Origin of the sequence: Drancourtella sp. An57 (genome assembly GCF_002161525.1) — a bacterium.
Taxonomy (GTDB): domain Bacteria; phylum Bacillota; class Clostridia; order Lachnospirales; family Lachnospiraceae; genus Sellimonas; species Sellimonas catena.
This window is the reverse complement of the sequence record NZ_NFHY01000007.1, coordinates 1-57,671: the sequence shown is the minus strand read 5'-3', so window position 1 is coordinate 57,671 and position 57,671 is coordinate 1. Positions and strand designations below refer to the sequence as shown.

Below are 57,671 nucleotides of genomic sequence, written 5' to 3'. Positions count from 1 at the left end.
GGCATACAGGCCATTGCCAATATAACGGAGGATCTTCCGCCGGATGAAAATCACAAAACAATCAGCAGAGACTATGAATACAAACGTCTTGGAACTATTTCCCTGCTTGCCGGGATCGACCTGCAAACAGGAGAGGCGATTCCACTTGTGAGGGATCGGCATAGCAGCAAAGAGTATATAGAGTTCCTTCAGCTACTGGATTCCAAGTATCCTAAAGAGGATAAAATCCGATTAGTATTAGATAATCTCCAGGTGCATACCTCCCAAGAAACGAGAAAATATCTGGCTGGTGTTCCCGGAAGATTTGAGTTTGTATTCACTCCGAAGCATGGTTCCTGGCTAAATCTTGTAGAAGGATTTTTCAGCAAACTCACCCGTCAGTCGTTAAAAGGCATTCGTGTAAAAACGAAAAGTGAGCTGGTGGAGCGAATATATAAATATTTTGAAGAGATCAATGATACCCCTGTTGTCTATCACTGGAAATATCGACTTGATGAAATCAATCCGAATGAAGAAGCACAGGTTGAAACATTGTCTCTTGAAAAGTCGAGTTAATTAGTGACAACTATACTAGCGTTTTCAAAAATGTTTCGCAATGCAACCGGATACTCTCCATCTGCATATCGAAAACTTAAAACCGGTTCATCTGAAAACTAATATTACTTGTCTTCTTCGGATGTAATTATACAATCCGCACCCTGCCTTATGAATGGAAGAATGACCAATTTATATGTCCTAATGTCAAATTTTTGAGCATATCGACATAAAAACAGGTCACATTCTTCCATTTTTACAGCACATTGATAGGGGACGTGTTCCGATGCGCCGGAACATGTCCCCTATTGAAAAAATATAAAGTTGTTTTTAAGTTTTCTTTTCATTTCTATCACATATTTCTTTTTATTTTGTAATATTTTATTTCGTTTTCCCGTGCTATCCTCCTGTTTTACATTGCATTCTCCCTATTTAATACTTTTGTAACTTCTAATCATCTACTATATAATTTTATTTTTTTCTCTTATTGTCAGATTTTTTTCACAGGTACACGACGTGCTCTGTTTATTGATTTGATAAGTTTTGATACTTTTCCTTTCTATTTTTACTTTTCCCCAGTATTTTCAAGGGTTTCCAGGATTTTTGGTATTTTAAAATGTTGTTATTACAACGATTATCGGGGACGTGTTCCGATGCGTCGGAACACGTCCCCGATAAATTAATGTCCCCGATAAATTACGATAAGTTCTATCGTACAATGCGGTAGTACGTGTGTGAGGTAATGGTGTAAATGATAAAGTATATGGCCGCGAAGGTGAGTGTGACGGCTATGGTGCATTTTGTGAAGACAGTCTGGTTGATGAGGTTCAGCGCCCGCATGATATCCACAAGTGCCGGGAAGGCGGCTGCAGTGTGCATTGCTGCCATCAAAAGTGGCAGGAAGAAGACCTGCAGGATCTGTCTTCGGATGGTGGAGCGGATTTCGTCGTTGGTCATGCCGACTTTTTTCATGATCTGGTATCGTTCTCTGTCGTCGAATCCTTCTGTAATCTGTTTGTAGTAAATGATAAGTGATGCTGCGATCAGGAAGAGGATGGAGAGGAAGATTCCAATGAACAGAAAGGTGCCGTATTGTTCGTAATAGTGTGCCCTTGCCTGGTCAATGTTGTCGACTGTCATCAGGCGCTCTACGTCTTCAACGAGATTTTCTCTTAATGTTTTGAAAAAGGTATCTTTCTCTGCATCTGTCCCTTCTATATTATAGTAGTATTCGTAGGTAATTTCTCTGCTTCCCGCCCTGGTGTCTGCATAGCGTTCATTGTAAGCGTTCAGGACTGTTTCCATCGATTTCAGATCAGGCAGAATGACAGCCATGAAGTTTGCGTCTGACAGGTAAAGTGCCTCGTTCCAGATACCGGGATCGTCAACGGTGGTTCTGACGTTCCAGCTTAATTGATCCAGTGTCAGCGTTTCTGAAACCTGGTTTTTGTTTTTTTCATAAACAGCCGCCTCTCCCTTCGCCAGGTCCAGTTTTTCTCCTGTGTTTTTGCTGTAATCGTCCTGTGTCAGGAATGCAAATACATAAAGTTTTGAGGCATCTGCCTGTTCTCCGTCGGACAGTGTAAATGTTCCGTTTGCTTCCTGAAATCCTGCCATCCACAGCTGCTTGTACCCGAATCCTTCCGTTACCTTGACACCGGTTCTGTCAGCATGTTTCTGGACAGCCTCCTGCAGTACCGTACCATTACTTTCCTGTCCGTCAAGGATACAGCTGCTCATGTAATCTCTTGGAAATCGTTTTTCCAGAATGTCTTCTTCCCCAAGGTACAGGCTGAAACTTGTGGAGATGGATACAATCACGGCTGTAGATAAAATACAGATCGTTGCAAGTCCTGCGGCGTTTTGTTTCATTCGGTAGATCATTCCGGAAATCGTGATAAAATTTCTCGGCCGGTAATAAATTTTTTCCCGCTTTTTCATCCATTTCAGGAATGCAATGCTTCCCGCAAGGAACAGCAGGTAGGTGGCTGCAATCACCAGTACGACAGCCGGCAGAAATATTTTGAGTGTCTCATAGACTCCCTGTGCTCCGATAGCAAATGTATACCCTGCCGCAAGGAGGACAACACCGAGGATTGCCGGCAGTTTCCGTACTTTTGGTTCTTTTTCCCCTTCTTTTGCCCCCTGCAGAAATTCGATCGGATTCGTTCTTACAACAGCCAAAATATTATAAATCAAAACAATCAGATACAGAATCCCGAAGGTCAGACAGGTGTTTCCAACTGCATCGAGGGGAATTTCAAACCGCAGGTCCGACGGAATCCGAAGCATGGATAAAAAGATCAGGAACACCAACTGGCTGAGCAGCGCTCCGGCGATCATGCCGCCAACAAGTCCGCGCAGAGCTGTAATCAGGACTTCCCAGAACATCATCGTGGACAGATGGCGTTTTTCCATGCGCAAAACGCAGTACAGCCCGATTTCCTTTTTTCTCTGCCGGATGACAAAGCTGTTCACATAGAACAGAATAATGCATGCCATAATCACGGCCACAATCGTGCAGAAATTTAAAATCATATCCGAATTGGATCCTTGTGTCGTCTCGTATTTCAGCATCATGGAGCGGATGCTTTTTAAAATATAATACATGCTGACAATCAGTATATTTGCCAGCGTATACGGAAAATAAATCTGGCGGTTCTTTTTGAGGTTTGATCGTGCCAGTTTGAAATATAAGGAATTACGCATGTGTTTTCCCTCCCGACGCCATCACGGTCAATGTTTCGGAAATGCTTTTGAACATCTCCTCCCTACTCTTATCTCCTCTGTAAATCTGATGATATACGATGCCGTCTTTGATAAAGAGTACCCTTCCGGCGTGGCTTGCCGCTTTTGTACTGTGGGTCACCATGAGAATCGTCTGGCCTGCCCGGTTAATCTGTTCGAACATGTTTAAAAGTTCATTAGATGCCCGGGAATCCAGTGCCCCGGTCGGTTCATCCGCAAGCACGAGCCTCGGTTCTGTAATCAGTGCCCTTGCAATTGCAGTTCTCTGTTTTTGTCCTCCCGAAATTTCATATGGAAATTTTTCCATCAGATCGTCAATCCGCAGTACTTTCGCAAGAGGCATCACCCGTTTTTTCATTTCTTCCGGCTTGGCCCCTGCCAATACCAACGGCAGAAAAATATTGTCTTTGACAGAAAGAGTGTCCAAAAGATTAAAGTCCTGAAAGACAAATCCCAGATTTTTTCTCCGGTAAGACGCCAGATCCTTTTCCCGGATATTCTGAAAGGAAAGTCCGTTTAAAATGATTTCCCCGCCCGTCGGCCGGTCAAAGGAGGCCAGCAGATTTAACAATGTTGTCTTTCCGGATCCGGATTCTCCCATCACCGCCGTGAATTCTCCTTCTTCTATCGTAAAGGAGACATCTCTTAATGCCTGCACCTGATTGGTCCCGAACCGGTTTGTATATGTTTTTTTCAGATGTCTGACTTCCAGTAATGCCATATCCATCCTCTCCCTTTCTTCTTTTTCTTTTCTGCCATTATTATAAGAAAAAAAGAAAGTGGATGCCATCGATCGGGCTTACACTTTCTCTTTCTATTCTTACACCGGTGTAAGATTTCTGTCACACCGTATCCAGCTGAACTCTTTTTGTATCGATCCGGACGGTCGTCCCTTTTCCTGCTTCGGAAGTGATCCGGACCGGATGTTCGAGAAGATCGGCTGCGGATTTCACAAGGGACAGTCCGATGCCGGTGGAACGTTTATCGAGTCTTCCATTATATCCGGTATATCCCCACTCGAATACCCGCGGAAGATCCTCAGGCAGAATTCCGATTCCTGTATCCCGAACCGCCAGAGTGCCTTCTCCTTCCCGAAAAACGGAAACGCCACCCTGCTTCGTATATTTTACTGCATTCGTCAAAATCTGCTCCAGAATAAACACAAACCACTTCTCGTCCGTCAGAACATCAAAATCCAGATTTTCCCCGATCTGAAGGGAAATCTTCTTATGTATAAACAGTTCCGAGGTATTCCGGACCGCCTGTTTTACCAGATCCCCGGCCCGGTAATGGCTGAACCGCAAATCGTTTCCTCCCTTTTCCAGTTTCTGGTAGTGCAGAGCCATGGCAATATACTGCTCGATCTGTAACATCTCATGGCGCATGGCCTCCTTGTCCGGCTCCTCTTCCTGCAGCAAAAGCCCCATCACAGATACCGGCGTCTTGATCTGATGGCTCCAGCGTGTATAGTAGGCATCCTCTTGTTTCCGCTTTGCCTGTTCCCTGCTTTCGTGTTCCCGCCAGAACCACTCCCGCTTCCTGATAATCTCCTGATACTGCGCTTCCACCCCGTTCCACGCCCGCGGGAATTCCACGCTTTCCATCTCTATTGTTTCTTCCAGCTGCTTCATCCATCTCCATTTTTTCCTGTAAGCAAAAAATCCTGCTCCCCAGACCAGAAGAAAGAATGCGGTGGAAAGAAGCATCGTATAGACGGCCGGTCCCCACGGAAGTCCGTAGAGGGAATAGACCGCCCCCTCCAGAATCAAAATTCCGAAAAAGAAGGCTTCTGTCCTGCGCGCGGCATGCAGGTACGAGACAAAGCAGTTATTCTTCCACATAATATCCCACACCTTTCTTCGTGAGAATATAGTCTTTCAGGCCGATCTCTTCCAGCCTTCTCCGAAGTCTTGTCACATTTACAGTCAACGTATTGTCATCGATATAACTTTCTGTCTCCCAGAGATTTCGGATCAGTTCTGTCCGCTCTATGATCTTCCCCGGATGTTCCAGAAGCGTCCGCAGAATCCCGAATTCATTCTTTCCGAGTTCCAGTTTCTGATCCCCGAAAGCAAGTATCTGCGAATCCAGGTTCAGGGTCACTCCTTTGTGGGCCAACACCTCCGGGCTGGACACCCCGAATGTGTATGCCCTCCTGAGCACGGCCTGAATCTTTGCCGTCAATACATCCATCCGGAACGGTTTTGCGACAAAATCATCCGCCCCCAGTTGAATTGCCATCACAAGATTCATATCATCGCCGGAGGAGGACAGAAAAATCACCGGCACCTGACTCACTTTCCGGATTTCCCCGCACCAGTAATATCCGTTATAAAACGGAAGGGAGATATCCATCAGGACGAGCTGCGGTTCAAATGATTGAAATTCATCCATGACATTTTGAAAATCAGTAATCCCCCGGGCAAGATATCCCCATTTTTCCAGATTTCTCTTCAGGATTTCCACCATCATCTCATCATCTTCCACCAGCAGAATACGGTATTTCATACATTCTCCTCGCTTCTTCGTGCGTTTTTACTATAACATAGCCACTTCTGCTTTACAATGCAGAACTTGACAATCCTTTCCCGTTCCTTATATAATAGGTATGTTTTATTTGAATTCAAACTATTTCAATTCAAAACTTTTGTGTAAGTATACGAAAAACGAAAGGAGACTATTTCAAATGTCTTATTCATTTCATTATCTGATTATGGCTGAACACTCGACTTTCCAAAAAGATCTTTTGTCCAGACTCAGAGACACCGGCCTGACAATCGGACAGCCGAAAATTCTTGATTACCTGAAAGATCATAACGGCATAAGCCAGAAAGAGATTGCCAAAGGGTGTCATATCGAGCCGGGCACACTTACTACACTATTAAACCGGATGGAAGAAGCCGGACTCGTTGAGCGCCGCATGATGCATGGCAACCGGAGAAGCCTGTATGTGTTTCTGACCGAAAAGGGCAGCCTTTTGTCCCGGCAGGTCGATCATGCGTTTTCTGATCTGGAAGAGCAGGCATTTCGCGATATTTCATCGGAAGACAGGGAAAAATTTTTACGGATCTTTCAGCGTATTTATGAGAATACGGTATCTTGATATTCAGAGGAGGTCATCAAATCATGGAAAAATTGAAACGATATGCTGTATTTCTAATTGGACTTTTTATTAATTCACTGGGAGTCAGTCTGATTACAAAGGCAGATCTCGGGACATCACCGATTTCGTCGATTCCCTATGTACTCAGCCTGAACTTTCCGTTGACACTAGGGCAGTTCACAATCGCCTTCAGTCTGCTTCTGATTCTGATTCAGCTTGCCATTCTCCGCCGGAATTTTAAGGCAGAACATCTGCTGCAGATCCCGATCTCCATTCTGTTTGGATACTTTATCGATCTGACCATGGAACTGCTCTTCTTCATTCATCCTCAGACTTATATGGCTTCTGTCATTTATCTGTTAATCGGATGTGTCATACTGGGGTTTGGTGTCTACACCGAAGTGCTTGCTAATGTGGCCATGCTTCCGGGAGAATCTTTTGTCCGTGCAGTTTCTTCTACGTGGAAGACGGAATTCGGCTCTACGAAAGTGGCTTTTGATGTATCACTCGCAGTGATTGCCGGCATTCTCTCCCTTCTGTTTGCCCGCAGACTGGATGGAATCAGGGAAGGCACTATCATCGCCGCTCTGCTGGTCGGATTTATTGCCCGCCTGTTCGGCCGGAAACTTGCATGTCAGATGCTTTCCATGAAATTCCGGAATTCCTGAACCGTCCAATCGTAAACCCATTCTTTTTATTTTGGTTGACAATTGATGTATCTAACGGTATACTTCTCCTATACATATAAAATCCTACACATACAGAAAAGGAGAACTTTCATGAATCATACATCAACATCTTCCGTTTCAACCCGTTATCTTGTACTTACAGCACTGATGACAGCTGTCATCTGTATTCTGGCACCGCTTTCCATTCCCATTCCGGTAAGTCCTGTGCCAGTCACACTGACCAATCTGGTCCTTTATATCGGTCTGTTTATCCTGCCATGGCGCCAGCTGTTTGTAAGCTACATCGTATATATGCTGCTGGGCCTTTGCGGTCTCCCGGTTTTTTCCGGATTTTCCGGAGGCATCGGTAAGCTTGCCGGACCGACCGGAGGATATCTGATCGGATTTCTCTTTCTGATCCTGATCGGCGGAGTTTTCCTGCAAAAAGGAGAAGGACGCCGCGGAATTGTCTTTGCTCTTACGGGTCTGATTCTCGGAAGCCTGGTCACCTATCTCTTTGGAACCATCTGGCTTTCTCAACAGATGAATCTGACTTTTGTACAGGGGCTGTTTGCCGGTGTCATCCCATATCTTCCGGGAGATGCTCTGAAAATCATTCTGGCTCTTCTTCTTGGGCCGCAGCTTCGTAGACGGCTTCCCCTCATATAACCGGGGAACCGTCACCGAAACCTGAACCTCATAAATAAAACGATCCCGTGAAAACCAAGACCTTCAAAGTCTTCGATCATCACGGGATCGTTTTGTTCTATTTCCGTATCGACAGAATCAGTACTGCCGCCATAATGCAGAGAATTCCGAAAAAGTCCGAAAGCGTAAATGTGGCGTGCATCATCAGTACGGTGGCTGCCGTCGCTGTCACCGGCTCCACCGATGCAAAGAGACTTGCTCTGGAAGCTCCGATGATCCGGACACCTTCCATATAAAAGGAAAAGGACAGTACAGTGCCTACCACCACGACAACCGCCATGGCTCCGACTGCCTGAATATCCCATGTCCCGATCACATGCCACGGCCTTGTGAACAGGCACATTAGAACACCGCCAAGCAGCATGCCCCATCCGATGACGCAGAACGTCCCGTACTCTTTCATCAGTTTCAGCGGCAGAAGGTTATAAACTGCCATCATCACTGCCGAAGTCAGCCCCCAGATGAGTGCCTCTCTGGAAATGGCCAGGGAATGAATATTCCCGTGGGTTGCCAGGACAAATGTTCCGAACAGCGCCAGGACCAGTGCTCCGATTTCCAGAATTCCCGGCATCTTCTTTGCCCGCAGGGCAGTATAAAGCATAATAATGGCCGGAGCTGTGTATTGCAGTACGGTCGCAGTCCCGGCATTTGACATTTCTACGGCAGAATAGTAGGTCAGCTGGCATCCTGCCATCCCGAAAATCGCGAACAGCACAAGCCAGAAAACATCCTGTTTCTTCTTCCATATCCGCCACATATCGTTTTTCTGCTTTGCCAGTACGGTCGTAAGCAGAAGAAGCCCGGCCAGTACAAGCCGGACACTGACCAGCCAGCGTGCATTCAGGCCCTTGTATGTAAACAGATACTGCCCGAACACTCCTGCCAGTCCCCAGAAAATTCCCCCGATTACGGCAATGCACGCGCCTCGCATCGCCTCTCTCTTCTCCATTTGATTCATGACAACTGTTTTCCTCTGAAACTTTCCATCATAATCGGCATATATTCCTTACTGTATTCCCCAAGAGAATAACTTCCCTTATTCAGACACCAGTCTGTGACAAGCGCCCGCTCACAGAGGGAGTAATACTTCACAACCTCCGCAATGCTTTTTCTTCTGTTGATTTCCCCCCGCTTTTGTCCTTCTTCGATGACGGACGCAATCAGCTTATAATATTCCCTGTTCTGATCCAGAAGGCTTCTCTCCCCTTTGGAAATCAACTGTGTCGAATACAAAGACGCAAGCAGATCAACTTTAATAGTCTTTTCCATGAACGTATGAGAACGGTAATTTAAAAACATCAGTTTCTCAAAGCTGTCCATGTAAGGATCCATCTCTTCTTTCAAAGTCAGATACAGATCATCCAGCACCGATGACAACGTGTTTAAGAGAGCATCTTTCCCGTCAAAATAGTAATAGAATGATCCCTTGGATGTGTCAGACAGTCTGATAATGTCATCTACTGTTGTCGAGTCATATCCTTTCTCATAGAACAATTCCCAGGCTGCCGACACAATTCTGTCTTTTACACTCTTCTTTTTCTTTTCCATTGCTGCCGTTTTGCTCCTTCCTTCTGCATTGTATCTGTGCGGATCACGCACCTCTATTCCTCTGCCGGAATGTTGTCCTGATTTTCCGGTAGAACAAAAACAGCTCAGCTGTACTTTGACAACTGAGCTGTCTCAATTCTGTACTTTTACAGTATACCTGTTTTACATTCCCTTTGCAATATCTGTGCAGGCTTTCATTGCCTCAATCACAGAACTTCTGAATCCTGTACCCTCCAGAACTCTGACAGCCTCAATCGTTGTACCGGCCGGAGAACATACCATATCTTTTAATTCACCCGGATGTTTTCCTGTTTCGAGTACCATCTTGGCGCTGCCCATAACAGCCTGTGCTGCGAATTTATAAGCCTGAGCTCTTGGCATACCATCTGAAACAGCTGCGTCTGCCATTGCTTCGATCAGGATAAATACATATGCCGGTGAACTGCCGCTTACTCCTACGACTGCGTCCATCAGTCTCTCCGGAATCACTTCTACTTTTCCGAAACTTTCCAGAATGTGGCATGCATACTTCACTTCTTCTTCTGACAGATAAGAGTTCGGTGATGCTGCTGTCATCCCCTCCATGACCATAGCAGGTGTGTTAGGCATGGTTCTTACGATCTTGACTTTCTTTCCGAATTTCTCTTCCAGCCATGCAAGAGTTTTACCCGGTGCAATAGTGATGATAATCTTATCTTCTGTTACTTTGTCTTTGATCTCTGTAATTACAGACTCATAGAACTGCGGTTTTACAGCGAGAACAATCACTTCGGACTTTTCAACTACTTCCAGATTACTGTCTGTAATCTGAATCCCGTAAGTATCTCTTGCTTTTTCTCTGGTCGGTACAAATACGTCAGAACCGATAATCTCTTCCGGTTTGAATACTTCCTTTTTAATAATACCTCCCATGATGGCGCCCGCCATATTTCCACATCCGATAAATCCTAACTTCATGTGTATTACACTCCTTTTCCGCTATAATCAGTTTTGTATACATCTAAATCAGTTGTATACAATTTCTATCTATAAAATATCACTCTTCCACGTACTTGTCAATCATTCTTCGAAAAATAATCTACTATTTTTTATATCATTTTCCCTTGAATTTTCGTTATAAATTGTATACAATAATATTATTAGTATACATTAAAGGAGTGGTCCGCATGGCTGACAAAATTTCTCTGGCCGATCAGGCATATCATACGATCAAAGAGCGGATTCTGAATCTTACCTACCCTCCGGGCATGCAGCTTACGGAGACCATGCTCGCAGATGATCTTCATATGAGCCGTAACCCTATCCGTACCGCACTCAAATCCTTGCATTCCGAGGGACTGATTGTCCGGGACTATTATAAATCCATTACTGTAAAAGAAATTACCGACAGGGATATCCGGGAAATCTATCAGCTTCGGGAACTTCTGGAAGGTGCCGCGTTTAAAGAAATCTTCCAGTCCGGCAAAGCTGAAGAGTTTTCCTACCGGATTGAAGAGCGCGTTGTCCGTATGTGCGCTTGCGCCGGCGACATCTATCAGTGGGAGCTTGCCGATACACAGATGCACATGGAGATTGTCAGTGTATTTGAAAATGAACGGATCAACAGGATCTATGAAAACTATCTGAATGAAGTCATCCGGATGGGCCTTTATTCCGTACGGAACGGACTCCACATCAACAAGGCAAATGAAAATCTTAAAAAGATGATCCGCTACATGCGTTCCAACAATTACGAAAAGGCCTACGAGATTCTGCGAAACGATCATTTTTTGATCGGAAAAAGCAGTGCTTTAAAAAAATAAACAGATTCAAAATGGCAGCCAGCACAGAGAGCAGCAGAAGGAACAGTACTTCTGCCGTTACAAGTGCCGCTGCCATTCCTTTTTTCATGGCTGCCATTTGTTCTTCCTCCTTCTTCTGCCTCTATTATATAAAGTTCAGGTCTTCCCTTCCATCGAATCATCTTACACTTTCCCCTCCAGTCTTACAGTTTTGCAAGAAATGACACAGAAAAAAGCTGACACACCTTGTAAGTAAGCATGCCAGCCTTTCTGTCTGATTTTTATTTCGTAATCGGTTCTGTCTTCTTTTTCTTCATTACAGAATGTTCGATATCATATTCTTTCCGGTCTTTAAACTCCTGAATCTTTCCATCGTTCCAGTTCTGTACCGGACGGTAGTATCCGGTGATCCGGCTGTAAACCTCCGTCTTCTTTCCGCAGTGCGGGCAGGTATACTGTTCGCCGTCAATATAGCCGTGATCCTGGCAGATGGAGTAGGTCGGAGAAATCGTATAGTATGGAAGCTTATAATTCTCGGCAATCTTCCGTACAAGAAGCGCCGATTCCTTCCAGCCCGGAAGCTTCTCTCCCAGGAATGCGTGGAATACGGTTCCCGATGTATAGAGCGTCTGAAGCTCATCCTGAATATCCAGCGCGTCAAAAATATCATCGGAAAATCCAACCGGAAGATGGGAACTGTTCGTATAGTATGGAGTACCGTTCCCTTCCGCTGCTGTGATAATATCCGGGAACTGCTCCTTATCATGTTTTGCAAACCGGTAGGTGGTGGACTCTGCCGGAGTTGCCTCCAGATTGAAAAGTTCCTCGTATTCTTCCTGATAATCGGAGAGACGGTTTCTCATAAAATTGAGTACCTTGACCGCAAACTCCTGTGTCTCTTTGTGAGTAATATCCTTTCTAAGCCAGTTTGCGTTCAGTCCTGCCTCATTCATTCCGATCAATCCGATGGTGGAAAAATGATTTCCGAAGCCTCCGAGATACCGTTTCGTATACGGATAGAGTCCTTCATCCAGCAGTTTGGAAATAACCTGTCTCTTAATATGAAGGGATCTTGCCGCAATATCCATCATATGGGCCAGCCTCCGGAAGAAATCATCCTCATCCTTTGACAGATAAGCCATCCTCGGAAGATTGATCGTCACAACGCCGATGGATCCTGTACTTTCGCCGCTTCCGAAAAATCCTCCCGCTTTCTTCCGAAGCTCTCTCAAATCCAGTCTCAGCCGGCAGCACATGCTGCGGACATCGCTCGGCTCCATGTCGCTGTTAATGTAATTGGAAAAGTACGGTGTTCCATATTTTGATGTCATCTCAAAAAGCAGACGGTTGTTCTCTGTATCAGACCAGTCGAAATCCTTTGTAATGGAATAGGTCGGAATCGGATACTGGAATCCTCTGCCCTGGGCATCTCCTTCAATCATAACTTCAATGAATGCCTTATTTACCATATCCATCTCTTTTTTACAGTCACCGTAGGTGAAATCCATCTCTTTTCCACCTACAATCGCCGGCTTGTCTTTCAGGTCATCCGGCACGGTCCAGTCCAGTGTAATATTCGTAAACGGCGCCTGCGTACCCCAGCGGGACGGTGTATTGACCCCGTATACGAAGGACTCAATGCACTTTTTCACTTCAGTATAGGTCAAATGATCTGTCCGTACAAAAGGTGACAGATACGTATCAAAAGAGGAAAAAGCCTGTGCCCCCGCCCATTCATTCTGCATGATGCCAAGGAAATTAACCATCTGGTTGCACAGTACACTCAGATGTTTGGCCGGCGCGGATGTGATCTTCCCGGTGATTCCGCCAAGTCCCTCCTGGATCAGCTGGCGCAGCGACCATCCTGCACAGTACCCGGTCAGCATGGAAAGGTCATGCAGATGGATATCCGTATTTCTGTGTGCCTGGGCAATCTCCTGGTCGTACACCTCGGACAGCCAGTAGTTTGCCGTGATGGCACCGGAATTGCTGAGGATCAGTCCGCCTACGGAATAGGTCACGGTAGAATTCTCCTTGACTCTCCAGTCATTGACCTGCAGATAATTGTTCACCAGTTCTTTATAATTTAATGTCGCGGATTTCAGGTTGCGGATCTTCTCCCTCTGCTTTCTGTAAAGAATATATCCCTTTGCCACATCGGCATATCCGGCCTGGCTGAGCACCTCTTCGACGCTGTCCTGAATTTCTTCCACTTTGATCTTTCCGTCCGCAATCTTAGGCTCAAAATTTGCCGTCACTTTTAACGCAAGCATATCAATGATGCTCGGATGAAAATTCTTTCCCGCTGCTTCAAACGCTTTCTGAATCGCGGATCCTATTTTATGGATGTCAAATTCGGCAATCTGTCCATCCCTCTTTACTACCTGATACATCTGTCATACTTCCTTTCCTGTTCGTGTCGATGTCCTCATTATATCACCCTTCTCTTTTTGACGTCAATATACAGAAACAACATCTAGTTGTTTTTAGTAGTTTAATGCTAAACAAACACTAGATGTTGTTCTTCATGTGTTTTGCTATATCCCGCGGATTTCCGCGTCATTTACATATCTTTTCATAATTTCAAGAGCCTGTTCCAGCACAGGAGGATCATACGCGTGCAGTCCGTCCTGAATCAGTCCGCCCGAATTTTCAAACTGCTGCAAATAGTACTTGTCTGCCCCGCGGATCCAAAGCCCCATCTGTTCAAAATCCGATTTCTGATGAAACTCTCTTACGACCGTTGTCCGGAACGCATAAGGTACGTGCCCTTCCATCAGAAACTCCACACTTTCTTCAATCGGGCGGAGATCCAGCGAAGGAACTCCGACAGTCATGGCATACTTTTCTTTGGAATTCTTCAGATCCATCGCCACCTGGTCAATCAGCCCTTCTTCCGCAAACCGTTCCAGCCGTTCCGGAAAGCTTCCATTTGTATCAAGCTTAATCAGATATCCCATATCCCGTACTTTTTTCAGAAACTCATCCAGTCCCGGCTGTATCAGGGGCTCTCCTCCGCTGATACATACTCCGTCCAGAATGCCCCTTCTCTTTTTCAGGAAACTGAAAATCGTCTCCTCAGGAATATCTTCCTGCTCGTCTACTCCGGTCACGAGAGCCGCATTGTGGCAGAACGGGCACCGGAAATTGCATCCGCCCAGAAAGATCGTACACGCGGTTCTGCCGGGATAGTCAAGAAGCGTCAGCTTCTGTAAACCTTGAATTCTCACAGGTATCCCCTCCCTTTCTCAGCTTCTTTTTGATTTCTCTATGCTTCTTCCCCCGCTTTTTCCCCGATAAAAATTTTCCCTTTCACTTTATCATAAAATGACTTTGCACTGCCGACAAAAACAGTCAGATACCGCAGCACCGGTTCTGTCGCAATGGAAAATACTACAAAAAGCATAACACATTCCGCAGACATATCGGTAATGGCAAACAGCTGATTCAGCACCGTACTGCAGAACAGCAGGGCACAGATACATCCGGCCAGCACAGCCACACGGATCCTGTTCATCGGCTGGCTGATCCGGTAAAGGATCATAAATCCAACGATCGCAAGCAGCATCGTCGCAGCCGTCGAAATGTCCGTAGGACTTACACTGAACGTAGCTCCAAAAACTACAAGCGCCCCGACCGCCAGCACATCTGTCAATGCCGCCGGAAGAGCCTTCAGAAATACGTTTGTCAGGAAGTGTCCCTTGATAATATTCTTATTCGGCTCCAGCGCCAGGAAGAAGGCCGGAACACCGATTGTAAACATACTGATCAGAGATACCTGCGATGGCTCCAGCGGATAGGTAATCATAAAAACCGCCGAGAAGATGGAAAGCAGGAAAGAGAAAATATTCTTCACAAGGAAAAGACTTGCGGATCTCTGAATATTGTTGACGACCCGCCGTCCTTCCAGCACGACGCTTGGCATACAGGAAAAATCCGATTCCAGAAGCACAAGCTGGGAAGCCTGCGCCGCCGCATCGCTTCCGGATGCCATGGCAATGCTGCAGTCTGCATCTTTCAGCGCCAGTACATCATTGACACCGTCTCCGGTCATCGCTACCGTACGTCCCGCTCCTTTAAGAGCCTTCACGAACTGTCTCTTCTGAGCAGGTGTCACACGCCCGAAAACTGTATATTTCAGAACCGCCTGCCTGATCTCCTCTTCTGTAGTCAGGGTCGCAGCATCCACGTAGTTCTCCGCTCCCGTAATGCCCGCCTTTTTCGCCACCTCGGATACCGTCAGCGGATTATCTCCTGAAATCACCTTGACCTCCACTCCCTGTTCTTCAAAGTAGGCAAATGTCTTTGGCGCCTCTTTCCGGATCGGGTTCGCAAGCATGATATAGGCAAGCGGCGTCACCTTTCCCTTCAGCTCTCTGCCGTCCGGAGTTTCGTCACAGCTCCCGAATACAAGCACACGGTATCCCTTTGCGGCCTCTTCCCGGATCTCTTCCTCATACTCCGGATAATCCTCCCGGAGGACAAACTCCGGAGCCCCAAACACATAGGATCCGTCCTCAAACGTTGCACTGCTGTATTTAAATTCCGAAGAAAAGGATGTGATCTTCTGTGCCCGTCTTCCGGTACGTTTCTGAAAATAGGTCTGCACTGCTTCCATCGTAATATTGTCCTTGCTCATGGACTGTGCAAAATCACCGATGATCCCTTTGAGCGGAGGCATTGTCTCCTTGTCATAATGTCTCGTGGCCCGAAGCCCCTGAACTTTCATTGTATTCTCCGTAATGGTACCTGTCTTGTCCACACAGAGCACATTGACTCTGGCCAGAGTCTCGATACTCTTCATGTCATGCAGAAGTACTTTCTGCTTGGCAAGACGCACTGCGCTTACCGCAAGAGCCACACTTGAAAGCAGATAAAGACCTTCCGGGACCATTCCGATGACAGCCGCTACCATGGCAGTGACACTTGAACGGAAACTTTCCTCATTTAAAAAGAAGCTCTGAATGAACAGAATCAGCCCGATCGGAATGATGGCAATACCAACGCACTTGACCAGTTTGTCCAGAGAGCGGATCATCTCCGACTGTTCACCGTCCTTCATGGCCTTTGCTTCCAGCGTCAGTCTGGAAATATAGGAATCCGCCCCCACCTTTTCAAGCCGGGCATGGCATTCTCCTGAAACTATGAAGCTTCCCGACATCAGAATATCGCCTTTCTTTTTCGTGATCTCATCCGCCTCACCTGTCAGAAGCGACTCATTGACCTGCACTTCCCCGTGCTCTACAATCGCATCCGCACAGATCTGATTACCCGCCTTGAAAATCACGATATCATCAATAACAAGATCCTCCACCGCAATCACCCGTTTCCGCCCGTTGCGTACTACCGTGGCTTTCGGTGCATGAAGCATCGTCATCTTATCCAGCACATTCTTCGCCCGGATCTCCTGAATGATACCAATCATGGTATTCAAAATAATTACCGGAAGAAATGTCAGATCCCGGAAGGCTCCCACCATAATCAGAAGCAGCCCGAGAATCGCAAAAATCAGGTTGAAATAAGTAAATACATTATCATGAATAATATCCCGCGTTGTCTTAGAGGGCGGATCCACCGGATCGTTCGTCCATCCCGCTTCCTCACGTTCGATAATCTCCTCCTCATAGAGTCCCATATGATAATCCGGCATACATCTGCGGATCGGAAGTCTCTCCGGTTCGTATTCCTCTTCTTCCTCCCGCCTTCTTCTCAGTATTCCGGCAAGTCGTTCTAGCATGCTGTCTCTTCCTTTCGTCTCATCTTTTGTCATTCTGTCAGTTTTTCATGTCTCCATTATACGCCCTGAAACTGTAAATGCCATAAAAACAATATGAAGAATTGATTAATTTTTTACACAATATTTTTGCATTATCATAGAAAAGCGCCTGCACAAAACAATTTCGTGCAGGCGCTTCCCTGTTCCGGACAGTATGTCTGTCCTTTTTTTCTTCTGTTCTTTTGCTTTCTTCTATCCGCTTCTACGCATTCTGCTGGGCATATGCTTCCGCAATATTTCTCATATGATCCCCGATTCTTTCATAATCAATCAGAATCTCCGAATACAGTACTGCGCTTTCGATCTCGCATGCATGGCTGTGAATCCGTTCCACCTGCCGATTCCGGCACCGCTCCGTGATATCATCCACCGCGCGTTCGAAGCTGACCGCATCCACCAAAAGCTGTGTCGGGTCGGTCTGCCCGGAAAGTTCCATGCGTTCAAATGCTTTCCGGCACTGCTCCCTCATTTCTTTTAATTCTCCAATCGTCTCTTCTGAAAGCTTCAGCCCTTTTTTCTTGATGGAAGCAGCGTGCTCTGCAAAATTCATGGCATGGTCCCCCACCCGTTCTACATTTCCGACAATCTGGAAAATGCTGTTGAGCTTCTTTGTCTCCGCCGGACTGTGTTCGATTGCGAGAACTCTGGAGAGACGTCTGGAGATATTTATGTTATAGAGGTCGATCGTGTTTTCCGTCTCTTCCACCTCGGCAAACCGGCTGTCATCACCGGTAAGGATCATGTCAAATCCTTTCACCACGTTTTCTCTGGCAAGAGTATACATACTGCCGACATTTTCCATCAGGCTGTTGACCGCGATTGCGGAGGATCCCAGTACGTGCTGGGAACTCATGATTTCGTTCAGCCACTGCTCGTCATCCGGCTGAATGCGGGCCTCTTCCTTCTGGTCCGGAAGAATTTTCTCCGCCAGAGATGCAAGTCCATTTCCAAACGGCATCAGAATGATAGTTGTTACGACATTAAACAACGTATGCATGTTTGCGATCTGGGAAGCCGGATGCCCCGGTGTCCATCCCGCCACTACATCCGTAAGCGGTGTTACCAGACAAAGTGTGACAAAGATAATGGTTCCGATGACATTGAACATAAAATGGATCACGGTTGTCCTCTTTGCGTTCCGGTTCATTCCGACCGAAGCAATAAGGGATGTGATACAGGTCCCGATATTCTGTCCGAACAGAACGAAAACCGCACTGTGAATGTCGATCAGGCCGCTTAAAGCAAGTGCCTGAAGAATTCCGACCGATGCGGACGAGGACTGGATCACCGCCGTGAAAACAGCACCCGCGAGGATTCCGATCAGCGGGTTGGAAAAACTCGTCAGCGCATTGACAAACATTTCCGAATCTCTCATCGGAACCATGGCATCACTCATCATGCCAAGTCCGATGAACAGTACACCGAGCCCCGCGATGATGCTTCCGACATTCTGCACGTTTCTCTTCTTTGAAAACATGCCGATTGCGATTCCGGCAAAAGCAAACAGCGGAGCAATCGTCCCGATGTCCAGCGCGACAAGCTGTCCGGTGATCGTGGTGCCGATATTGGCTCCCATGATAATCCATACAGCCTGTCTGAGAGTCATCAGCCCTGAATTGACAAAACCGACCACCATGACGGTCGTTGCTGATGAAGACTGGATCACCGCCGTGATGACAGCTCCGACAAGTACTCCAAGTATCCGGTTGGAAGTCAGCTTTTCCAGAATCCCTTTCAGACGGTCACCTGCCACTGCCTCCAGATTGCTGCTCATCATCTGCATTCCGCACAGAAAGAGTCCAAGCCCTCCGAGCAGCATAAACACATATTCCGGTTTCATTTGTGATGTTCCTCCTGATATTCTTTCTCCTTGTGCGTTCTGTTAAGCCGCACTGATTTTTATTGTATCGGAAAGAAATCAGGGGTGTCAATAGTTTTTGAAGTTTATGTTAAATCTTTGTAAAATTCATGTTAAACAGCCTTTTTCTTCTCCGGCAGCTGCGCCAATATGATGGCGATAAACATGAGAACACATCCGAGAATTTCTCTGGATGTCAGACTTTCTCCCAGAACAACCATTCCTGCCAGAACAGAAATTACGGATTCCAGACTCAGGATCAGGGACGCAATCGTCGGGTTCATTCCCTTCTGTCCGATGATCTGAAGTGTATATCCAACTCCGCTTGAAAGTGCTCCGGCATAAAGGATCGGAAGCCATGCTGCCAGAATATTGCCGAGATCCGGATTTTCAAACAGGACCATTCCGATTCCGCTGACAATTGCCGCCACAAAAAACTGGATGCATGACATTTTCACACCATCCACCAGCCCGGTAAAATGGTCAATCACAAGAATATGGATGGAAAATGCCAGCGCACATAAAAATACCATCGTATCTCCGTATCCTATGGAGAATCCTTCCGTGATGCAGAGGAAATAAAGCCCTGCCAGAGCAAATACAACTCCGATCCAGACATTCAGTCCGCACCGTTTCTTAAAGAAGAGTCCGATAATCGGTACGATGATAATGTAAAAGGTAGTGATAAATCCTGCCTTTCCTACTGTTGTATGCAAAATTCCGATCTGTTGAAGGCTGCTGGCTACCCCGAGGGCTGCTCCGCAGCAGATACCGCCGATCAGCAGTGTTTTCTGATATGCCTTTTTCTTTGTCTCATCCTGGCAGATCTTCTTTTCTTCCAGATTCGGATTTACTTTATTTAAAAACGCAATGCAAGGGATCAGCATTATCCCCGCGATCAGGGACCGGACACAGGTATAAGTGAACGGGCCGACATAGTCCATCCCCACACTCTGCGCCACAAATGCCGTCCCCCAGATAAATGCTGTCAAAAGCAGCAGCAGCGAATTTCTTACTTTATGTGTTTTCATATACTGTTTTTAGTCCTTTCTCCTACTTACGCTTTCTCTGATAATCAGTTTTGCAGGAACGGAAACATGCATGCTGATCTCTCTGTTTGTATTGATCCGTTCGGAAAGGAGACCTACCGCCGTTTCCGCCATGAAATCCACCGGTACATGAACAGTGGTCAGAGGCGGAACGAGATATTTGGTCATGGAAATGTCGTTGAATCCGACTACGCTGATATCATCCGGCACTTTCAAACCGGCTTCCTGAACCGCTTTGTAGCATCCGATCGCCAGAGAATCATTTGCACAGAAAATCGCCGTCGGACGGTCCTTTACCGACAATACTTCCTTCCCCATCCGATAGCCCTGTTTTGGCGTAAATCCTCCGATTTTGACATATTCTTCGCGTAACAGATTTTTCTCCTTTAAATAGGAAGCAAAGATCGGCATCCGCATATCCATAATCTCTTTTCCGTCAGAATCGATATCTCTGCCGCCGATAAACGCAATCTTCTCATGTCCGGCATCCACAAGATAGTCCATGACTTTTGTGACAGAATATTTCAGATTGACTACGATGGAATCAAACAGCTCTGCATCTCCCACCGCATCAATAAATACAGCCGGTCTGCCAAACATCCGGATTTTCTCCACCATGCTTTTGCTGAATGTGCCAATACAGATAATTCCGTCCAGCTTTGCCACATCCTCCACTGCATCCTCTGATGTAATCGTCACTTTCTTAAATCCTTCTTTGTCAAGTTTCTTCTCCACCGCGATCCGTATGGAAAGATAATAGGTATCCTCCAGTTCTTCTTCCGGTGAATAAGTACAAAGAAGCCCCAGTTTCAGTTTTCTCTTTTTCCTCTTTTTATCCTTGATCTGATATTCCAGCCTGTCCGCTGCTTCAAACACTCTCCGCTTTGTTTCGTCCTGCACATTCAAGGTATCATCAAAATTCAGGACACGCGAGACGGTTGTGACTGAAACCCCTGCAATTTCAGCAATTTCTTTGATCGTAGCCATGATACTCCAATCCCCCTGTATAAACTCTAGTCTATTCTAACACATCTGTTTTTCGGCCGCAACCGCCGTGTTTTCGCATGTCCTCTCGCATTTGTATTTTTTATTCCGCCTGATATGCGGTTAAAAACCGGGCAATCAGCTCAATACAGTTCTCCACATCATTCTCATCCGCCACTTCGCACGGCATATGCATATACCGAAGCGGAATGGATACAAGAACAACCGGAACCCCTTCATTTGAAAAATGAATCTTGTCCGCATCTGTATAACTGAGTCTGCTCGCCGCTTCTCTCTGAACAGGAATTCCTGCTTCTATGGCACAGTCTTCCAGCTTTTGGTTCCATTCTTTTACAACAATCGGGCTGTTGCAGAGAACCGGTCCCTTTCCAAGTTCCACAGTTCCCATCTCAGCCGGATTCATGCCGATACAGTCGCTTGTGTAAGTCACATCTACGACAATAGCAAGTGTCGGACGGATTCTTGTGCTGCACCAGTAAGCTCCTGTCTTTGTCGTCTCTTCCCCTGTCGTGGAAGCCGCATAAACACCGGCCTGACATCCTCTTTCCCTGGCACGCTTCAATGCTTCCATAATAATGTAGACACCGATTCTGTCATCCAGAGCCCTTGCTGATATTCTTCCGTTTGCCAGTTTCCGGATATGGGTATCCAGAACGATCGGATCTCCCAGGTCTACATACTTCAATGCATCTTCCCGGTCTTTAGCGCCGATATCAATCACGAAGTCTTTTGTGCTCAGATCGCTTTTTTTCAAAAGATCCCGGTACGCCTCTACCACACCGTAAACATCGCCCTTTTGGGAATGTACAATCACCTGCTGTCCCGGATATGTATGAGTCACGATTCCGCCTCTGTCAATCACCTGAAGTGTCCCCTCTTCCGTGATATTGGAGATCATCAGACCGATCTCATCCGCATGGGCGGACAGCATGATCCGTACAGGATGTTCCGGATTTATCACACAGACAAGATTGTGCATCTCATCCTCCCGGATTTCATCCGTGTACTCCTTCATTTCCATTTTGACTGCCTCCTGCACCGGTTCTTCATACCCGGATACAGAAATGCTTTTTAGAAGCCTGTTTAAAAATTCCTCATTCATTTTCTTTCACTCTTTCTGTCTTTTAGGATTCCTGCACCACCTGAAGCAGATCCGCAAATGTGCTCAGATTGTGCTCTGCCATTCCACATTTTACCGCATCTCCGATCGCCGCACAATCCATTCCGCCGGCTTTGGCTGCTTCCACTCCCGCCTTCGCATCTTCTACAACAAGACAGACTTCCGGCTCTTTTCCGATAAACTGTGCTGCTTTTACAAACACTTCCGGATCCGGCTTGGATTTTGTGATGTTGTTTCCGTCAGAAACGGCATCAAAATATTCGCCAAGTCCCAGCTGTCCCAGGATGAATCCTGCATTTTTGCTGGAAGAACCGATCGCAAGCAGCAGCCCTTTTTCGCGGAGCGCATCCAGTGTGGATTTTACTTCTTCGGAAAGATCCGCCGGACTCATGTTCTTTAAGAGCTCTTTGTAGATCTCGTTTTTCTTTTCTGTCCAGGATACCTTTTCTTCCCGGCTCATTTCTTTGTCGTATTTTTCCAGAATGATCTCGAAGCTTTCCATCCGGCTGACGCCGCGCAGTCTGTGGTTGATCGTCTCGTTAAATGGGATTTTCAGTTCATCCGCAATTGCTTTCCATGCCTGGTAATGGTATGTATCTGTAGAACAGATCACACCATCCAGGTCGAAAATTACCGCCTGATATTTCATTAATATTTCCTCCACTATACTTCTTCTGTAGTTCCGTTGATTTTCACCTGTACCGGATTTCCTTCCAGCCTCTTCACTGCTGCATTGTTTTCTCCATCCGTATGGATTTCCAGCCATGCATTGTCATAATGAAGCCGGAAGGAAAGGGAACTCCACTCTTTCGGCATGTTCGGTTTCACGCTTAAAATGCCATCCTTATCGATGGATACTCCTGCAAATCCGAAGACGATTGTCTGCCATACGCCGCCGGCATTTGCCGCATGAATTCCTTCTCTCGTATTCTTCTGCAGGTTCAGAAGATCGATGAATGCCGCACGTTTCAGATACCGGTATGCCCTGGAATCATCTCCCACTTTCAGTCCCATTACAGAATAGATACTCGGGCTTAAGGAAGATCCGTGCAGAGTACGTTTCTCATAGTAATCGTAGTTTTCCTTCATCAGTTCCGGTTCAAACTCTTCACCAAGCAGATGCAGAAGCAGTACGACATCCGGCTGTTTCAGAATCTGTGTCTCCTGTTTTTTGCAGGTATTAAGAATTGCCGGACGGATCGGCCAGTCATTTTCATCGTACTGGTCAATGACAACGTCTTTTAACTGGAAGTAGCCTTCAAACTGTTCCAGAAGGTTGGTGCCTTCTTTTCTTGGAAGATAGATCTTGCTCTGTACTTCTTCCCAGAATGTAAGCTCTTCGTCTTTGAGTCCGGTCTTTTCTACGAGTGCAGCGTACGCTTCCGGTTTTTCTTCTTTCATCTTCCGGATCAGCGCCATTACATAGCGGAGGTTCCATCTTGCGAAATAGTTGGTATACAGGTTGTTGTTTACCGGTTCATGCCATTCATCCGGTCCGGTTACCTGATTGATCTCGTACCGGTCTTTTTCGGCAATGTATTCGCAGCGGCTTGCCCAGAATCTTGCGGTCTCTGTGAGGATTTCTGCTCCTCTTCCATAGAGGAAGTCCATATCTTTTGTGATCCGTACATAATCATAGATTCCGTAAGCCACATCCGCTGTCACATGGTGCTCATAGACAGCCACATAGCAGCGGTAGCAGGTTCCGTCCGGCTCGATGGTCCAGTCCGGGCACTGCTCAGTTCCGTCGTCTGCGGATTCCCATGGATACTGTGCGCCTTTATAGCCATTTTTCTTTGCATTGTCTCTTGCCGCATCCAGAAGGTGGTAGCGGTAGTTTTCCATGTTCTGTGCCATCTGCGGGAATACGTAGGAGAAGAACGGAAGCATGAAAAGCTCGATATCCCAGAATGCATGTCCGCCGTACTCTTCCCCGGTCAGCAGTTTTGCTCCGACACTGACTCTGTCATCCGTCTCATTTCCTGTACTCATCAGGTGGAAGATATTAAACCGTACTGCACGGTTCAGTTCCGGGTCGCCTTCAAAGCGTACATCCGCCTCTTCCCACATGTTGTCGTACACTTTGCTGTGTTTTTCCAGCTCCGCTTCAAATCCGTCTTCACTGAAACGGTCCACTTCTTCTTTGATGGTCGTATGGAGCGCATAGGTCGGGCACTCTCTTTCTGTATACATGGAAACATATTTCACAAGACGGATTGTCTCACCTTCTGCTGCTGTAAAATCTCCAAATTCCACAGCCTGCTCACCGAACGCATTGAACATCCGGTTTCTCATGATCTTCTCTTCTCCGCGGTACGCTTCCAGCACGCATCCGCATCCCACATGGAGATGACGGTCTCTCGTTGCGGACTCCATGTAAACGCCGTGCTCACCCAGCTTTTCATTCGCTGTCAGATACATGTGTTTTACTTTAAACCGAGGTGCATCATAGAAGTTGATGATCGTTCCATCTATGATGTTTTCCACTTCGATGATTCCCTCGTAGTTCACCGGTGTCACAAAAAGCTCGATCGCCATTCTATGTACATTGTTCCGGCTCACAAATCTGCGTCCTTCAATCTTAGTGATGCGTCCTTTTCTGTCTTTCAGCACATACTGTTTAGAAAGAACGGCATGTTTCATGTCCAATACTCTGGAAAATTCCATGATCTCACAGTTTTCGATACCGATCAGCTCTTTTTCCACATAAAGGCGGATTCCAAGCCAGTTCGGCAGTGCTGCCAGCTCTCTCATGAATGTTTCGGATTTATCAAACACTCCATTGACATACAGATACGGAAGCGTGATCTTTGTTCCTTCTTCAAAACTTCCCCGAATGCCCAGATACCCGTTGGAGAGGGCAAACAGGCTTTCGTTTTTCAGATTTTCCTGCGGATCATACTCGTCCTGGCAGATCAGCCACTCATCCGTGCTCATGTCATTTCTCAAGTTCTCTGAAAATCGGTCTCTGATCATTGTTTCTTTTCCCCTTTTCTAGTCCAGATATTGTTTTCCGGTTTCTTCCAGGATTTCATCCCGTCCGACAATTTCCAGTGTAAATGTCATGGCAAAATCCTGTCTTTTTACCTTATATTCTTCCAGCTGTTCTTCGCCGCAGCTGTTGCTTCCAAGTCCAGAGTGACGGTAGTCCAGATGAATCACCACATCGCTGCTTCTTTCGATTTCGTGCGGATAGCGCGCTTTTTCCAGACTTTCATCCGTACAGTTGGAAAGGTTCATTCCAAGTCCGCCTTCTGTCCGGCAGAGCAGTGTCTTTGTTTCATCAGACAGCGCAAACCATTTCACCTGTTCTCTGTGTCCGTTTTCCTGCGGGTACACATAACTGGTCTGCATTCCGTCTACGGTGCTTTCGTAAATTCCCATGGATGCTGCCGCATGGCTGTCCGGATAATTTTCCTGTGGTCCAAGGCCGTACCATGCTGTGTTCTGAAGACTTCCGTCCGCCTCCATGATCACGCCGATCCGAGGAAGGAATGCCGGCTCTTCTTTTCCATTCTGAACAGTCTTTCCTGTCAGCTGTACCTTCACCTGTCCGCCGGAATATACGGTGTACACATAAGAGCACTCAAATCCCCAGGACTGATTCAGGCATCCGAAATACTTGTCGATCGTCACAACAACTGCATTTTCTTTCTTTTCCCACGAGAAGTCTTCTGTCTGTTCGCTTCCCTTCTGGATAAAGTACTTATTCATCCAGTCGTCTTTCTTGTACATATCATTGTCGATCGTTGCCCGGTACAGGTTCATAACCGGTCCCTTTGTCAGGTATGTTTTTCCGTCTTTTTCCAAAGCACTCAAAGTTCCGAATACCGTATGGAATTTTGCTGTGATCCGGTCGTTTGCTACGGTAAGAATGCCGTTTTCCTCAGTAACTGCAAGTTCCTTTCCCGCAGCTCTTTCTGCAAATTCATCCTGGCGGATCTCAAGATCAAACTGTTTTGCCGCGATTTCATGGCCTGCCGGTGCATAGTTTGTATCGTATTTCTGGCATACCTTGATATGAAGGTAGTAGTCTTTATTCTTCCGGATCTCGAACGGTTTGACCGGAATGTCCACTGTTTCGGATTCATGAGGAAGCGCAGATAACGTACGGATTTCTCCTTCCTGTACTGCCTTTCCATTCTCCTCCAGTGCCCAGCAAAGTACTACATGATCCAGTGATAAGAAATCATAGTAGTTTTTCAGAAGGATCTGTGTCCGGCTGTCCGGTACCTTGTGAATCTCTACCGGAGCAATGACCTGCTTGTACTCCAGAAGGGCAGGTGACGGTGTCCGGTCCGGCATCAATACGCCGTCGATGCAGAAGTTGCTGTTGGTCGGAAAATCTCCAAAGCATCCGCCGTATTTATAATAGGAAGTTTCATTCTCTTCCACACGGATTCCGTGGTCATACCACTCCCAGATAAAGCCGCCCTGCAGCCTTTTGTATTTTCGGAACATATCCTGGTAGGCTTTCAGTCCTCCCGGTCCATTTCCCATTGCATGGCCGTACTCGCACATTACATGCGGTTTGTTCCCTTTCATCTCGGTTTCCGCAATTTCTTTGAGTCCCTTGAGTCTTGTATACATGGTGGAGTAAACATCTGTCACTTCCGCCTCAAAATCTCCTTCATAATGAATCAGTCTTGTGCTGTCCAGCTTTCTGATTTCTTCTGCCGCACTGCGGAAATTACATCCGAAACTGGATTCGTTTCCCATGGACCACATGATGATACAAGGATGGTTCCGGTCTCTTTTCACCATACGGACACTCCGGTCCACGTATGCTTCTCTCCAGGCCGGATCATCGGAAATCCATTTGTAGTTTCCTGTCCACTCAAATCCGTGGCATTCCAGATCCGCCTCATCGATCACATACAGTCCGTACTCATCGCACAGATCATAAAAATATTCGTTAGACGGATAGTGGGAGCAGCGTACGGCATTGATGTTGTACTGCTTCATCAGAAGAATATCTTCTTTCATTCTTTCATAGCTGACTGTCCGTCCTTCTTCCGGATCATAGTCGTGGTGGTTCGCTCCATTGAGAAGAATCACCTGTCCATTTACAAGGAACTGGTTATCCTTGATCTCTACACGTCGGAAACCCGGGCGGATTGAAACGGCATCTTCTCCTGCGGTCACCGTAAGATCGTAAAGTTCCGGCGTCTCCGCTGTCCACTTGTGCACGTTCGGAATCTGCGCTTCAATATGAGCCTTTCCGTCTTCTGTTTCGTAAGTTCCTTTGAGCACTTCCTCCTCATGGTAGGAAAGCACCCAGGATCCCTTACCGGACGGCTGTTTTAAGGTAATATCCATGGTAAAGATTCCTGTCTCCATGGCATCATCCAGTCCTGCGTCCACACGGCAGTCCAGAATCACCTGTTTCGGCTCGTTGATCAGTTCCACGTCGCGATAGATTCCGGAAAGCCACCACATATCCTGATCTTCCAGATAAGTTCCGTCTGACCACTTGTATACTCTGACTGTGATATCATTTTCTCCTTCTTTCACGCAGGAAGTGATATCAAACTCGGAAGGTAGCCGGCTTACTTTGCTGTATCCGACATGCTCTCCGTTCACCCAGACATCAAACGCACTGTCTACTCCGTGAAATTTCAGAATTGTATCATTTTTCAGCCATGCAGCATCCAGACAGATGCTTTTTTTGTAGATTCCTGTCGGATTTTCCGTCGGAACAAATGGCGGATTCACAGGGAACAAATATAAAACATCCGTATAGTGCATATGGTCGTATCCCCGAAGCTGCCATACGGAAGGGACATCGATCGTGTCCCAGCCTTCTGCCGCACCCGTCATCTGGAATCCTTCCGGTGAAAGTTCCGGTGCATCCAGATACAGAAAACGCCATTCCCCATTCAGGCTGATCTTTGTAAGAGAATCATCATAAAAAGCTGTTCTTGCCTCTCTTCTCCCCATTGCTGTCAGTTCCTGATTCTCCCATCTTTTTTTTCTTCTCTGTGTCATATGTCCATACTCCTTGTCTGTTACTAAATGTCAAGACAGCCAGATAGAAAGAAAATCTACCTGTTCAGCAGAAGCCTTCTATCTGGCTGCCTCTATCTTATAAAATGCTATTTGATGGAACCGCTTGTTCCTTCAACAATGTATTTCTGTGCGAAGATAAACACGATAATCGGCGGGATAATCATGATTACCGTGATACACAGCATCGGAATAATTGCTGTTGTATGTACGCCCTTGAAGGATGCAAGACCGAGCGCAAGTGTATACTTCGTTCTGTCCTGCAGGAAAATCAATGGTCCAAGGTAGTCGTTCCATACGGTGAGCATGTTCAGAACTCCTACCATGATCAGACACGGTTTCAGAATCGGCATGAAAATCTTCCAGTAAATCTGGAAAGAGTTCGCGCCGTCCAGCCGCGCCGCTTCCTCATAATCCTTCGGAATTCCCATGAGGAACTGCCTCATCAGGAAGATATTGTAGGCAGATCCGAACCAGGTCGGCACAATCAGAGGCAGCAGTGTATTGATCCATCCAAACAGATTAAATTCCATATACTGAGGGATCATGGTAACATCCCATGGAATCATCATTGTCGCAAGAAGGATCATGAACAGAATATTTTTCCCTCTGAATTTGAATCTGGCAAATCCGTAAGCAACCAGCGAGCTGGAAAGCACGGTTCCGGCGGTTGTCAGCACCGTAACAATCACAGAATTCAGGAAATAGGTTCCAAACGGCTGGGAAGTCCATGCCTCGATGTAGTTTTCAAAATGCCATTCTTCCGGGAACAGGCTCGGCGGATACGCGATCGCTTCTCCCTCGGTTTTAAATGTTGTCAGCAGCATATAGATGAACGGTGCCAGGAAGTAAACTGCAACAATTGTCAAAAGGATATACAAAACAACCTTTGTCTTTTTTGACATCTTCATAACTTATTTACCTCCCCTTCTCTTCTTTTTCTTATTATCTGCTTTTACTTCGGATTCATAGAATACCCATGCAGATGATGATTTGAAGACCAGAGCGGTAAGTAGGAGGATAATGATAAACATTACCCATGCATTGGCACTGGCATACCCCATCTTATGATGCTTGAACGCATTGTTGTATGTCATCAGTCCGTAGAAGTAGGTTGACTGAAGCGGTCCGCCTCCGGTCAGCAGCATTACAAGTGTTACCTGCTGGAAGGAACTGATGATGGATGTAATCAGGTTAAATAACAAGGTCGGCGTGATGATCGGCAGTGTGATACTGAAAAATTTTCTTGCCGGGCCTGCACCGTCAATGGATGCAGCTTCATAAATCTCGGTGGAAATATTTTTCATATCAGTGTAGAAGATCAGCATCATCGTTCCTACACCGAACGCACTTGCCAGAATAACGGCAAATAATGCCCACGCCGGGTCAACCAGCCAGTCCGGTCCCTCGATTCCAATCAGAGACAGCAGGTAGTTCAGCACTCCATAGTCACTGTTCAGAATCCAGCTCCAGATAATGGAAATCGCTACACTGGAAATTGCTGCCGGGATGTAAAAAATCGCACGGTACACTTTGACTCCCCGGAGTGGCTGTGTAATCAGCATAGCCAGGAACAGAGCCAGGATCATGTTCAACGGAACGAAGATTGCCGCATAACGCAAGCTGATTCCAAGTGATTTCAGTACCTGATCATCCTGCGTAAACATTTCAATATAGTTTCCAAGGCCGACAAATACTTTCTCTCCTGTCAAAGGCCAGTCAAAGAAGCTCATGATCAGTGACAGTAACAATGGTCCAAACGTAAATACGAGGAATCCAATGATCCATGGCAGGATAAAGAAATAAGGAGTCGCTGTTTTTAAAAATTTCTTTTTCTTCATATCGCTCTCTCTCCTAAATCAGGGAGAAGGGTGCCCCTCCTCCCTGCCTTTTTCTATTTTACTGCGCTGTCAAGTACTTCACTTACATCCTGCATAGAGCTTGGGTTGAAGATCTGTTCAAAAGATAAGGAAAGATTTTCAGATACTTCTGACCAGCTTTCCATCAGGAAGCTTGCCGGTGTATGGCCGCTGCTCTGTTCCAGCATTGTATAGAATGGAGCGTATTCTTCCTGTTCCATGATTCCTTCGGATTCTACTACTGTGTTCAGAACCGGAAGCTCTGTTCCGATACGTGCTTTGTTGCATTCTTCGTTTGTCCAGTATTTGATGAATTCCCATGCAGCGTCTTTGTGTTCGCTGTCTTTGGACATGGACAGACCGGAAGAACTCAGGATGCTGACAGAATCCTGTCCTGCATCTGCAAATGCCGGGATTGTTGTCACACCGTAGTTCACTCCGTCTTCATTGAGTGTGTTGATTGACCAGGAACCGTATACATACATTGCTGTGCTTCCGGCACGGAATTCGTCTGTTCCGTCACCTTCTGTTGCTGTTGCGTATCCTTCCTCTTCCATATCCTGGAACATCTGGAATACTTCCTGTGATTCTTCGGAGTTGATGTATCCGTCCATTTCTCCGTTTTCATCACAGTAAGATGTACCATTGCTCCACAGATACATTTCAAAGTCATACGGGTCCGGTTTCATCTGGAAAGAGAATCCCTTTGCATCTGTCTTCTCGGAGATTGTCTTTGCAGCTGCCTGCAGATCATCCCATGTCCAGTCTGCTGTCGGGTATTCCACACCTGCTTCATCAAAGATGTCTTTGTTGTAGAAGAGACAATGTGTTGTGAATCCTACCGGGATACCGTAAGTGCTTCCGTCCATCATGTTGTAATCCCAGAGTGTGTTATAGAAGTTGGATTTGTACTCGTCTCCCTCTTCTGCGATGTAGTCGTCAAGCGGCTCCAGTCCATCGTAGTAAGCCGGGTAATTCCACATGTACATAACATCCGGTGTATCTCCGGATCCCATTCCGGCACTGATCTTGGTATCAAAATCACTTCCGTACGCTTCCAGTGTCACTTCGATATCATCGTGCTCTTCATTGAACTTGTCCACAAGCTCCTGCTGTTTGTCCACGTCTTCTGCTACATCCCATGTGGCAAAACGAATTTTTGTTTTTCCCCCTGAGCTGCTGTCATCGCTGCTTCCGCCGCATCCGGAAAGGATTGTTGTAGCAGACAACATCATGATACAAACTACCGCCAATTTTCTTTTCATTTTGTTTTCCTCCCTTTCGCTTTATTAGGTAAAATTAATATAGCATTTTACTTGGTAAAAGTAAACATTATTTTACTCCAGCACACGCATTTTCTCTATATTAACTATTTTTACTTTTCTATTTTGTACATTTTGCACAAATTTAGTTCGTTTTTATATTAACAATTCACGCATTTCTGTAGTAAACATATTTCTATTTCACTAGTCAACAAAGTATGCTCATATTCCATGAGATTCCCGGTAAATTTTCCGGTCTCCGTTTACTTCTCCTTCCCACCCGGGTATAATAATAATATCAGTATATTTTTTCCGATTTTTAACATAGAAAGGATGATCTTATGCCATTACCAGAAGAGCACAATTACACGATCAATGATATCTATTCCCTCCCGGAAGGAGAACGTGCCGAACTGATCGACGGCACCCTGTATATGATGGCTCCGCCCAGCCGTATACATCAGGAGATCGTAGGTGAACTCTTTGCCGCGATTCACAGCCACATCAAGGCAAACGGCGGAGACTGCAGATCATTTATCGCTCCGTTTGCCGTGCTTTTAAACGAAGATGACAAAACTTATGTGGAACCGGATATCAGCGTCATTTGTGATGCCGGCAAACTAACAGACCGCGGATGCGCAGGTGCACCGGACTGGATCATAGAAGTAGCATCACCCGGCAGCCAGAAGATGGACTATCTGACCAAACTCTTCAAATACCGTACTGCCGGTGTGCGTGAATACTGGATCGTAAATCCAATGCAGGAAACCGTGCAGGTCTATTACTTCGGCGATCAGGAAGACTCTGTACAATACGCCTTTATCGATTTGATCGAATCAAAGGTTTTGAAAGGTTTGAACATCTGCCTTGCAGAGCTTTTGCAGATGTAAAGAGCTGAAAAAAAAGAGAAAAGAAAAAAAGAGACACTCCTGCAGAATACAGGCTTAAAAAGCCCGAATTCTGCAGAAGTGTCTCTTTCACTTACTGTAAATCTATTCTTCTTTTCCCGGAATCCTTAAAGTATCTCCAGTATCTTTTCTGTCATGCTCTCCACGGTCGCCTCTTCTGCTACAGCCGTGCGCATTCCCAGGCGTTTTGCCTCCTCTTCGGTTTTTCTCCCGATACAAAGAGCAAGAATTCTACCGGGATCTACCTTTCCCTGCATCGTTCTTTCAAATCCCCGGACCGTGGAAGCGCTTGTAAATGTCACCAGATCAATCTTTCCTTCCTGAAACTGCGCCGCTATCTTTTCAGTCCATGCATCGTCCGCCCCGGTCCCTGTTTCATAGACCGGAATATCCACGCACTCTGCTCCGGTTTTCAGCACCGGCGGGAACAGTTCTTCTGAGGCTTCCCTTGCCCGGAACGCAGTCACAAGGTCTCCCGGCTTCGTCTGTCCGGCAAGTGCCTCTCCAAGTTTTTCCGCCTCGTAAATGTCAGGCATCAGGTCCGGTCGGATTCCCCGCTTCCCAAGTTCTCTTCCGGTTCCGCTTCCGATCACGGCAAATCTGCTGCCCCAGAGTGTCCGGATGTCCAGATTCATTTTCTCAAGGAAGTTAAAAAAGCTCCTTACTCCTGCCGCGCTGGTGAACACGATCCAGGATGTTCCTGTTTTCCGGTTTCGGATCTCTTTCAGTGCCGTAAGGATCCTTTCCTTTTCTCTCTTTCCCTGCAGCGGCTCTACCTGGATCGATGGAAATTCAATGACCTGAGCTCCCAGTCCGCGAAGTGTCCTCGCAAATGTCTGCCCCTGGCTCCTTGGTCGTGTGATGAGAATCTGTCTTCCTCCAAGATGTCTTTGCTCCGCCCACGAAAAGCTTTCTGACAGGGCACATACTTTACCTACTACAATCACAGCCGGCGCCTGAATCTTCTCTTCCTGCACTCTCTTTGGAAGATTTTGAAGATCCGAAACGACCTTTTTCTGGCAGGCCAGCGTCCCCTCCTGGATCACTGCCGCCGGAGTATCATCCGGCATACCCGCCATTCTAAGCTTTTCGCAGATCTCCGGAAGTGCCGTAACTCCCATCAGAAAGACAAGGGTGGCATCCATACGTGCCAGCGTCTCGTAATCAATCCGGGATTCTCCGCCTTTTCTTTCGTGTCCGGTAATCACATGGAAGGACGACGTATAATCCCGGTGGGTAACCGGAATTCCCGCATAGGCAGGAACCGCCACGCTGGAGGTGATGCCCGGCACAATCTCAAAATCGATGTCTTCCTGCACCAGAAATTCCGCCTCTTCACCGCCTCTTCCAAACACAAAGGGATCTCCGCCCTTTAAGCGGAGCACCTGCTTTCCTTCTTTTGCAAGGTTAACCAGAATCTGATTGATCTCTTTCTGCGGAACCAGATGGTGGTCCGCCCGTTTTCCCACATTGATTTTCTCCGTCTTCTCCGGAATCAGACTCAGGATTTCCGCACTGACCAGGGCGTCATAAACGACCGCATCCGCCTGTTCCATCAGGGATGCCGTTTTTACCGTCAGAAGTCCTGCATCCCCGGGACCTGCCCCGGCTATCCAGACTTTTCCGCATTTTTTCTCTTCCATCTTCTAAAATCTCCCTTTCAGACTTCTGGCAAGTCTTTCCGCCAGTATTTCGCCCTTGTGCTTTTCTCCGGAGATCATGCCCGCCTCGAACTGCCCGGTTTCTTCGTGATAGTAAAGCCCCCGGATCCGGATTTCATTTCCTGAAGTCTCGGCATAGGCCGCAACCGGAGACGTGCATCCTCCGTTCAGATACCGGACAAATCCGCGCTCCGCCTTTGCCGCAAACCGGCTGTCGGAACAGTCCACTGCCTCAATTCCCGGTATCTTTTCTCCTTTTCTCCCCTGCACTGCCAGAATCCCCTGTCCTGCGGAGGGAATCATTTCATCCACGGAAAAGATACGGGAGACAAGGCCCTCCATTCCCAACCGTTTCAGCCCTGCAAGAGCCAGAATCGTCGCGTCATATTCCTCATGCTCCAGCTTGAACAGCCTTGTCTGGACATTCCCCCGGATATTTTTAAAACTGCACTTTGGATACAGCTTTCCTGCCTGCAGAGACCGTCTTCTGCTGGAAGAGCCTATGATTCCTCCCTCTTTCAGGTCCTGAATTCCCGGCTTTAAAATCAGGGCATCCCTTGGATCCTCCCTGTTTGTATACGCAATGACAGGAAGCTCTTTTGGAATCTCCATCGGCATATCCTTCAGGCTGTGAACTGAAAGATCGATGTCCCCATTCAAAAGCGCCCGGTCCAGTTCTTTGACAAACAGGCCCTTCCCCCCGATCTTTTCCAGACTTTTATGGAGGATCTTGTCGCCGGTCGTTTTCATCGTCACAATCTCGATCGTAAGCCCCGGGCTTGCCTTTTCCAGAGCCTCCTTTACGATCTCGGCCTGCCTGACCGCCAGGGCGCTCTCCCTGCTCCCTATTTTCAAGTGTGTTCTCATGCTTTTTTCCTTCTTTTATCGCTCTTTATCAATCTTATATAATAAGGCATTGAGGATGGCCGCCGCAACCGTGCTGCCTCCTTTTCTCCCTTTTGCCACAATATACGGCACGTCCACGGTCATGATCCGTTCTTTTGCCTGCACCACGTTGACAAATCCTACCGGAACTCCGATCACAAGAGCCGGATGCACACATCCTTCCCGGATCAGTTCTTCGATGGCGATCAGCGCCGTCGGCGCGTTTCCTACTGAAAAGATGATCTGCTTTCCGGTCTTCCGCGCCATGTCTGCCGCCTTTTTCATACTGGCAGCCGCTCTGGTCGTCCCTTCTCTTTTTGCTTCTTCGGCTACGTCCGGATCCGCCATATAGCAGACGGCTTCTATTCCCAGTTTCTCCAGAGACGCTTTGTGAATTCCGGAACGGGTCATATTGGTGTCAGTCACAATGACCGTATTCCCCCGGTCTGTCAATGCCCCAAGAGCAGAAGATACCGCATCCGGCGAAAATGTCATTGTATCCGCGTATTCAAAATCCGCTGTCGTGTGGATCACCCGTTTGATGATATCCTCCTGCCCCTCAGGGAAGATTTTTCCACCGAGTTCTTCTGTAATAATCTCAAAACTTCTGCGCTCGATCTCTCCCGGCAGAATCTGTTCCAGTTCCATTTTCATATCCTTTATACTCCTTCTTCCAGAATCCGGTATACCGCATCCATATCCAAATGTTCCCGGATCATCTTTGCAAGCTGGTCATACTGTTCCTCTTTGTATGCTTTGAAATCCAGCACTTTCAAATCCTCCACCTGAAGCCCTTTCCGTCTCATCAGAAGTTCCACCAGTTTTCCGGAAATCTCCGCCGAATCAAAAAAACCATGCAGATAGGTTCCGCAGACGCTGCCCTGAACACAGCCCTCCATACGTGCACCTTCTTCCTGCATCGTGCGGATTCCGGTAAACGAAGCACCTCCGGCAGAAATGGTTTCTCCCATGTGGATCTCATATCCTTCCAGCCGGCATCCGCCAAGTCCGCCCCAGAAATCATCCGAAGCAGCCACGAATCCTTCGGCTCTCGTTCTTTTTTTCTGTCCGGTAAAGATGGTTTCCACCGGAAGTAGGTCCAGTCCTTCCATCGAAATCGGAACCCCGTCCCCGGCTTCCATTCCCTGCGGATCTGAAAGTTTTTTCCCAAGCATCTGATAGCCTCCGCAGATTCCGATGACCGGAACATCCCGCGAAGCTGCCTGCTGGATTTTCCCGGCAAGCCCGCTTTCCTTCAGCCATTTCAGATCCGCCATCGTATTTTTGGTTCCCGGAAGAATCACCAGATCCGGATCTTTAAACTGTCCCGGCCGGTCTACATACCGGACCGATACACCCTCATAGCACGACAGCACATTCAGATCCGTAAAATTGGAAATCTTCGGAAACCGGACTGCCGCAATGTCGATTTTCCCTTTCTGCATCCGGCTTTGAAGGCGTTCGCTCAGGCTGTCCTCATCGTCGATATCCAGATACATATACGGGATCACTCCCCGGACCGGACACCCGGTACGTTCTTCCAGCATCCGAAGCCCCGGTTTTAAAATATCCACATCCCCGCGGAACTTATTGATCACAAGACCTTTTACCATCTTCCGTTCTTCCTCTTCCAGAAGAAGAAGGGTCCCGGCAAGCTGGGCAAACACACCGCCCCGGTCGATGTCTCCTACGAGAAGTACCGGAGCCTTCAGCATCTTTGCCAGTCCCATATTCACAATATCGTCCTGTTTTAAGTTGATCTCGGCCGGACTTCCCGCCCCTTCGATCACGATAATGTCATGCTCACCGGCAAGAATCTCGTAGGCATGCAGAATCTCCGGGATCAGCTGTTTTTTGTATGCATAGTATTCTTTTGCCGGCATGACGCCCCGGACTTTTCCATTTACAATGACCTGCGATCCGGTATCACTTGTCGGTTTCAGAAGCACCGGATTCATCTCCACCCTTGGAGCAATCCCCGCCGCCTCGGCCTGCATCACCTGCGCTCTTCCCATCTCCAGGCCGTCTTCCGTGATAAAGGAATTCAAGGCCATATTCTGAGATTTAAAGGGCGCCGTCCGGTATCCGTCCTGGCGGAACACTCTGCAAAGTCCTCCTGCCAGGATACTTTTTCCGGCATTGGACATGGTTCCCTGAATCATGATTGGCTTTGCCATGATGTTTCTTCCTTTCTTCGTTCGATAATCCGCCCGAAAGCACGGAGAAGCTTGTCATTGTCCTCCCGCCCTTTCACCGCGATCCGGTAGTAGCCTTTTCCAAGTCCCCGGTAATTCCGGCAGTCCCGGATCAGAAATCCTTCTTGTTTCATCTCTTCGTAAAAATCTATTTCGCTGTAAAACAAAATATAATTGGCACTTGCCGGATAATAGCGGATTCCCATCCGGGTAAATTCTCCCATGATATGACGCCGCTCTTCTGCAATCAGCTGTCTTGTGACCGCCGGAAGCAGATCGTCTGCAAGCGCCGCCGTCCCCGCCGCCTGCGCCGGGACAGATACGGCCCACGGCTGTCTGGACTTTTGCATCCGTTCAAGCAGCCCGGTATCCGAGCAGACTCCGTATCCGCTTCGTACACCCGGTATGGAAAACATCTTGGTAAATGCCCGAAGCAGGAACAGCATCCGGTTTTCCCGGATCAAAAGCTCATGGTGAATCCACGGTCCGTCCTCGGTAAAATCAAGAAAGCACTCGTCCAGTACAAGCCGGATCTGCTTCTTTTCACACGTTTCCACAATCTCCAGAAGCAGTGATTCTTCCACGCACCGGCCGGTCGGATTGTCCGGCGAACATAAAAATACCATATCCAAATCCTCTGTCAGTTCGTCCAGGTACCGTCTTGTCAGGGCAAATCCTTCTTCCTCTTTTCTTTCGTGAAACCGGATCCGGCAGTCCACCGTGCGAAGTGCCTTTTCATATTCGGAAAAGGACGGCGTACATAAAAGGGCACGCTTTGGTTTTTCTGCAAGTACCATCGTATAGATCAAGTCCGCCGCCCCGTTTCCGCAGATGATGTGCTCCGGAACGGTCGTCTCTCTTTTTGCCACCGCCTCCCGAAGCGCTCTGCATTTCGGATCCGGGTAGGCAGTCACGTTCTCCAGGCTCTTTTTCAGTGCCTTCATGACCTTCTCCCCCGGTCCCAGAGGATTGATATTTGCAGAAAAATCAACTAGTCCTTCATTTGAATAAATATCGCCTCCATGCTCCTGCATGTTCTTCACCTCGCTTTTCTTTTATATAATCACAATCAGCCTTGCCAGCCCGAAAACCAGCAGACCCAGTACGGCCGTTCCATAAAGCAGCCGGTTTGCCCGTCTGATATCCTCCCGTTCAATCGGGCGGATGTCATCCCCGATATAAGGTTTCTCGTACAATTTTCCAAAATACCACGCATTTCCTGCCAGGCGGACCGAAAGAGCTCCCGCACAGACCGATTCGGTCTGAGCCGCATTCGGGCTTTTGTGGTTGTGACGGTCCCTCTTGTAGATCTTCCATGCATTTGCCATGCTGTAATGTCTGCTGTCAAACAGTCCCAGAATTCCGGCCGCTCCGATCATCAGAAACGCCGAAAGCCTTGCCGGAATCAGGTTAAACAGATCATCCATTCTGGCTGCCGTCCGGCCAAAATCCAGATACCGGTCGTTTTTGTAGCCCACCATGGAGTCCATCGTGTTGACCGCTTTATAAAAAAAGCCAAGCCCTGCTCCTCCGATCATCATATAAAACAGCGGGGCAATAATTCCGTCGGACGTGTTCTCCGCCACCGTCTCCACCGCAGCCTTCACCACGCCTTCCTCTGTCAGGCTTTTCGTATCTCTCCCCACAATCATGGACACGGCCTTTCGTCCGTCCTCAATCGTCCCTGTATCCAATGCCTGTTTTACTTTCATGCTTTCTGTCTTCAGAGACTTTGTGGCAAGCAGCTGCCAGCACCAGAAACTCTGGAGCAGGAAATAAAGCACCGGATGAATCTGAAAGGCCGCCCACAAAAAGAAGCATGGAACGAGTGTTGCAATTCCCGCTGTTCCGATCCAGAGAATGGTTCCCCTTCTTCTGAGACTCTCCGGAGAAACTCCCTCTTTATACAGCTTCTTTTCCAGTCCGCTGATCAGATGTCCGATGATACGTATCGGATGATAGATCCAGGACGGATCTCCAAAGAACAGGTCCAGTATAAATCCTGCCACACATGCTGCCAAAATCATCATAGTTTTCTTTCCACCTTACATTGCTTCTCCCCGGTTTTCCACCGGTCCTCAAAAATACGGACCTGATATCCACATCCGTTTCCACAGCTCCACTCATAGTATCCCAGTTTCGGAACCGCGTATGCTGAAAGCACTCCCATCAGCGTGCCTCCGTGGGCGACGATGGCCGCCCGTTCGATCTTCTGTTCCATCAGCCTGTCCACGGCCCGTTCAAAGGTCGTCCGCGTCCGTTCGCAGAAAGATGCCTTTGACTCGCCTCCCGGAAACGGCAGTTCTCCTCCGGAATCGATCCACGCCTGATAGGAAGGATCTCCCGTCAGTTCCAGATAATTCTTCCCTTCAAAAGCGCCGAAATCACATTCCCGGAATCCGTCCCATACGATCTGTTCCACCTCCGGATAAAGGAACTCTGCCGTCTGACGACACCGTATCATGGGACTGGTCAGGACAATCTCCGCACGCGGCATCTGCTTTTTTTCTGCCACAGGAAGAATCGGTTCGTCTGTCGTTCCGATATATCGTTTTTCCAGATTTCCGGCTGTTGCAAAATGCCGGATCAAGGTCAGTTCCATCGTTCTTCTCCGTTTCTGTTTCGTCTCTTTACGGACCGTTTTTTCTCCATCAAAACCGGATCATCCAGGACCAGGCTGTCAGCACCGTCAGTACAGTAAGTTCAAAGACCTGGAGAAACCAGCCTGCCAGATCCCCTGTAATGCCGCCGAACTCCCGCACTGCCATCCTGAGATACCGGGCAAATACTACTCCCGCCGTAAAAAACAGAAGCACTGCCGGGATGACGCCAGATACTGCCACCAGAAAAATCACACCTACTGCAAGATAGATTCCCGTGGAAATCCATACTGCCTTTTGTCTGGCAGATTCCCGGAACGCAGCCGCAAGTCCGTCTGATTTTGCTCCCTTTCCTACCGTCACGGAAAGACCGCTCAATGTTCTGGACAGAACCATGGCGCAGGCCATCCCCGGAAGGACCTTCGCATCTGCCGCCGACCAGAGAGCCAGACTCCAGAGCAGATATATGGCCGCACTCATTACCGCAAAAGCTCCGGTGTGCGGGTCTTTGAGAATCGCAAGCTTTTTCTCCCGTTCCCCATAGGAATGCCTTGCATCCGAAGTATCCATAAAACCGTCCATATGAATTCCACCCGTCACCAGAAGCGGAAGGATCGTCAGAAACACAGCCGGAAACAAGGCCGGAAGTTTCCCCGCATCCCGAAGACCAAACAGCACAAGTCCGGTTCCCCACGTCAGTGCTCCGGCCACGGCTCCTACCAGAGGGAAGAAGCAGAAGGCATACTGCATGGACGGTTTCGTCCACTGGACTTTTGGCATGGGGATTTTGGAATACATGGAAAAGGCAATGATAAAGGATCGAATCCATTTCATGATGTGTACTCCTTATACTGTTCTACCTGAATGTCATCGAAGGAACTCATCTCCTCGTAAACCATCATGGCCATATCCAGAAGCGGAAAGAGGGCACAGGCCCCGGTTCCTTCTCCAAGAGCCATGCCAAGATCCAGCACCGCTTCCAGTCCAAGCTCCTCCAGAATCCGGTTATGAGCAGGTTCTTTCGACCTGTGGGAAGCAAACAGGTATTCCTTCACCTTTGGCTCTATCCGCACCGCCGCAAGGGCAGCCACCGAAGAGATAAATCCATCCAGCACTGCCGGAATCTGATATCTGGCACATCCTAAGAAAACTCCGGTCAATCCCGCAATATCCAGTCCGCCGACCTTTGCCAGAATATCCACCGGATCCGCAGGGTCCGGATTTCTCTTTGCCAGTCCTTCTGTGATGACTTCCTTTTTCCGAAGCAGACCTTCATCGGAAAGCCCGGCTCCCCGTCCGGTCATTACCTCAGCCGCCTCCCCGGTAAGGGCACAGGCCACGGCGCTGCTGGTCGTCGTATTGCCGATTCCCATCTCCCCGGTAGCAAGGATCTCATACCCCTGCGCTTTCCGCTCTTTTACGATCTTCATTCCGGTCAGAATGGCACGGATGGCCTCCTCCCTTGTCATGGCCGGCTCTTCCAGAAAATCCTTCGTCCCGCAGGATATCTTGTATTCTGCTTTCGTAAGTCCCTCCACGTCCGTTAAAATTCCGATATCATAAGGCAGGATGTCTGCACCTGCCACCTTTGCCATCTTGCAGACACTGGTCTGCCCGGCCAGGAAGTTTCCCGCTACCACAGCGGTCACCTCAGCTCCGGTCTGGGAGATGCCTTCCTTTACAATCCCATTGTCCGCACAGAGCACCACAATCCCCTTTTTCTGTAAAGATGGATGAAGTCTCCCCTGAATTCCCGCGATCCTTGCAAGCATCGTCTCCAGCGCCCCCATTCCATGAAGAGGCTTTGCAAGATGGTTCCACCGGGTAAGAGACGCTTTTCTTACCTCCTCATCCGGCAGTCTGATCTGTTTGATCTCATTTTCCCATGTCGTCTCCGGCATTTCCTTTCTCTCTCCTTTCCAGACAGCATCCGACAAAGCGTTTGGCAAATGCCGGATTGGAGTCATAGCTGATATGCGCAAATCCCGCAAAGACCTGCTGCTTTTCTTCCATACACTCCCAGGACCGCTGCCCGTCCGGCTTCACAGCCAGACAGCGGTCTCCGTTTTCGGTACAGTCCCAGTAATGAAACTCATGGCCACGGAGCGTCTCTCCCCGTTTCAGAAACAACAGATCCTCCCTGGGCTCCAGAGTCAGGTAGCCGAATCGTCCTAATGTGCGCGTCCGGTACCCTCTTCCTTTTAAAAATCCGGTCATCGGGTACATCATTCCGTCTTCACCTTCCAGTTCCTCTTTCAGATAGAGAAATCCGCCGCATTCTGCATGGCATGGAAGTCCTCCTTTCAGGCTCTGAAGCACCGATTCCCGCATGGACACATTTTCAGACAGCTCCTTTGCGTAGAGTTCCGGGTATCCCCCTGCCAGAATCAGGCCGTCGATGCCATCCGGCAGAACCGCATCATGAAGCGGAGAAAACGGTACAATCTCGCAGCCCAGTTGCCGCAGCAGTTCCAGATTATCTTTATAGTAAAAGCAGAACGCCTCATCCTTTGCCGCGGCAATCCGGAGTTTCGACTTTTCCGTCCCTTCTTCTTCCCCTGCTTCTTGTTCTCCCGTTTCCAGATCCGGCGCTTCTTCTGCAATCTGTAACAGCAGCTCCAGATCCAGCGTCTCTTCTGCCTGTCCTGCAAGCAGATCCAGTTTCTCCTGCAATTCCTCCACTTCCTCCGGAAGAATCAGCCCCAGATGTCTGCTTTTTAATTCTGCATCCGCCATCTTCGGGAGATATCCTGCCAGCCTGACCGCATGGCCGTTTTCCCGCAGCCACTGCTCCAGTACCGGCGCAAGCTTTTCATAGGTACGTCCGGTGATCCCGTTCAAAATGACCGCCCGGATCTGCCCCGCCGTTTCGTATTCCAGATAGCCTTTCAGAAGTGCCAGCACCGAGTGCCCCATTCCCCGGCAGGGAACGACCAGAGCTACCGGCATCTGAAGAACTGCCGCAATCTCGCTCGTACTCCCCTTCGGACTTTTCAGACTCATTCCGTCATAATATCCCATGACTCCTTCCGCCACGACCAGGTCCGCACCCCTGCTGTGACGTGCCAGAAGCTGCTTTTGCATTCCGGGCTCATGGAAGAAAAGGTCCAGATTTTCAGAAGGGATGCCGAGAACCTTCTCGTGGAAAAGCGGATCAATATAGTCCGGCCCGCACTTGCATGCCGCCAGAGCAAGTCCCCGTTTCTGATATGCCCGCAGCAGCCCGCAGACAATGCTCGTCTTCCCGCACCCGCTTCCGGTTCCGGCAATCAGAAGCCGTCCTGTCTTCTTTGTATCACTCATGGTCCGCTTCCTTTCTTCCCTGAAACACAGCCATCCACACCGGATTCTGGGCTGTCATCAGATGATAGGCTCCCATCTTCCGGCTGCCTGATGCCTGAATCTGCATCACCTCGGCTGTCTCCCACCGGCTGTCCTGCAAAAGTTCCGTCATCTCCCGGATCGTTTCCATGCTGACCGCAGTCAGCACAATCCGGACAGATGAATTTTTCGACAGACAGGTTTCCACAATCTCTTTCAGCCTGCTTCCGCTTCCACCGATAAACACATGGGTCGGCGCAGGAAGATCCGAAAGCGCCTCCGGTGCGTTTCCCTCTACAATCTCCACCTGATCGGTCCGCCATTTCCGCTTATTTTCCTGAATAAGAGCAATTCCTTCCGGATTTCTCTCCACAGCATAGACCCGGATGGAGCCGTCCTGAAGCGCAGCCTCCACCGACACGCTTCCGGTTCCTGCCCCGATGTCATAAAGAACCGCATCTTTCTGAAGCTTCAGGGCGGCAACCGCCATGGCCCGGACTGCCGACTTGGTCATCGGCACTTTTCCCCGGATCAGCTCTTCATCTTCCAGATGCCGTCCCACAAACGTGTCGTAGTCCGGGTTGTGCACCCAGAGTACGGAGAGCCCGGAAAGCATCTCCGGCGTCAGCTCCCGGATTGTCCCGCGAAAGAAGACTTCCTCTTCATACGAAAGATCCCGTCCTGCTGCGGCTTCCAGATGATCCAGCCCGTACCAGGACATCTTCTCCAGAAACTGCTCTGCTGTCTCCCTGCCGCCAAGGAGCAGGAAGGTGTGCTCATGGGTACAGATCTCATAAACCGCGTTCTGTCCGGTTCCGTGAAGGCTTACCAATGCCGCCTTCTCCCACGGCACCTGACAGCGTGCCGCCATGCAGATCACTGATGAGATACCCGACAGCACCCGGATCTCCCATTCACTTCCTTCCAGGCGCTTTATAAGCTGTTTTGCACCACTGTAAAATCCCGGATCGCCGGAATATAAAACGGAGATTTCTTCTCCTTTTTCCTGCTCCAGAATCGTCATGATATCCTCCGGACGGTAAGATGTATAGCATCTGGCCTCTTTCTTCCTGACCGGTTCTACACTTTCAAGCATCCTTTCGGCACCGATCAGTACAGTGCTTTTCCGGATCTGCTCCCTGGCTTCCTGTGTCAGGCTTTTGTTTCCGTCTGTCCCGATTCCAATCAGATTAATCCTTTTTTTCATATCGATATCCTCTCGGCGTCACCATCGCATCCCCGATCACTCTTGTCTGAGAATTGCCGATGAACACCGTGGTAAACATGTCTGTCCCGGTTTCTTTCAGTCTTCCAAGGGTTGTCACATGCTTTTCCTCTCCGTCTCTTGCGATCTGGCGCACATAGCCGCAGACCGTATCCGGGCTCTGATATTCCAGAAGAATCTCGCAGGCCCTTCGGAGATAATCTTTTCGTTTCCGGCTGGACGGATTGTAAAGACAGATGGCAAAATCCCCTTTTGCCGCAGACCGCAGACGCTCTTCAATCTTCTCCCACGGCGTCAGAAGATCGCTCAGGGAAATGACCGCAAAATCATGGATGAGCGGCGCTCCCAGAACGGCCGCTCCCGCAGTGGCGGCGGTAATTCCCGGAACCACCTCGATCTCCACTTCCGAATATCCGCGTTCTTTCCGGATCTCATGCATCAGACCTGCCATGCCGTACACTCCGGCGTCCCCGCTGCAGATCATGGCTGTTGTCCGGCCCTCCCGGGCTTCCCGGAGTGCCATCTCACAGCGCTCCACTTCCTTTGTCATCGGCGTAGTCAGAAATGTCTTCCCCGGGAACTGCTCTTTTACCAGATCCACATAGACGGTGTATCCGATGATCACCTCACAGGATTCCATCGCCCGCACGGCCCGGATCGTCATTTCCTCATAAGCGCCCGGCCCGATTCCTATGACATATACTTTCTTTTTCATTCTTTCGTCTCCCCGTCTTTCTTCGTTCCCTCCCGGAACATGGTGGTAAATTCCGGATCATACAGTTTCGACCGCTCATATCCGGTTTTCTTTCCGCCTTCCAGCACTTCTCCTACTACAATCAGCGCAGTCTTCGTCACATGGTTCGCTTTGGCGGTTTCAGCCAGCGTTTCCACAGTACACCGGTAGACCGCTTCTTCCGGCCAGCTTGCCTTATAGACGATGGCCGCAGGCGTATCGCCCGGATAGCCGCCCGCCATCAGTTCCCTAGAAAGCGGTTCCAGAAGTCCGGTGCTTAGGAAAAGCACCATGGTTGCCTGATGAGCCGCAAAGCTGCGGATCGATTCTTTTTCCGGCACCTTGGTCCGGCCTTCCATCCGTGTGATAATGACGGACTGGGAAATCTCAGGGAGGGTGTATTCCAGTTTAAGAGCTGCCGCCGCTCCGGAAAAGGAGCTGACTCCCGGACAGATCTCATAGGCAATTCCCCGTCTGTCCAGCTCATCCATCTGCTCTTTGATGGCTCCGTAGAGACTTGGATCTCCGGTGTGAAGCCGTACCGTCGTCTTTTTGTCCTTTTCTGCTGCTTCAAGCACTTCCAGCACCTCTTCCAATGTCATATAGGCACTGTCATATACCTCACAAGTTTCCTTTCTGACCTGTAACAGTTCCGGATTGACCAGTGATCCGGCATAGATAATCACGTCCGCCTCTTTCAGCAGGCGTTCGCCACGCACGGTAATCAGGTCGCACGCTCCCGGCCCTGCTCCGACAAAATGTACCATCAGGATCCCTCCTTTATCACAATCAGCGAATAATAGCTGGATTTCTCCGGCACATCGTCCGGATTTTCATAAATCTTTTCATTTTCCATCCCGCAGTTTTCCACCATCCAGAACCGGTCGTTTGACGCCTTGACCGTCTCTTTGACATAAGGCATCTTTTTCCCTGTTTTCATCAGAATTTTCGTTCCGGAAAGCTTCAGCCCCTCTTCAATTCCATAGGAGGCCGGCAGGATATGAATCTCCTCTTTATTTTCCGCAAGCCCCAGGTTCAGGGCCGCTGCCGCCGCGCAAAACGACGGAATTCCCGGTATGATCACCGCCTGGTACCCGTCTTTTTGCACCCGTTTATGAATGTACAGATAGGTAGAGTAAATGGACGGATCTCCAAGGGTCAGAAATGCAATGTTCATTCCTTCGTCCAGATATTCCTCCACCTTCTTCGCTCCCGCATCGTGGATGCGTTTCAGTTCTTCTTTTTCTTTCATCATCGGCATCGGAAGGCAGAGCACCGGCTTTTTTTGAATCTCCGGCACTTCCGGCAGCACAATCTGATATGCCGTGCAGTTGTCGAGATACGGCATCCCTTCCTCCCAGATACACGGCTCCTTCAGTGTACTGTCAGACACCGGAACCGCGATCATATCACAGGACCGGATCAATCGGACCGCCTTCAGCGTCAGAAGCTCTGCCTCTCCCGGCCCTGTTCCTGTTCCATATAAGATTCCACTCATTCTTTTTGTCCTTTCCGTTCCTCTTTGATCTGTTCGAGAAGCTCCATGGCGCCTTCCGTCTTTCCAAGGATCCCCCATTCTTTGGAGAAAGTCAGAAGTTCCACCTGGACTTCTCCTCTCGTCCTCTGATTGAGATACCAGGAGATACGCTCCATGATCCGGGACATCACGGCTTCCCGGATTCCGGCCCTCGTCAGAACGGCAAGCATCTCATCTGTCGTGACGCTCTCCTCAATCTCAGGCACCAGCCCGATCAGCTTTTCCATGCGCCCCGGATCTTCCTTTAAAGCCCCGGCCGCAAGATGGGAAAGCGCCGCAAGAAACACCTCCGCACGCGCGTCCGCTATCCTCGAGTGGGTATTCATGACACCTGCCGCAAGCTTGGCAAACTTTCCGATGTGCCCCACAAGAAGAACTCTCGGAAATCCAAGCACCACTGCCATATCCAGCGCCTCGCCCACATAGTTGCTGCATTTGACCGCCCGGTCCGGGGAAAAGGAAAGCTCATCTTTCAGAAAATCACTTCCGTAATTTCCCGGCACCAGACAGAGCGTCTGAATTCCTTCCTGTTTTTGTACTTTCATTTCCAGAAGGATGGTCTCCGTCAGAGCCTGCTCACTCATGGGTTCTACAATCCCCGTTGTTCCAAGGATGGAAAGACCTCCCACAATCCCAAGTCTCGGATTGAATGTCTTTTGGGCAAGTGCTTCCCCCTCCGGCGCAGAAATGGTCACCTTCAGCGTCCCGCAAAATCCGGCTTCCCCGGCTGCCTGCCGGAGAGCTTCCGTAATCATCTTCCTTGGCACCTTGTTGATGGCAGGCGCTCCTACCGGCTGCTCCAGCCCCGGCTTTGTCACCCGACCGATACCCTCCCCGCCTTCCAGCACAATCTGTACCGGATTCGCTTCCGGCTCCGAATCTGTTTTCTGCCGTTTATCGGACTCTTTCTTTACTTCGGCAAAGACGAGCATTCCGTGGGTAATATCCGGATCATCTCCTGCATCTTTCCGGACCGCGCATGACACTGCATCGGAATGTCGCACGATCTCCTCCACTTCCAGAAGCAAGGTCTCTCCTGCCGGGACAGTAATGCGGACTTCCCGGATTTCCTCTCCGGAAAACAGCATGATTGCCGCCGCCCTGGCCGCTGCCGCCGCGCAGGTTCCCGTCGTATATCCTCTTTTCAGTTCTTTTTGTCCCTTGATGACTGTCTGCTTTTCCATCCTTATCCTTTCGGACACTCCTTTGCCTCCCCGGCGTGACGCACAAACATCTGCCGGATGCCCGGAATCTCTCCGAGACCTTTTAAGACGGTACGCACTTCATATCCTTCTCTTGTCAGAATCGATTTCCAGGAATCCGCATCCTCTCCTGCCATATCGTTTTTGGCATGGTCGCCCGCCACAATCATGAACGGCATCAGAAGAATCTTTCCGGCCTGCTGCTCTTTCAGCTTTTTCAGCACTTCCTCCATCTCCGGGAAGCCTTCTACCGTGCCGACTACCACGTTTCGGTATCCTTTTGCCCAGAAGGTATAATCGAGGGCCGGATAGGCCGCATTGGTATGGTGCTCTGTCCCGTGGCCCATGAGCACTAATGTTTCTTCCTCTTTGAGTCCGGCATCCTCCATAATCAGGTGTACCGCCTCCTCATAATCTTCCATCGTGGCAAGAAGCGGTGCTCCGATGCGGATCGTTTCAAACCGTTCCCGGTACGGCTCGATCTGCTCTGTCATCTTTTCGTATTCAAATCCGTGGATGATATGGGTCGGCTGGATGAGAAGATCCTCAATGCCGTCCCGTATCATCTGTTCCATGGCTTCCTCCACGTCGCAGATTTCCATCTGAAACTCCGATTTCAGTTTCTTCAAGATCATTCCGCTTGTAAACGCCCGGTACAGCGTCCGGTCCGGGAATGCCTCCGCAAGCGCCTTCTCTACTGCTACGATCGTCTTCTCCATTGTATCCAGGTGGCTCGTCCCAAAGCTCACCACCAAAACTGCTTTTCTCATAATTGTCCTCCCATATGGGTCTGACATCGACGACTGACACCAAAAAAAGGATATGGAAAAACAGACAGTTCTCTCCTCTGCCTCTTTTCCCATATCCGTTTCTATTTCCCTTTGACGTCCTCTTTGATTCTCGTACTTGTCATAATCCCGTAACCTTTCCGAAGCATCTAAAAGCAGGTATTCTGACTTAAGGATCCGCGCTTTTCTCTCCCTTCCCATGCATCCGCACAGTGGCCTTTTCTTAAGAAAGCTCCCCTCATACAGCAACGGGTATTGTTCCGGATTCTCACCGGATTCCCTTTTACTCCTTCTGAAACTAAGGTACTTTTAAATGATTTCTCTGTTTGATTCCTGTTTATGATACCATTGGCAAAGACGGCTGTCAACCGATGCGGTTTTTCTGGATTAGCCAAAATGCATTTCTATTGCACGAACATTTGTGTATAATACAGAAAAAAATAGTTACGAATTCTTTTTCTTTCTTTTTCCAAGGATGAACCTGCGGATTCCCAGCATACAGCCTCCTCCCAGTACGGTAAGTCCCGCAAAATTCCACTTTTGCTCCCTCTCAATCTCTTTTTGAGACGAAACATAGGTTACCCCCTCACGGGGGAGTTCCTCCGCAGAGATTTGACCGTTACGGCTACAGTAAACTACATATCTTTGAAAATTGTATGTGTACGGATGACAGGTAATCAGAGTCAGCATGTCCTCACCTTCCATGATTTTCACTGCGTCAATGTCATCCGGAGTAATGACAATACACTTCACCACCTGATATTCCAGTGTTTCCCACAAATTAGTCAGTATCACTTTGTCTCCGGGCTGCAACAATTCGATATCCCGAAACATCGGAATGCCTTTCCATCCCCGGTGGGCAGCTATTACACAGTTGCTGTTTGTTCCTCCTATAGGCATACTGGTCTGTCCCAAAACTGCAGCTCCCTTGTCAAGATTCTCATCTGACGCTCCCAGATACAGCGGCAGTTCCAGATCCATGGCTTCAATGGATAAATAGCCGACCGCATCCCCGGACGTATCATAATCCGACAGCCGGAAAACCGGCTGCTGAAAGTTCCATGCATCCGTCAGTCCGCTCTGCCCGTCCCGGAAAATTTTTTCATTGTATGCTTTCATGTCCTCATAAAGCTGAATGTATTCTCTTTCTGTACTTTCTTCCGGTTCCCGGTTGTTTTGTTTCTTACTCTTAATCTCTTCTACTTCTTTCCTGCTGCTAAATTCCGATCGCAGACTCTGGAAATGCGGAGTCAGAAGCAGTGCTGCACCGGAAAAAAATATCACCAGAATCAGCAATCTAAAGCCGGTCTTTCTCACGCTCCCGCCCCCTATCTTTTCCTTCTCCTTCGTCCGGGCTTCTTCGCCCCTGTCCTCCTGCGCAAAATGGATCCCGCTGCCACAACAGCCACCAGTATCATCCCCGCGGCAGCCGCTTTCAGGTATTGTTCCATCCAGCTTCCCTGTCTTACCGGCACCGTTCCCGTCTGTTCCGTTTCTTCCACATAAGGGATACGGGTTCCCCGTACCAGCAGGCGGTGTGTATTGATACCGTAAGGGGTACAGGTCACCAGTGTAACATAATCTTCCTGCGCATTAATCTGCAGATCCTCCGTCTCCTCCGGGAGCACTACCCGGATCTGATCCACCTGATAGGCCAGCACTTCCCCCAGTACATGAATATAGAAGACATCGCCATTTTCCAGCTGGTCCAGATCTGTAAACAGCTTCTTATTATTAAGTCCCGTATGCGCGGAAAGAACACAATGCGTTCCTGTTCCTCCCACCGGAAGAGAACTTCCCTGCAGATGTCCCACCCCCTTTTTCAGCACTTCCTCTCCGGTGCCGTGATAAATCATCAACTCCACATCGATAGCCGGAATCCTCAGATAGGCCATTCCTCCTTCGTCATCTATGTTCAGAAGCCCTGCATAGGGCATGGCGGAAGGATCCAGCTGATTCTTGTCAAAAGGATCTGTAAGCAGAACGCCTCCCTGCAAAAGTCCCCGATTGTAATCCTGACACTCCTGCAGTTCTGCAGTCTGGTCATCCGAAGTCATTTCTTCTGAAATAATACTATTATAGTGCTTCATGATTTCTTCCTGTTCCTTTTCATAGAGCAGGTTGCTGACGACAGGGTATGCCAGCAGAGAGAGACCCGCCAGAAAAACCAATACCGTCAAAACAGCCAGTAATTTCTGCTTCACATCCTTTTCCTCCATTTCCCAATTAACATTCAGATGCTTTTCCCCGGACTCCGGTGAAGTATGTGGAAAAACACCAGAACGAAGGATGGGCGGAAATCTCCGCCCAATCCCATACAAATCACTGTGTTCTTTTTTGTTAGCGAGAAGAGTTCTTTCTTCTGGAAGCCACAAGCATTCCTCCTGCCGCCGCAATCAGAAGAATACCGCCCATTGTCAACGCCCACGTACCTGTGCCTCCGGTTTTCGGAAGGGTGAAGCCTTTCTGGTTGTACAGCTCGAAAGCAACGCTTGCTATTGCCATATCTTTGGAACTCTCGTTGTGTACAAAGTCCACATTAAGAGGTGTATTTCCCAGTTTGACACTTGTCTTATCCTCGTCGAGCAGCATTGCGTTCGGGTCAAGCTGTGCTTCAAGATCGATGGTGACGTCCTTGTCAATCAGGTTATAGCCATCGGCAGTATTGGTCTCCGTCAGGATGTAGATCTCATCGTCATCCAGACCCACAACCGTCAGTTTCCTGCTGGTCGTATCAAGCTTGAGGTCTGTCACATTGCCAGTTCCAGCGGAATCGGACACAAGGATGTAATTTCCGGCAGAGCCGGTAAAATGTAGGAGCTCCTCATCCTGCCCATTTACCCTGTACAGCCGGAATGTCACCTTACCAATCTCATCAGCTAAAACAGTAGCGTCACTGAAGGTCTTTGTCAGCTCGATGCCGTAGGTATACACCTCGGTGGAATCGGTCAGAACACTCTCCGAGCCATTGTTATTCCATTCCAGTTTAGCGTCATTGACGTTGATCTTTACTGCATCAGTGGTAAGCTCCGCACTGTATGTAACAGTAACAGTCGCACCCTCATATGCCTCGAGAGTAGATGGTTCAAAAGTGAGGGTGAAGGAACTCTTTTCATCGGCATAGCCGACCGGAGTCAGTGTCGCAAGGGGAGTCTGTCCAATATAAAACTTATCACTGTCAGGGTCTGTTCCCCGTGTAATAGTGGCATTACCAATAGCAATTTTAACGCTGGCAGGATCAAACTCCTGCTTTTCCAGCGTATCACTCATAGTAAACTCGGTGAGATTGTCGTAGTCGGTCAGCGTAGGAACCTGCGCTGTCAGCTTATAATCAAGCACATCCCCTGTCTCGGCAGTAAGCTCATCAAACCACTCGTTTGCGTTCTTCTCGCTTATTTCCTTTTCAAAAGGCAGATCCTCAGCCTTAAGGTTCATCACGGCCGGTGCATTACCTGTCGTGGCGATCATCACACCCTGCTTGAGACTCAATCCATCGGGAACGTTCTTGAAGTCGACGGCGTAGTAGCCCTCTTTAAGGCTGTTGATAGTCATAGTTCCCCGTATTCCAACGCTTGCGCCAGCTGTGGCTGTATGAGGTGTAGTTATGTTATTCGTCTCAATATACTTCTCAATCCAGGAATAGAACACACCTGCGTCGCTTCCGCCTGCACCTTCTTGTATATCTCCAGCGATACGGCTCACCAGGTCAGCCTCGCCGTATGTCTTATCAAGCGCCTTGGCGTCATCACCGGAGAAGGTGATATACTCACCGGAAGTAGGCTGGGCCGTACCGGCAGAAAGATCAGTGCCGTCAAACTGCAGATACACAGTTCCGGCAGTTCCAAATACTTCATCGATTGAATTGTTGTTGGCCTCCGTATCGATGTTGAAAAATGTATCGAAGCCAGTAGTTACGGAATAAAGTTTCTTAGCAGGAACTGCCTCTGCATCATTTACCTGATCCAGCACCAGATACGCATTTGCCTGTGTACCCTCCCAGTCTTTAGACCAGGCAGGCTCTGTGATTGTGATACTCGCTTGTCCATCCGCAGCAAACGCTGTTGCAGGCACCAGTCCGACCACAAGCGTCAGTGCAGCCAACGTTCCTGTGAGCCGAGATAAGAATCTGTTACTTTTTCTCATAAGGTTTTCTCCTTCCTTTTCTTGTCTTTCATAAGAACTGATTTATATAAAAGCATAGATACGCTTTTATATCATTGATTTACCGCCTTCTGCGTCTGCGGTGCCGGGCGCCTGCAGCTACAGTCATGCTCTTTGCCTTTTTTACCTTCCACAGGATGGCTGCGGCTGTCAGAAGCACTACCCCTGCTACCAGAAACCGCCCGATGCCGGAAAGACCGGTAGTCGGCAGGATCATATTCTTGTGGTTCGTCACCGTAAACAACAAATGATATACTGAATTTCCGCCATTTTTGGTCGGTACTGTAATTTTCGTCTGCTCATTCTCTCCCACGATCAGATATCCGTCCTCATCGGTTTGAGGTGCGCTATATCCGCCTGGAACTGTAGCTTCCACCAAGTAGTACGTTCCATTGACAAGAAGATTTGTGAACTCGGCAACTTCCTCGTAACCCGTAAGGGTACCCTCTTCGTATTTATTTTGTTCGTCGCCAGTCAGGCTACGGTAATAGAAGTAGCTCTGCGTGCCGGATCCGTCAGTATGAACCGGATAGCTCTTACCAGCCGTATCCGTAAAAATCATATGCTCAAGGTCAAATCCAGAAGCTCCTTCCGCTATCGCCTGCCGTATTCTCGGCACTGTGGGAACCGGACTTCCGACTGCCTGTTTGCCGCCTGTTCCATCATTCTTATAGAGCTGGAACTCTGCACCTTTCAGTGGATCTCCCGCGCCGTCCCGCTTGGTTACGGCAATAGAACCGGGATAATATGTATTGACAAACGAAGCTGTTGTCGTTGCATCTCCGAGTTCACCTGAGGCATTTCCGTCTTCCGGCGTGGTCTGATCAAAGCCGTCATCCGGATCATCTGTCTCGCTTACTGTATAGCTCCATCCATTGACAAGACCGTCGATATAAAGTTTCTCACCGGGCTTGAGGTCAAAAGTGGCAGTGCCGTCAGTGAAATTCAATGAAGTTCTTCCGTTTTCTACAGATGCTTCAGATCCGTTTCCATCATCAACTACATGCCTTGTGGTAAACGTCCCCGAAACCGGGGTACTATTACTATCACTATACGTCAGCGTCACTGTAAAAGAGAATTTCTGATCTGCAAATTGTCCAGCGTCAATTCCGTTTGGAACTTCAATGTCCTTTTCTACGGCAAGTGAAGCCGTTTTTACCGCAAGACGTCCGTTATTACCCAGATGTATTTGTGCGTTTTCACTGTTCATGTGCGCGTAATAGTAAAGCTGCGCAGTAGAAGTATTATTGGTTGTCTTTTCTGCATGTTTGGTATCAACATGAGGCGCGTTCATTTCGCCTGCTTTCACGCAATACTGACCATTTATTTGTTCGGTCGCCCCCTTGATTCCGGTAACCGAGCGGGTTTCGGTTACGCTTTTCATACCACTGTAATACTGTACCTGATAATAGTAAGTATTGCCGTCATCAGAAGTCGGTTGTTGCGTTACCGGAGTATTACATGTTTCGTCCGTATACAGAGGAATGCTTTCCTGAACGTAGAAATAAGGGTTGTTTTTCGCAGGTGTAAACTCAACGTATGCGTTGCCCGCTGTCTCCTGATCCTCCCACTTTATATCACCAGTATATTTGTTGCTGTAAAAATACAGACCGTCCGTTCCGGTATTTGCCTTCTTGTACGCATCGTCAATCTTTGAAAGATCCACAGTTCCGTCAACATTCTTTACACCATCCTGCACTCCTACGGTATAACAAAGACGCACAGGATAGGCATTATTGGTCGTATGACTTTTCACATTCCCGGATGAATCCAGCTCTACTGTATTCACACGCAGGGGAATCGCTGAAGCAGGTATTTTTACCGTAAGAGTCTGAGTCATTTTACCCGTGCTGCTATCCGTGTTCGATGTAACCGTAATAGTAATATCATTCGCATTCTGCTTCCCGTAAACCGGACTGTCAATCTCACCGCTGAAGGTATAGGTAGTGGTATTTCCGCTTGTAGTTTTAGTAGGATTTGCAAAATTCGTACCGGAGAAGATCAGGTTTTTTACATCCTTGACCTCCATATAATCGCCGATCTCATCGGTATATGTAATGTAGCCGCTCTGGTCGATGGAAGCACCGGACTCAATTTGTGTTGGCACCTGTGGGGCGGACATTGTGATGTCGCTGACAATCTGCTCAAACACATCTGTCACGGCACTGGCATTATCTGCCGCAAAGTATTGATCAACATAATTCAGGGTGTTGATATCCTCTCCACTATTCGGGTGTGTAAAAGTATAATTTTCATAAAAGTTTTCGTGTGGATTCCACTGATTACCCGTCCCTGAAGTACTATATAAAATCTCCATCGTTAAAGACTGATTGTTCGTATATAAATTCCAGGCATTCTCAATATCCTCCACAATGCTGTATTGATAAACCGATGGAGCATTGTATCCATTTCCCGCCTCTAGATTGTACTCATCGTTTCTATACTTATAAGTTGAATCCCCCAGAACTTCTCCCGGGTTCAAGGTGATATCTGCTGAAGCCTGGGCTGCCGCAGGAAATCCGCCTGGTGAATTAGATGCTTCCTGATAAATCTCTGTCAGCCCCATTCCAATGTTATATACTTTGACGCGGTAGTCTTCATCGTTCTGCGATCCATAATGCGCGTCTATCTCTTTTTTCATATAGGAAGCAGTCATGAGGGCTTTCATGCTGTTTCCTGCGGAAGGCCAGCGTGCAACACCATTTCCGTTATTTGAATTGTTTTCAGGAACCCACCATGTCCGACTGTCAGAAGAAACTGTCGGATTCCCATCGGAAAGATGAATCACCGCAGGAACTCTCTTAACCTCTGTTCCATCTATAGTCTCAGTAGTCGTATTCTGAGTCAGCAGATTCATGCCCGTATAGAGTCCCATCTGCGTGTTCGTCGCGTCCTCAGTATAAATTGTATGAGAGCCGGATTTCGCTCCCACTTCCCATGAAACATCTACCGATTCCCCGCTGTTTTCTGGAACGGCAACAGTCTTGCTGCATGTAAAATATGTATCTTTCACATCGTAATGATCGAGCGGAACCAATACTTGCGAAGCAGTGACCGCTCTACCTGTTGTGGTCGTTTTTGGCAATCCGGAATAGCGCACTACTGCGACGCGATTATACTCGTTAAATTCCATAAGTGTTTTCATGGTGGCATTTAAAGCATCAAGTGTATTAGCAAGACGGCTTTCCCTATTATCCATTCCATTTGTGATCATCGATCCCGAAAAGTCCACTACAAACACAACATCAAGCGGACTCTGAGCCTCTCCGGTAATACTCTGTGTGGTTGCCAGCGCAGAATACGTCACCAAAAAATCCGAATCATTTGTCACAGTAATAGGTTCACGCCCATCGCTGACATCACCGCTGAATGTCTGCTCACCGGTAGTGACCGTCTTATCCGCCCACACGCGCCCGGAAAATTCAGTAGTCAGCTCGCCGCTTGTTTCGTCATTCAAGTAAGTCGTATATGTCCCCCGTGTGTCATCATCTGCTGTATGGCCGGTCGTTCCATTTGTGACTGCCGCAAATGCGTAAGATGTATTGGTTAAAAAGAATACACATAGACAGACAAAGAGGGCGAACCACCGCCTGCATTTTATTTTTGTTTGCTGTTTCATACTTACCTCCTACTTGTGTATATTAAATCTTCTGAAAGAAATGCTATTGCTTTCTCTTTAAAAAGGAGTCATCCCCTCTCTTTCCTGATCGAATTAGTTTTTTCTCAATCATACAAAATGCAGCAGGCACGCATTTGCTCTACCATGTTTCGCAATTCCTTCCATTTTCTTTTGTCCTTAGAATCCAGACAGGCATGATCACCAACCCATAACCAGGGATAATGGCAAACCATTTCCATTAAAAGTTCTCCTGCCGTCTTCCAGATCCGGTCTGTCTGAATTTCACACCGTGTGCCGTAGACAGTTCCGAGAAATAGACGCCCATCTGTATCTGGTGAAATTTTCTCCACCGGAAGTCTGACACAGGCATTTTTGTCTTCCGAATCCTGTTCCAGACAGACCAATAAAATCCTGTCCTCATCCAGACATCCTAAAGGGCCTTCTCTGGATGAAAACAGCATTCCATGATCTACAAATGTAATATTTTCCGGAACAATCGTAATATTTCTCTGTTTCAGTCCGGATATTTCTCTCCCCATGCAGTTTCATCTCCACCTTTTTTCGTAAGACAAACTACCACATAATATCAATTATGTGGTAGTACAAAGCCGGTCTTTCTCATCTAGTCATCATTTTTTCTTTTCCTCATTTATTTTATAGCAAAAGATCCGTGCCGTCAATGTCGCTGGAGAAAAAATTTTTAAAATTTTGGGTACCAAAATAAGCCCCGTCTCTTACATATGGCTCGAAAATCGACGGGACGCCGAAAAACAGGATTTCATTTTTTTATGGGGAAAGGCCATGTACCACATAATTGATATTATGTGGTGTTTTTATTTTCCCCTTTTTCATTTTCACATTTGCAATATTGTCATGCGGTTAAGCTGTCTTTGATAGATCTCTCCTGTATTGGAGGTATAGATTCGGGTTACATTCAGGCTGCTGTGCCCCAGAACATCAGCAAGGCCTGTCAGGTCCTGCGTCGTTTGGTAATAAACTCTTGCAAACAGATGCCGGAGATTGTGCGGAAATATTTTCTCCCCGCTGACACCTGCTTTCTTTTTCAACGCTTTCATCTCGCTCCAGAGATTACTCCTGTCTTTCGGCTGCCCGCTTTTCGTTACGAAAATACAGCCCGACCGGATTTTTCTGGCTGACGCAAACATCAAAAGTTTTTTTCGGATGCTGGCTGTCAGGAAGATTCTCCGGTATTTTCCTTTGTTGTGTACTTCGATCCTCCCCTTTTTTACCTGTTCCACCGTGAAATACTTCAACTCGCTGACGCGGATTCCGGTAACGGCAATCGTTTCGATACACAGGGCCAGCTGGGACTTCCCTTCTGCCCTTGCTGCCTTCACAAGACGCTTATATTCCTGACAGGTCAGTTCTTTCTCCTCCTGCAGAAAAAGATTTTTCTGTGTCTTTACCCGCCTGATTTTCAGTTCGCAGTATCCACAGAATGTTAAAAACTGATTGAGAGCGGCCAGCATGGAATTCACACTGTTGACCGTATAATGTTCTATCAGCCATTCTTTGTAGGCAAGAAGCCGGCCTTTGTCTATTTCCGTTTTCTCCCCGAGAAATTTGAAAAAACATTTCAAATCCGTAAGATATTTCCGGATCGTTGCCCCGGCATTTTCTCTTTCATACAGATACTTCTCAAACTCAACGATTTCTGTACCTTGTATCCTCTGGTGCTAGTATATAAATAGTGCAAGTCAAAATGAGAAAATTCCAAATAGACAATACATGATATAATAGAAATATCGTACTGAAGGAGGATCTCATTATGGCAAAGCAACATGACAAAC

The 57,671-nt window shown here is 48.1% G+C and carries 48 protein-coding genes and 1 riboswitch (1 of these 49 running past the window's edge); of the genes, 6 read left to right on the top strand and 42 right to left on the bottom strand.

The features are described 5' to 3' along the window. A protein-coding gene (locus B5G11_RS07135) for an IS630 family transposase (RefSeq protein ID WP_070090375.1) crosses the window boundary here: on the top strand, positions 1-555 show its end. The gene continues 636 nt to the left of window position 1, outside the view; 555 of the gene's 1,191 nt are visible here — the last part of the coding sequence; the start codon falls outside the window, past its left edge; it ends in the stop codon at positions 553-555. 687 nt (positions 556-1,242) lie between these two features. Here B5G11_RS07135 and B5G11_RS07130 read toward each other — a convergent pair. The 4 genes from B5G11_RS07130 to B5G11_RS07115 all read right to left on the bottom strand — a co-directional run bounded on the left by B5G11_RS07130 (position 1,243) and on the right by B5G11_RS07115 (position 5,790). Then, on the bottom strand, positions 1,243-3,243 hold the full coding sequence (locus tag B5G11_RS07130) for an ABC transporter permease (protein ID WP_087252672.1): 2,001 nt from the start codon (positions 3,241-3,243) through the stop codon (positions 1,243-1,245). Next, on the bottom strand, positions 3,236-4,003 hold the full coding sequence (locus B5G11_RS07125; protein ID WP_087252750.1) for an ABC transporter ATP-binding protein: 768 nt from the start codon (positions 4,001-4,003) through the stop codon (positions 3,236-3,238). The genes B5G11_RS07130 and B5G11_RS07125 overlap by 8 nt, the downstream gene beginning before the upstream one ends. 121 nt (positions 4,004-4,124) lie before the next feature. Continuing rightward, entirely contained in the window at positions 4,125-5,123 is a 999-nt protein-coding gene (locus tag B5G11_RS07120; RefSeq protein WP_087252671.1) for a sensor histidine kinase, read from the bottom strand. Further along, positions 5,110-5,790: a response regulator transcription factor gene (locus tag B5G11_RS07115; RefSeq protein WP_087252670.1), complete on the bottom strand. Its 681-nt coding sequence runs from the start codon at positions 5,788-5,790 to the stop codon at positions 5,110-5,112. The genes B5G11_RS07120 and B5G11_RS07115 overlap by 14 nt, the downstream gene beginning before the upstream one ends. A gap of 178 nt (positions 5,791-5,968) precedes the next feature. Here B5G11_RS07115 and B5G11_RS07110 point away from each other — a divergent pair, with 178 nt between their 5' ends. From B5G11_RS07110 to B5G11_RS07100, 3 genes are all read left to right on the top strand, one after another. Beyond that, a complete protein-coding gene (locus B5G11_RS07110; protein WP_087252669.1) occupies positions 5,969-6,385 on the top strand; it encodes a MarR family transcriptional regulator in 417 nt (138 codons plus the stop codon). Between the two features lie 23 nt (positions 6,386-6,408). Then, positions 6,409-7,053 carry a DUF6198 family protein gene (locus B5G11_RS07105; RefSeq protein ID WP_087252668.1) on the top strand — a complete coding sequence of 215 codons (645 nt, stop codon included), beginning with the start codon at positions 6,409-6,411 and terminating at the stop codon, positions 7,051-7,053. Positions 7,054-7,164: 111 nt separating this feature from the next. Next, positions 7,165-7,722 carry a biotin transporter BioY gene (locus B5G11_RS07100; RefSeq protein WP_087167216.1) on the top strand — a complete coding sequence of 186 codons (558 nt, stop codon included), beginning with the start codon at positions 7,165-7,167 and terminating at the stop codon, positions 7,720-7,722. 97 nt (positions 7,723-7,819) lie between these two features. On the opposite strand, the gene B5G11_RS07095 is transcribed toward B5G11_RS07100, so the two are convergent. The 3 genes from B5G11_RS07095 to proC all read right to left on the bottom strand — a co-directional run bounded on the left by B5G11_RS07095 (position 7,820) and on the right by proC (position 10,272). Next, complete coding sequence (locus tag B5G11_RS07095; protein WP_087252667.1) at positions 7,820-8,719, bottom strand: DMT family transporter; 900 nt, start codon at positions 8,717-8,719, stop codon at positions 7,820-7,822. Beyond that, positions 8,716-9,309, bottom strand: a complete 594-nt coding sequence (locus B5G11_RS07090) for a TetR/AcrR family transcriptional regulator (protein ID WP_087167260.1) — start codon at positions 9,307-9,309, stop codon at positions 8,716-8,718. Before B5G11_RS07090 ends, B5G11_RS07095 begins: the two co-directional genes overlap by 4 nt. A 162-nt stretch (positions 9,310-9,471) precedes the next feature. After that, a complete protein-coding gene (gene proC, locus B5G11_RS07085) occupies positions 9,472-10,272 on the bottom strand; it encodes a pyrroline-5-carboxylate reductase (RefSeq protein ID WP_343215484.1) in 801 nt (266 codons plus the stop codon). Positions 10,273-10,475: 203 nt separating this feature from the next. Between proC and B5G11_RS07080 the strand changes: the two genes are divergently transcribed. Next, entirely contained in the window at positions 10,476-11,111 is a 636-nt protein-coding gene (locus B5G11_RS07080; RefSeq protein WP_087252666.1) for a GntR family transcriptional regulator, read from the top strand. Positions 11,112-11,371: 260 nt separating this feature from the next. Here B5G11_RS07080 and B5G11_RS07070 read toward each other — a convergent pair whose 3' ends face one another. The 13 genes from B5G11_RS07070 to B5G11_RS07010 all read right to left on the bottom strand — a co-directional run bounded on the left by B5G11_RS07070 (position 11,372) and on the right by B5G11_RS07010 (position 31,028). Continuing rightward, positions 11,372-13,483: a ribonucleoside triphosphate reductase gene (locus B5G11_RS07070; RefSeq protein ID WP_242958966.1), complete on the bottom strand. Its 2,112-nt coding sequence runs from the start codon at positions 13,481-13,483 to the stop codon at positions 11,372-11,374. Between the two features lie 144 nt (positions 13,484-13,627). Beyond that, entirely contained in the window at positions 13,628-14,320 is a 693-nt protein-coding gene (locus B5G11_RS07065; protein WP_087167211.1) for an anaerobic ribonucleoside-triphosphate reductase activating protein, read from the bottom strand. A gap of 38 nt (positions 14,321-14,358) precedes the next feature. Then, entirely contained in the window at positions 14,359-16,827 is a 2,469-nt protein-coding gene (locus tag B5G11_RS07060) for a cation-translocating P-type ATPase (RefSeq protein ID WP_087252749.1), read from the bottom strand. Between the two features lie 241 nt (positions 16,828-17,068). Continuing rightward, positions 17,069-18,706, bottom strand: a complete 1,638-nt coding sequence (locus B5G11_RS07055) for a Na/Pi cotransporter family protein (protein WP_087167210.1) — start codon at positions 18,704-18,706, stop codon at positions 17,069-17,071. 131 nt (positions 18,707-18,837) lie between these two features. Further along, positions 18,838-19,755, bottom strand: a complete 918-nt coding sequence (locus B5G11_RS07050; RefSeq protein ID WP_087167209.1) for a DMT family transporter — start codon at positions 19,753-19,755, stop codon at positions 18,838-18,840. Between the two features lie 9 nt (positions 19,756-19,764). Beyond that, positions 19,765-20,760, bottom strand: a complete 996-nt coding sequence (locus B5G11_RS07045; protein WP_087167208.1) for a LacI family DNA-binding transcriptional regulator — start codon at positions 20,758-20,760, stop codon at positions 19,765-19,767. A 100-nt stretch (positions 20,761-20,860) separates the two neighbouring features. After that, complete coding sequence (locus tag B5G11_RS07040; RefSeq protein ID WP_087252665.1) at positions 20,861-21,880, bottom strand: M20/M25/M40 family metallo-hydrolase; 1,020 nt, start codon at positions 21,878-21,880, stop codon at positions 20,861-20,863. A gap of 22 nt (positions 21,881-21,902) precedes the next feature. Further along, a complete protein-coding gene (gene pgmB / locus B5G11_RS07035) occupies positions 21,903-22,547 on the bottom strand; it encodes a beta-phosphoglucomutase (RefSeq protein WP_087252664.1) in 645 nt (214 codons plus the stop codon). Between the two features lie 14 nt (positions 22,548-22,561). Next, positions 22,562-24,874: a glycosyl hydrolase family 65 protein gene (locus B5G11_RS07030; protein ID WP_087252663.1), complete on the bottom strand. Its 2,313-nt coding sequence runs from the start codon at positions 24,872-24,874 to the stop codon at positions 22,562-22,564. A gap of 18 nt (positions 24,875-24,892) precedes the next feature. Further along, positions 24,893-27,886 (bottom strand): glycoside hydrolase family 2 TIM barrel-domain containing protein, encoded by a 2,994-nt coding sequence (locus B5G11_RS07025; protein WP_087252662.1) that lies wholly within the window; start codon positions 27,884-27,886, stop codon positions 24,893-24,895. A 107-nt stretch (positions 27,887-27,993) separates the two neighbouring features. Then, the gene (locus B5G11_RS07020) at positions 27,994-28,809 is read right to left on the bottom strand and encodes a carbohydrate ABC transporter permease (protein WP_343215480.1); all 816 of its coding nucleotides are present in this window, start codon (positions 28,807-28,809) and stop codon (positions 27,994-27,996) included. Between the two features lie 9 nt (positions 28,810-28,818). Then, positions 28,819-29,745, bottom strand: coding sequence for a sugar ABC transporter permease (locus tag B5G11_RS07015; RefSeq protein WP_087252660.1), 927 nt, complete (start codon positions 29,743-29,745; stop codon positions 28,819-28,821). Between the two features lie 53 nt (positions 29,746-29,798). Next, on the bottom strand, positions 29,799-31,028 hold the full coding sequence (locus B5G11_RS07010) for a sugar ABC transporter substrate-binding protein (protein WP_087252659.1): 1,230 nt from the start codon (positions 31,026-31,028) through the stop codon (positions 29,799-29,801). Between the two features lie 338 nt (positions 31,029-31,366). On the opposite strand from B5G11_RS07010, the gene B5G11_RS07005 reads away from it, so the two are divergent. Continuing rightward, positions 31,367-31,915 carry a Uma2 family endonuclease gene (locus B5G11_RS07005; protein WP_087252658.1) on the top strand — a complete coding sequence of 183 codons (549 nt, stop codon included), beginning with the start codon at positions 31,367-31,369 and terminating at the stop codon, positions 31,913-31,915. Positions 31,916-32,040: 125 nt separating this feature from the next. Here B5G11_RS07005 and cobA read toward each other — a convergent pair whose 3' ends face one another. The 22 genes from cobA to B5G11_RS06900 all read right to left on the bottom strand — a co-directional run bounded on the left by cobA (position 32,041) and on the right by B5G11_RS06900 (position 57,533). Further along, positions 32,041-33,576 (bottom strand): uroporphyrinogen-III C-methyltransferase, encoded by a 1,536-nt coding sequence (gene cobA / locus B5G11_RS07000; RefSeq protein WP_087252657.1) that lies wholly within the window; start codon positions 33,574-33,576, stop codon positions 32,041-32,043. 3 nt (positions 33,577-33,579) lie between these two features. Further along, complete coding sequence (hemC, locus tag B5G11_RS06995; protein ID WP_087252656.1) at positions 33,580-34,461, bottom strand: hydroxymethylbilane synthase; 882 nt, start codon at positions 34,459-34,461, stop codon at positions 33,580-33,582. 15 nt (positions 34,462-34,476) lie between these two features. After that, on the bottom strand, positions 34,477-35,133 hold the full coding sequence (locus B5G11_RS06990) for a precorrin-8X methylmutase (protein WP_087252655.1): 657 nt from the start codon (positions 35,131-35,133) through the stop codon (positions 34,477-34,479). A gap of 5 nt (positions 35,134-35,138) precedes the next feature. Then, positions 35,139-36,656: a cobyric acid synthase gene (locus B5G11_RS06985; RefSeq protein ID WP_087252654.1), complete on the bottom strand. Its 1,518-nt coding sequence runs from the start codon at positions 36,654-36,656 to the stop codon at positions 35,139-35,141. Then, positions 36,638-37,708 carry an aminotransferase class I/II-fold pyridoxal phosphate-dependent enzyme gene (locus tag B5G11_RS06980; protein ID WP_087252653.1) on the bottom strand — a complete coding sequence of 357 codons (1,071 nt, stop codon included), beginning with the start codon at positions 37,706-37,708 and terminating at the stop codon, positions 36,638-36,640. Before B5G11_RS06980 ends, B5G11_RS06985 begins: the two co-directional genes overlap by 19 nt. 21 nt (positions 37,709-37,729) lie before the next feature. Continuing rightward, complete coding sequence (gene cbiB / locus B5G11_RS06975; RefSeq protein WP_087252652.1) at positions 37,730-38,704, bottom strand: adenosylcobinamide-phosphate synthase CbiB; 975 nt, start codon at positions 38,702-38,704, stop codon at positions 37,730-37,732. Next, the gene (locus B5G11_RS06970) at positions 38,701-39,276 is read right to left on the bottom strand and encodes a histidine phosphatase family protein (protein WP_087252651.1); all 576 of its coding nucleotides are present in this window, start codon (positions 39,274-39,276) and stop codon (positions 38,701-38,703) included. The genes cbiB and B5G11_RS06970 overlap by 4 nt, the downstream gene beginning before the upstream one ends. A gap of 49 nt (positions 39,277-39,325) precedes the next feature. Beyond that, a complete protein-coding gene (locus tag B5G11_RS06965; RefSeq protein ID WP_087252650.1) occupies positions 39,326-40,108 on the bottom strand; it encodes an adenosylcobinamide-GDP ribazoletransferase in 783 nt (260 codons plus the stop codon). After that, on the bottom strand, positions 40,105-41,175 hold the full coding sequence (cobT, locus tag B5G11_RS16680) for a nicotinate-nucleotide--dimethylbenzimidazole phosphoribosyltransferase (RefSeq protein ID WP_242958964.1): 1,071 nt from the start codon (positions 41,173-41,175) through the stop codon (positions 40,105-40,107). The genes B5G11_RS06965 and cobT overlap by 4 nt, the downstream gene beginning before the upstream one ends. Beyond that, complete coding sequence (locus B5G11_RS16675; RefSeq protein WP_242958962.1) at positions 41,150-42,577, bottom strand: cobyrinate a,c-diamide synthase; 1,428 nt, start codon at positions 42,575-42,577, stop codon at positions 41,150-41,152. Before B5G11_RS16675 ends, cobT begins: the two co-directional genes overlap by 26 nt. Beyond that, positions 42,570-43,802, bottom strand: coding sequence for a precorrin-6y C5,15-methyltransferase (decarboxylating) subunit CbiE (gene cbiE / locus B5G11_RS06955; protein ID WP_242958960.1), 1,233 nt, complete (start codon positions 43,800-43,802; stop codon positions 42,570-42,572). Before cbiE ends, B5G11_RS16675 begins: the two co-directional genes overlap by 8 nt. Next, positions 43,786-44,535, bottom strand: a complete 750-nt coding sequence (cobJ, locus tag B5G11_RS06950) for a precorrin-3B C(17)-methyltransferase (RefSeq protein WP_087252648.1) — start codon at positions 44,533-44,535, stop codon at positions 43,786-43,788. Before cobJ ends, cbiE begins: the two co-directional genes overlap by 17 nt. Next, positions 44,532-45,320 (bottom strand): precorrin-4 C(11)-methyltransferase, encoded by a 789-nt coding sequence (cobM, locus tag B5G11_RS06945; protein WP_087252647.1) that lies wholly within the window; start codon positions 45,318-45,320, stop codon positions 44,532-44,534. The genes cobJ and cobM overlap by 4 nt, the downstream gene beginning before the upstream one ends. Beyond that, a complete protein-coding gene (gene cobI, locus B5G11_RS06940) occupies positions 45,320-46,051 on the bottom strand; it encodes a precorrin-2 C(20)-methyltransferase (protein WP_087252646.1) in 732 nt (243 codons plus the stop codon). The genes cobM and cobI overlap by 1 nt, the downstream gene beginning before the upstream one ends. Next, positions 46,048-47,292, bottom strand: coding sequence for a cobalt-precorrin-5B (C(1))-methyltransferase CbiD (gene cbiD, locus B5G11_RS06935; RefSeq protein WP_242958958.1), 1,245 nt, complete (start codon positions 47,290-47,292; stop codon positions 46,048-46,050). The genes cobI and cbiD overlap by 4 nt, the downstream gene beginning before the upstream one ends. Continuing rightward, entirely contained in the window at positions 47,277-48,062 is a 786-nt protein-coding gene (locus B5G11_RS06930) for a sirohydrochlorin cobaltochelatase (RefSeq protein ID WP_087252644.1), read from the bottom strand. The genes cbiD and B5G11_RS06930 overlap by 16 nt, the downstream gene beginning before the upstream one ends. Before the next feature lie 154 nt (positions 48,063-48,216). Next, positions 48,217-48,406: riboswitch (cobalamin riboswitch) on the bottom strand. A gap of 118 nt (positions 48,407-48,524) precedes the next feature. Then, positions 48,525-49,397, bottom strand: a complete 873-nt coding sequence (locus B5G11_RS06925) for a class C sortase (protein WP_087252643.1) — start codon at positions 49,395-49,397, stop codon at positions 48,525-48,527. Positions 49,398-49,408: 11 nt separating this feature from the next. Then, positions 49,409-50,284 (bottom strand): class C sortase, encoded by an 876-nt coding sequence (locus tag B5G11_RS06920; protein WP_158099228.1) that lies wholly within the window; start codon positions 50,282-50,284, stop codon positions 49,409-49,411. 136 nt (positions 50,285-50,420) lie between these two features. Then, positions 50,421-52,223 (bottom strand): isopeptide-forming domain-containing fimbrial protein, encoded by a 1,803-nt coding sequence (locus B5G11_RS06915; RefSeq protein ID WP_087252641.1) that lies wholly within the window; start codon positions 52,221-52,223, stop codon positions 50,421-50,423. 79 nt (positions 52,224-52,302) lie between these two features. After that, the gene (locus B5G11_RS06910) at positions 52,303-55,860 is read right to left on the bottom strand and encodes a SpaA isopeptide-forming pilin-related protein (protein WP_087252640.1); all 3,558 of its coding nucleotides are present in this window, start codon (positions 55,858-55,860) and stop codon (positions 52,303-52,305) included. Between the two features lie 104 nt (positions 55,861-55,964). After that, complete coding sequence (locus B5G11_RS06905; RefSeq protein WP_087252639.1) at positions 55,965-56,399, bottom strand: hypothetical protein; 435 nt, start codon at positions 56,397-56,399, stop codon at positions 55,965-55,967. 315 nt (positions 56,400-56,714) lie between these two features. Then, positions 56,715-57,533, bottom strand: a complete 819-nt coding sequence (locus B5G11_RS06900; RefSeq protein WP_343215483.1) for a tyrosine-type recombinase/integrase — start codon at positions 57,531-57,533, stop codon at positions 56,715-56,717. Between the last annotated feature and the right edge of the window lie 138 nt (positions 57,534-57,671).

What these genes read in the sequence shown, in the direction of transcription:
- B5G11_RS07095 (WP_087252667.1), bottom strand. Translation starts at nt 8,719, where the DNA reads ATGAATCAAATGGAGAAGAGAGAGGCGATGCGAGGCGCGTGCATTGCC.
- cobM (WP_087252647.1), bottom strand. Translation starts at nt 45,320, where the DNA reads ATGGTACATTTTGTCGGAGCAGGGCCGGGAGCGTGCGACCTGATTACC.
- B5G11_RS07030 (WP_087252663.1), bottom strand. Translation starts at nt 24,874, where the DNA reads ATGATCAGAGACCGATTTTCAGAGAACTTGAGAAATGACATGAGCACG.
- B5G11_RS16675 (WP_242958962.1), bottom strand. Translation starts at nt 42,577, where the DNA reads ATGAGTGATACAAAGAAGACAGGACGGCTTCTGATTGCCGGAACCGGA.
- B5G11_RS06970 (WP_087252651.1), bottom strand. Translation starts at nt 39,276, where the DNA reads ATGGAACTGACCTTGATCCGGCATTTTGCAACAGCCGGAAATCTGGAA.
- B5G11_RS06990 (WP_087252655.1), bottom strand. Translation starts at nt 35,133, where the DNA reads ATGAAAATGGAACTGGAACAGATTCTGCCGGGAGAGATCGAGCGCAGA.
- B5G11_RS07045 (WP_087167208.1), bottom strand. Translation starts at nt 20,760, where the DNA reads ATGGCTACGATCAAAGAAATTGCTGAAATTGCAGGGGTTTCAGTCACA.
- B5G11_RS06905 (WP_087252639.1), bottom strand. Translation starts at nt 56,399, where the DNA reads ATGGGGAGAGAAATATCCGGACTGAAACAGAGAAATATTACGATTGTT.
- cbiB (WP_087252652.1), bottom strand. Translation starts at nt 38,704, where the DNA reads ATGATGATTTTGGCAGCATGTGTGGCAGGATTTATACTGGACCTGTTC.
- cbiE (WP_242958960.1), bottom strand. Translation starts at nt 43,802, where the DNA reads ATGAAAAAAAGGATTAATCTGATTGGAATCGGGACAGACGGAAACAAA.
- B5G11_RS07060 (WP_087252749.1), bottom strand. Translation starts at nt 16,827, where the DNA reads ATGCTAGAACGACTTGCCGGAATACTGAGAAGAAGGCGGGAGGAAGAA.
- cobI (WP_087252646.1), bottom strand. Translation starts at nt 46,051, where the DNA reads ATGAGTGGAATCTTATATGGAACAGGAACAGGGCCGGGAGAGGCAGAG.
- B5G11_RS07130 (WP_087252672.1), bottom strand. Translation starts at nt 3,243, where the DNA reads ATGCGTAATTCCTTATATTTCAAACTGGCACGATCAAACCTCAAAAAG.
- pgmB (WP_087252664.1), bottom strand. Translation starts at nt 22,547, where the DNA reads ATGAAATATCAGGCGGTAATTTTCGACCTGGATGGTGTGATCTGTTCT.
- B5G11_RS07115 (WP_087252670.1), bottom strand. Translation starts at nt 5,790, where the DNA reads ATGAAATACCGTATTCTGCTGGTGGAAGATGATGAGATGATGGTGGAA.
- B5G11_RS07070 (WP_242958966.1), bottom strand. Translation starts at nt 13,483, where the DNA reads ATGTATCAGGTAGTAAAGAGGGATGGACAGATTGCCGAATTTGACATC.
- B5G11_RS07100 (WP_087167216.1), top strand. Translation starts at nt 7,165, where the DNA reads ATGAATCATACATCAACATCTTCCGTTTCAACCCGTTATCTTGTACTT.
- B5G11_RS07020 (WP_343215480.1), bottom strand. Translation starts at nt 28,809, where the DNA reads ATGTCAAAAAAGACAAAGGTTGTTTTGTATATCCTTTTGACAATTGTT.
- B5G11_RS07090 (WP_087167260.1), bottom strand. Translation starts at nt 9,309, where the DNA reads ATGGAAAAGAAAAAGAAGAGTGTAAAAGACAGAATTGTGTCGGCAGCC.
- B5G11_RS07005 (WP_087252658.1), top strand. Translation starts at nt 31,367, where the DNA reads ATGCCATTACCAGAAGAGCACAATTACACGATCAATGATATCTATTCC.
- B5G11_RS07010 (WP_087252659.1), bottom strand. Translation starts at nt 31,028, where the DNA reads ATGAAAAGAAAATTGGCGGTAGTTTGTATCATGATGTTGTCTGCTACA.
- B5G11_RS06965 (WP_087252650.1), bottom strand. Translation starts at nt 40,108, where the DNA reads ATGAAATGGATTCGATCCTTTATCATTGCCTTTTCCATGTATTCCAAA.
- B5G11_RS07055 (WP_087167210.1), bottom strand. Translation starts at nt 18,706, where the DNA reads ATGAAACCGGAATATGTGTTTATGCTGCTCGGAGGGCTTGGACTCTTT.
- cobT (WP_242958964.1), bottom strand. Translation starts at nt 41,175, where the DNA reads ATGCCGGAGACGACATGGGAAAATGAGATCAAACAGATCAGACTGCCG.
- B5G11_RS06910 (WP_087252640.1), bottom strand. Translation starts at nt 55,860, where the DNA reads ATGAAACAGCAAACAAAAATAAAATGCAGGCGGTGGTTCGCCCTCTTT.
- B5G11_RS07125 (WP_087252750.1), bottom strand. Translation starts at nt 4,003, where the DNA reads ATGGCATTACTGGAAGTCAGACATCTGAAAAAAACATATACAAACCGG.
- B5G11_RS06985 (WP_087252654.1), bottom strand. Translation starts at nt 36,656, where the DNA reads ATGGCAAAGCCAATCATGATTCAGGGAACCATGTCCAATGCCGGAAAA.
- cobJ (WP_087252648.1), bottom strand. Translation starts at nt 44,535, where the DNA reads ATGAAAAAGAAAGTATATGTCATAGGAATCGGGCCGGGCGCTTATGAG.
- B5G11_RS06915 (WP_087252641.1), bottom strand. Translation starts at nt 52,223, where the DNA reads ATGAGAAAAAGTAACAGATTCTTATCTCGGCTCACAGGAACGTTGGCT.
- B5G11_RS07025 (WP_087252662.1), bottom strand. Translation starts at nt 27,886, where the DNA reads ATGACACAGAGAAGAAAAAAAAGATGGGAGAATCAGGAACTGACAGCA.
- B5G11_RS07110 (WP_087252669.1), top strand. Translation starts at nt 5,969, where the DNA reads ATGTCTTATTCATTTCATTATCTGATTATGGCTGAACACTCGACTTTC.
- B5G11_RS07120 (WP_087252671.1), bottom strand. Translation starts at nt 5,123, where the DNA reads ATGTGGAAGAATAACTGCTTTGTCTCGTACCTGCATGCCGCGCGCAGG.
- B5G11_RS07105 (WP_087252668.1), top strand. Translation starts at nt 6,409, where the DNA reads ATGGAAAAATTGAAACGATATGCTGTATTTCTAATTGGACTTTTTATT.
- B5G11_RS06930 (WP_087252644.1), bottom strand. Translation starts at nt 48,062, where the DNA reads ATGAGAAAAGCAGTTTTGGTGGTGAGCTTTGGGACGAGCCACCTGGAT.
- B5G11_RS07080 (WP_087252666.1), top strand. Translation starts at nt 10,476, where the DNA reads ATGGCTGACAAAATTTCTCTGGCCGATCAGGCATATCATACGATCAAA.
- B5G11_RS06980 (WP_087252653.1), bottom strand. Translation starts at nt 37,708, where the DNA reads ATGCAGGAGCATGGAGGCGATATTTATTCAAATGAAGGACTAGTTGAT.
- B5G11_RS07050 (WP_087167209.1), bottom strand. Translation starts at nt 19,755, where the DNA reads ATGAAAACACATAAAGTAAGAAATTCGCTGCTGCTGCTTTTGACAGCA.
- B5G11_RS07015 (WP_087252660.1), bottom strand. Translation starts at nt 29,745, where the DNA reads ATGAAGAAAAAGAAATTTTTAAAAACAGCGACTCCTTATTTCTTTATC.
- hemC (WP_087252656.1), bottom strand. Translation starts at nt 34,461, where the DNA reads ATGAGAACACACTTGAAAATAGGGAGCAGGGAGAGCGCCCTGGCGGTC.
- cobA (WP_087252657.1), bottom strand. Translation starts at nt 33,576, where the DNA reads ATGGAAGAGAAAAAATGCGGAAAAGTCTGGATAGCCGGGGCAGGTCCC.
- B5G11_RS07040 (WP_087252665.1), bottom strand. Translation starts at nt 21,880, where the DNA reads ATGAATGAGGAATTTTTAAACAGGCTTCTAAAAAGCATTTCTGTATCC.